We start from the raw sequence: 57671 nt of genomic DNA, 5'->3' as shown, positions 1-57671 counted from the left end.
TGGCCCCCCAGAACCAGATGATCCGGGCGAGCCAGTTTTTGCAGCCGCTCGCAGGCCTCGATCCAGTCTGAGACCGGATCGGCCATGGGTTCAGTTGCATAGACGCCCAGATTTGGGCTGATCGAGCCGAGGATCTGATCGCCGCTCAGCACCAAATGATCATCGCGGCTCCAGAGTGTTACATGTTCGGGCGCGTGACCATTGCCCATATGCACGTCCCAGTTGCGCCCACCGATGCGGATCACGTCACCCTGTTTGACCCGCGTGAAGCCGAGGGGCATGGGATAGACCGTATCGGCAAAGTTGAACGGACGATCGGCCTTGCGCTTTTCCAAAAACGCAGGGTCCATCCCGGCGCTTTGATAGAAATCCAGCGTCTCGTGCGGCCAGTTCTCCTGCACGTCCAGTGTCAGCATCCGCGAAAACAGCCATGCGGTGCGGCTTGTCACCAGCTCGACCCCATGTTCGGCCTGAAACCAGCCTGCATTGCCCACGTGGTCGGGGTGGTGATGGGTGACAACAGCGCGCCGAATGAGCTTTCCGGCCAGAGGACCCGACATCAGCTCAGCCCAGATGCGACGCGTTTTGTTCGAGGACATCCCGGTGTCAATCACCGTCCACCCGTCGCCATCGTCCAGCGCGTAGATATTCACATGGTCCAGCGCCATCGGCAAGGGCAGGCGCATCCACAACACGCCCTCGGCTATCTCGATGGCTTCACCGGGGGCGGGCGGCTCGGGCCAAGGGTATCGGATGCCCGATAGCTCCACGCCGTCCATCACGCGCCCAGATCCTCGACGCTGAGGGCGAAGAGGTCATCCGCCCCGTTCTGCGCCTGCGCGAGCAGACCGAGATATTCGGGCAGCAAGGCGTTGATGTAGTAGCGCGCCAGCCGCGCCCGCGGGCCATCCGGATCGGCAAGGGCTGCGGCCAGATGGTAGTGCCCGCCCAAAACCCGTGCAAAGGCGCGCAGGTAGGCCGCGGCACCCGCAAAGCGCGCGTTCATATTGTCCTGCGCCACCATCCATTCGGTCGCTTCGCGCAGGGATTCCGTAGCCTCCCACACCGGACCGGCAAGATCAGGCATCTTGGAGCGGGCCTGTTCGGCGTGATCTTCGATCTCATCGAGCAAGCTGGCGGCAGCGTCCCCACCGTCCATCATCTTGCGGGCGACCAGATCCATCGCTTGGATGCCGTTGGTGCCCTCATAGATCGCGGTCACGCGGACATCGCGGTAATACTGAGCCGCCCCTGCTTCTTCGACGAAGCCCATGCCGCCATGAACCTGTACGCCGGTCTCGGCGACGCGCATCCCGGTCTGGGTGCCAAAGGCCTTGCCAATCGGGGTCAGCAGCGCCGCCCGTGCAGCCCAGTCGGCATCCTCGGTCGCGTGCGCCATATCAATCGCTGCGGCATTCGCCAACGTGATCGCCCGCGCCGCGAATACATCCGCCCGCATTTCGGTCAGCATCCGGCGCACATCCGCGTGGTCGATGATCGTGCCCGAGGGCGTCTTGCCCTGCTTCCGCTCCATCGCATAGGCCAGCGCGTGCTGATACGCGCCCTCGGCGACGCCGACACCCTCACCACCGACACCCAGACGTGCGTTGTTCATCATGGTGAACATGGCCGCCATACCGCCATGCTCCTGCCCGATCAGCCAACCCGTGGCCCCGTCATACTGCATGACACAGGTCGGAGAGCCATGGAGACCCAACTTGTGTTCCAGCGACACGACGCTTAGGTCGTTGGCCGCGCCGGGGTTGCCCTGTGCGTCCGGCAAGTATTTCGGCACGAGAAACAGCGAAATCCCCTTGGTGCCCGGAACCGCGTCGGGCAGACGGGCCAGAACCAGATGGCAGATATTCTCGCAGAAATCGTTGTCGCCCCAGGAGATATAGATCTTCTGCCCGGTGACCGCATAGGTACCGTCCCCTTTGGGTTCTGCTCGCGTCGTCAACGCACCAACATCCGATCCGGCCTGCGGCTCGGTCAGGTTCATCGTGCCTGAATAGGCGCCCGACATCAGCTTGGGCAGGTACAGCGCCTTGAGCTCGTCACTGGCATGCGCCTCAAGCGCTTCGATCTGACCCTGCGACATCAAGGGGGCCACCTGCAGCGACAGGCAGGCCGCGCTCATCATCTCATTGACCGCCGACGTGACGGCCATCGGCAGACCCATGCCGCCATAGTCGGGGCTACCGCTCATACCGATCCACCCGCCCTCGGCGATGGCTTTCCAACCGTCCGAGTATCCGGGTGAGGTGCGCACGACGCCATTTTCCAAACGCGCCGGTTCCATATCACCGGGGCGTTGCAGCGGAGCAAGAACCTCTTCGCACATCTTGCCCGCTTCCGTAAGGATCGCGCTGACCACATCCGGGGTTGCGTCAGCGAATCTCTCTGTAGCCGTGATCTGATCCAAACCAACCACATGGCGGAACAGGAATTCATAGTCAGAAACTGGGGCGCGGTATGGCATGGCTTCCCTTGCGGTCTGTCGGCACGGCCGCACTTGGAATCTGCGATCAGCGCCGGTATGCATCTTTGCGTATTGGGATTACCTACTCTTCCCCATGTTGCAAGCAACCAAAACGCGGCGTCACCAGATATGATCCCCACCACTCTTGAGCTGACAGCCGACCCCAACGGCATCGCCCGTGCTGCAGATCTTTTGCGTCAGGGCCTATTGGTCGCCTTCCCGACCGAGACGGTCTATGGCCTGGGAGGTGATGCTAGAGACGGTGAGGCCGTGGCCCGGATTTACGAGGCCAAGGGTCGTCCCAGTTTCAATCCACTGATCGCCCATGTCGCCTCGGTCGAAGCCGCGCAGCGGTTCGTGCAATGGTCGGATCAGGCCGAGCGTTTGGCGAATGCGTTCTGGCCCGGTCCGCTGACCTTGGTTCTGCCGCTGAAGCCGGGGCACGGTGTGTCATCGCTGGTTACTGCAGGGTTGGATACTTTGGCCGTTCGCGTGCCTGCGCATCCCACGGCGCGCGCTTTGCTGGCGGCAGTTGACGGGCCGGTTGCGGCGCCATCGGCCAATCCTTCGGGTCAGATTAGCCCAACGACGGCAGCACATGTTCATGCGGGTTTAGGTGGTCGGATCGCCGCCGTTCTGGATGACGGCCCCTGCGGTGTCGGGTTGGAATCCACCATCGTCGGACTGGCCGGAGAGCCCAGCCTGCTGCGCCCCGGAGGCGTCGCGCTGGAACAGATCGAGACCGCCCTGAACACCCGTCTTCACCTGCACAAAGCGGGAGATATGCTGACCGCTCCGGGGCAGTTGCAGTCGCACTACGCGCCAGATGCACCGGTCAGGTTGAATGCCGAAACCGTGCAAGGGGATGAGGTTTTGTTGGGGTTCGGCCCGATCGCCTGTGACATGAACCTGTCTGAAACAAGCAATCTGACCGAGGCTGCGGCCAATCTGTTCGCCGCGCTACACAGCCTGAATGAAACCGGGCGTCCGATCGCCGTCTCACCGATCCCCGATCATGGGCTGGGGGCTGCGATCAATGACCGTCTACGCCGCGCCGCCGCGCCGCGCGACAGTTAGCTAGGCACGGCCTGCGCTGGCCGATAGGGTCAGCGGGTCGACACCCAGCGTAGCCAGGGCCTTTTCCCATTTGTCGTCATCGGGCACATCGAACACCAACTCCGAGGATGCATCCGCCGTCAGCCAGCCATTCATCGCGATCTCATCCTCCAGTTGGCCGGGGCCCCAGCCGGAATAGCCCAGCGTCAGCATCGCGTTCAGCGGGCCACGCCCAGCGGCCATATCCTCCAGCACATCCAGCGTGGCCGTCATGCTGAAGTCATCCGAAATCTGCATCGAATGCAGGTTCGCATCGTAGTCGGAGCTATGCAGAACAAAGCCACGCGACATCTCGACCGGGCCTCCGAAATGCACCAGACGCTCGCCTATGATAGGAATGCGACACGGGATGTTGAGCTGCCCCAGCAGGGTTTTGAATCGCAGATCAGAGGGTTTGTTGATGATCAACCCCATCGCCCCATCGTCGCCGTAGCTGCAGATATACACCACCGAGTGGTCGAAGCGCGGATCGCCCATCCCCGGCATCGCAATCAACAGTTTTCCGGTCAGGTCCATGCGAGGTTTCTCTTGCTCGTTACCCCTAAACAATGAACCTGCGGCACTGGTATTGGCAAGGGAGCAAAGCTGATTTCAGCAGATTTCACACAGGTGACCCGAACGTGACTTGGATTTCAGGTCCGCACGGCGCATGTAATGGGGTATGATGACTCGCATGAAATCTTCGGTTGCCCTTCTGCTCGCCTGTCTGGGCCTGTCCGCACCCGCCTCGGCGCAGGGTTTGGACGGCGTTGTTGCGCTGGATGTTCTGGACGGGGGACGCACGGCCAATGGGACCTATCTGGGCGCGCTGCGCCTGACCCTGAAAGAGGGGTGGAAAACCTATTGGCGTGCGCCGGGCGACGCCGGGATCCCGCCGCAATTCGATTGGAGCGGGTCCGGAAACGTGGGGGACGTGCGTATCACCTGGCCCGCGCCCGAGATTTTCGACCAGAACGGCCTGAAATCCATCGGCTACGAGGATCAACTGGTACTGCCGGTCGAGATTACCCCAAAGAACCCCGCCAAACCTGTGCGCCTGCGGGGTGAGATGGATCTGGGGGTGTGCAAGGACGTTTGCATCCCGCAGCGTCTAGATTTCGACCACAAGGTTGACTCTGATGCAGGTCGCAACCCCGCAATCGCAGCCGCTTTGGCGCAACGCCCCTACTCGGCCCGCGAAGCGCGTGTGGCAAAGGCCAGCTGCCATCTGACCCCAACCTCGGACGGTATGCAGATCGAGGCGCGGGTGACCATGCCTTCGGCCGGCGGGCAAGAGGTTGCGGTGATCGAGCCGGGGAACCCGGTCCTTTGGGCTTCGCAGCCCGAAACGCAGCGGCAGGGCGGCACATTGATTGCACGATCCGAGGTGATCAGCGCCTCGGGCGCTCCCTTTGCGTTGGACCGGTCCGAGATTCGGATCACGGTTTTGGGCGCTAACCACGCTGTGGACATTCAGGGATGCTCTGCAGGCTGACCCTATGACTCAATCCCCCAAGATCGGTGCGCTGGCCGTTGTCCTGCATCAGGAGCACGTTCTGCTGGTGCAACGCAGAAAGGAACCGGATCGCGGCTTGTGGGGGTTTCCTGGCGGCCATGTGGAATGGGGCGAGACCGTCCTTCAGGCCGCAGAACGGGAATTGCTTGAGGAAACATCCGTCGCGGCTGAACCGCTGCACTATCTGGACAATTTGGACCTGTTGCGGAGAGGTGAGGACGGGCAGGTTCTATCGCACTACCTGCTGGTCGGGGTGGCCTGTCGGTACCAATCGGGCACGCCTTTGGCAGGGGATGACGCGCTGGACGCGAAATGGTTTCCGATCGAGCAGATTCTTGATGGCGACCTGCCGATGAGCAACCGCGTAGCAAGCCTGTTGCAGCTTGCGCTGAAGGAGCGCTAGGCCCCCACCCGGCTCTTGAACCGGGCATAGAACATCCCGGACAGCAGCACGCTCAGGATCACGATGGGGATGGCACCCGCCACAAACGCTCCCAAACCCATGCGCAGAATCTCGGGGGCGTCCGCACCTCCGTAAAGACCGACAAATGGGTCTGCCGGCGCACCTGAAACCATCGGCCATACCAGCGTCACCGCAAACCAGAGCAACAACGCCAAAGCGGTCGCACCCAGCGCGGCCTGCACCACGCGGTCTCGCGCATAAATCGCCCGGCGCATCGCAGTCATCGGGCGCGCGAAATCGTTCAGGATCGCCAGCAGAGCAGGCACCAGAACCAGCACCAGAACCATTCCGAAGCCCAGCCCATAGACCAGCGTGATCACCGTTGGCTTGAGGAACTGCGCCTGTTGCGAGCCTTCATAGAGCAGCGGCGTCAGACCCAGCACCGTCGTCAGCGTGGTCAGCATCACAGGTCGCAACCGGTCGGCTGTGCCTTCGATGATCGAGGGCACCAACCCCCTCTCCTGCTGATAACCATCAATGGTGGTCACAAGGACAATCGAGTCGTTGACGATAATGCCTGTCATGCCCAGAAGCCCGACAACGGTGAACATACTCAGCGGCACGTCCCAGATATAGTGCCCCCAGATCGCGCCCACCAAGCCAAACGGAATGATCGACATCACCACCAGAGGCCGCGACCAGCTGGCGAACACCCAGGCAAGAACAAGATAGATGCCGGTTAGGCACAGGATCAGGCCGGTGCGCGCCTCAGATAGGAACTCATCCTCTTGTTCGCTCAGACCCGCCATGCGCCAGTCGACCTGATATTCGCCAGCAATGCGCGGGAGGATCTCTTCGTTCATGGCACGACCGATTTCGGCGGCGCGGGCAGGATCATCCTCGGAGATATCGCCATTCACCGAAATAACCCGCAACCCGTTCTCGCGCCGGACGGTCGAAAAGCCTGATTTACGCTCGACTGAGACGATGTCGGCCAGCGGGACATAGACACCGTCCGGCGTGCGCATCAAGGTGCGTTCAAGGAAATCGGCGGTCAACTCACCCTCGGGCAGTTCCACGCGGATCTCGGCGCTGCGGGGGCCGTCGGGGAAGGTCGCAGCCTCGATCCCGTTCAACCGGTTGCGCAGCACGCGGCCCAGCGTTTCGATGCGGAAGCCCAGCGCCTGACCCTGTGCCGTCAGGTCGAGGATGTACTCCTCTTTGTCATAGGCCAGATTGTCCTCAAGCGCCGAGACTTCTGGGTATTTTGACAGTTCGGTCTGCAAATCCTCGGAGGCGGCTTTCAGCGTGTCTACATCCGCGCCGTAGAACTGCACGTCAATCGCGTCCCCTCCCGGACCCGAGCGCCAACCCCGGAAGCTCAGCAGCTCAACCTTGGGGTGGCGGGGCACGAAATCCTGAAGCTCACCCACAAATTCGAAGCTGGAATAGGGGCGCAGGTCGGCGTCGATCAGCTCGATCGAGATACCGCCCAGTAGGTCGTCATCCTTGCCCTCAGCGGCGGACAGACCAAACCCCGCACTGCCACCAACCTCGGCCAGAACATATTCCAGAGGGTTGCGCCCGTGGCGGTCCTCGTAGATCTGACCCAGCTCTTCGGTGGCGCGCTGCAATTCGCGCATCATGGCGATCGTGTCAGCACGGGTTGCCCCTTCGGCCATGATGAAATTACCGGTGACCGAGCCGCGTTCGGGCGCATTGAAGAACCGCCAGTTCACATCGCCGCGAATGAACAGGGCGGCCTGGGTCGCCAGGATCACTAACATCAATGCAACCACGACATAGCGCGCCCAGATAACCCAGCCGATAAACGGCCGAAACAGGGTGTCCCGCACCCAGCGGAAGCCCCGGTTCACCACCCGGTTGGGCAGGTCATACCAGTGTTCCTTGGCCGAATGTGCAATGGCGTGGGACATGTGGTTCGGCAGGATCAGGAAGCACTCGATGAGTGAGGCCGCCAGCACCGCGATCACCGTAAAGGGAATGTCACGGATCAACTCTCCGAACCGGCCACCCACAAGGGTCAGGCCGAAAAAGGCGATCACGGTGGTGATGGTGGCCGCAAAAACCGGCATAGCCATCCGGCGGGCAGCGCGTTCGGCGGCCACGATGGGCGGCTCTCCCAGACGGCGGGCGCGGAAATCGGCGTGTTCGCCCACTACGATGGCGTCATCCACCACGATCCCCAGCGTGATGATCAAACCGAACAGAGACACCATGTTCAGCGACAAACCACCGATATACATCAGCGCAATCGCCGCTGACATCGCAACTGGAATGCCCGCCGCAACCCAGAACGCAATGCGCGCGTTCAGGAACAGGAACAGCAGACACACGACAAGACCAAGGCCGACCAGCCCATTGTCGATCAGAATATCCAGACGGTCGGTAATGGCCTGCGCGCGGGTTCGGATCATCTCGACCGTGACACCTTCGGGCAGGCTGGCCTGCATCTCACTCACCACATCCTCGACCGTGTGCTGGATCGCGATGGCATCCCCCAGATTGGACCGGTCCACCCGAACCGACATGGCGGGATTGTCACCGACAAAGTAGCTGCGGTTGCGATTGACCCCCTCCACCCGGATCTGCGCGACATCGCCGACAAACAGCTTCGATCCGTCTGCAAATGTCCGCAAAGCGATGGTCTCAATCTCTTCCGGCGTGCGCTTTTCTGCGCCGGTCCGGATGCGCGCATTGGCACCCGTCACATCCCCCGCAGGGCTGGCATTGACCTCAGCCGAAATAGCCGAGGCGATGTCGGCCAAAGCCACATCATTGGCAATCAGCTGCGCGGTCGGCACCTCGACCACCACACGCGGGGCGGCTAGACCGCGGATCGTGGTACGGGTCACGCCAGCGGCAAACAAGCGATTGATCAGCTCATCGGTGAATTTGGCCAGCTGGTCCGGATCAACCGGGCCGGTGACGACCACATCTGTGACCCGGTCGCGCCAGGCCCCCCGGCGGATCGAGGGCTCTTCGGCATCCTCGGGCAGGTTGGTGATGCTGTCGACGGCGGTGCGCACCTCTTCCACGGCGCGGGACATGTCCCAGTTCGGTTCGAACTCCAGCCGGATACTGGCAGAGCCTTCGCGAGAGGTCGCCGTGGTGCTTGCCACACCTTCGACGGCCAGTAATTCGGGTTCGAGCAGTTGGACGATGCCATTGTCGACATCTTCGGGACCGGCCCCTTCCCATTCGACATTCACGTCGACCCGTTCCAGAACCACATCCGGAAAGAACTGGGCTCGCATATTCGGGATAGCTGCCGCGCCCAGAACCAGCATCACCAGCAACAGCAGGTTGGCCACGGTTCTGTGCCGGGTAAAATAGCTTAGGATACCACCGGCGGCGCTAGGGATTTCGCGCATCATGGCGCTTAGCCCCCGGCCCGGTTTTCAATGCGGCGCACCAGCGAGGCCGGAACTTTCGCCTCTTCCAACTGGCCGAGCATGCGTGTTTTCTCGGCCTCGGGCATATCCTCGCTGGCCTCGACATGGGTGATCAGTTCGGCCCGTTTCGCATCGGTCAATTCCACCAGATCCGGATCGGCACTGGCCTCGGCGCGCAGGGGGCGCACGCGAACCCCGGACCCCAGCAGAGGGGTGCGGCCTATGACGACCTCGCGCCCTTCCAGCCCTTCGCCGCGCAGCAGAACCTCATCGCCCTGACGGCGGATCAGATGCACAGGCAGGGCTTCCAGACGATCATCCGCACCCAGCACAAGAACCGTTCCGGCGGCATCCAGAACCGAGGAGGGGAGGCGCACGACCTGCTCAAGGGGCTGTTCCTGCACCGTCACGGTCACGAAATCGCCGGGCTTGAAGCCTGAAGCACCCTCGAGCCGCGCATAGATCAACCGCCCAGTCTGCCCCTCACCCGCCGAGCCGCTGTCGCGGCTGATCCGCCCCGTCGCGGTGAGGTCGGTTCCCGTGACCTCAAGCGAGATGGTGACGGGGGCGCTAATCAAGTCTCCGTCTTCGTCGAGCAAGCGCACGAATTGCGCGGTTGAAACACGGAAGGCCACTTCTAACGCATTGGGATCCACCAGTTCGGCCAGTTTTTCATTTGCTGAAACCAAGCGCCCTTCGACCAGCGTGACATCTGTCAGCGTGCCTCCGAACCGGGCGCGGATGGTCATGTCCTCGAGATCCCGCTCTGCGGCTTCTTGCGCAATCCGAGCGCGAGCCAGCAGGGTCGTGGCCTGATCCACCCGCGATTCCGCCTGCGCCAACGCTATGCGACGTGCCAGTACGGATTGCTGAGCGGCAGCGGCGGTCAATTCGGCCTCTTCCACGCTGGCGGTTGCCCCTACGCCGCGAGATTCAAGATCGCGCTGGCGCTGCAGGGCCCGCTCGCGCAGCTCGGCTTGCGCCTCGGCTGATTTCAATTCATCCTGCGCAAGTAACAAGGACCGTTCTGCATCACGTTCTTCGAATTGGGCATCCAGTACGTCCGATTTGGCACGATCCAGCGCCGATTGCGCGTCCGCCGGATCAAGCTCGACCAAAACTTCACCTGTGGTAACGGTGCCGCCATCCTCGAAATCATCCGCCAATGCGATCACGCGTCCACCCAGCGCTGCGCGTAACTCCAGACGGCGGCGACTTTGCACCTCGCCGAAGGCTTCGAGATTGGGCGTGACGGTCTCAAGCACAGCCGGACGAACGGTCACCGCAAAGACCCGCTCACGCGCTTTGGGTTGCTCATTCTCGCGGGTCAGGACCTCTTGCACAGCCCCCGTGACGATCTGAACGGCGACAAACAGCAAGGCCAGCGTCAGCGACGCCAGAAACACACCGACCAGACTCTGCCTTAAGAAACGCATCTACTATTCATCCCGGTTGCAAATGGGCTGCCCTGCGGAAAATGTAGCGGAGGCACGAAATATGCCAAGCCACAAAGCGGTTATAAGGTGTTGAACGTGCGACCAGTCTACTTCCGTCGCAGATGTTCGTCCAATCTGGGCATTATTTCCACGAAATTGCAGGGTCGGTGGCGATAGTCGAGCTGTTTCTCGAGGATACCGTCCCAAGCGTCCTTGCAGGCCCCGGGGCTGCCCGGAAGTGCAAAAAGGTAGGTTCCGCCCGCCACGCCACCCGTGGCGCGCGACTGCACCGCTGAGGTTCCGATCTTCTCCATCGAAATGATGGTGAAAACGGTCCCGAAGGCGTCGATTTCTTTCTCGTAGACGTCGCGATGCGCCTCGACCGTCACGTCCCGCCCGGTCAGCCCGGTGCCACCCGTCGAGATCACCACGTCGATTCCGGTATCCGCGACCCAGGCGCGCAGTTGATCGGCGATCTGGGCGCGCTCGTCCCGGATGATCTTGCGATCTGCAACCACATGCCCCGCCTTTTCGATGCGGTCCACCAATGTCTGGCCCGAGCGATCCTCATCAACCGAGCGCGTATCCGAGACGGTCAGAACCGCGATGCGGATGGGAATGAACTCAATCGTTTCGTCGATACGTGACATGAGGCGTCAAGCCCTTTCCATAATAGAAAGCCGCAGCGCGAGCGCGGTGAAAATCCCGCCCGTCACCCATCCCATAATGCGCGAGGCGCGTGGATTTCCGATCAGCAACCGGCCGGCACCGCCAGCGAACACGCCAACCAATCCGTTCACGACAAAACCACCCAATGCGATGATCGCGCCAGAGATCATGAATTGCCCTAGGATCGAGCCCGCCGCGGGATCAACAAATTGAGGGATAAAGGCCAGAACGAACAGAATGATCTTGGGGTTTGTCAGGTTGACCACCATCCCGTCTCGGAACGCCATGCGCGTCGGCCTTGCTGGCCCTTCGGTCGAGACCGCTCCGTTGCGGATTGCGCCCCAGGCCAGATACAGCAGATAAGCAACACCCATCCAGCGGATGACATCAAACAGCCATGGCATCGAATTGACCAAGGCTCCAAGGCCCAGCCCTGCCAGCAGGACATGCACCATCAAACCCAGCGATATCCCGGCGCTTGCCACCAGTGCCGGACGGGGTCCGGATTTCAGGCCCTGCCCGAAGCAGAACATCATATCCGCGCCGGGTGTGAGATTCAGCAACATCGCGGCAGGGACAAAGGCCAGCAGAGTAACGGTTTCGATCATATCGCAACCTCAAACCAATTTGTTCTGGGGCCAAGATTGGCGATTTCTGAACGACCCAATGACCCGCGATAGCCCCAGCTATCGTGGATATGCCCACAAAAGACCAGTTCCGGTTGCAGGCGTTCCACCGCATCGCGCACGGCGACCGATCCGACGGACATCCCTTGCGACGTAGTATCGCCAAACCCTTTGGGCGGAGAGTGAACAACCAGCACATCCGTCCCATCGCAACGGTCCAGCATCTCTGCAGCTTCGGCCTCGCTCAGGTCACAGGACCAGTCGCCAAACGGCGTGACTGGCACGCCGTAGCCCAAGCCAAACAAGCGCAACCCGTCGACCGTCATCCCGGTTCCGTGCAACACATGGACCCCCTCAGGGGCCGCGTCCGTCAACTCAGCCGCGCTTTCGGCATTGCCGGGGATTAGAACCAGCGGTGCCGCAATGTCCGAGAGCATCTGCATCGCCTCATCCAGCCCCTTCCGCATGTTGCAATAGTCTCCGGCCCCGATCACCAAATCCGCATCGGCGCTGGCCGCCACCAGATCGGCCGCACGGTTGCGCGCAATGTGAAGATCCGAAAACGCCAGGATACGCATCACCCGGCCCCCAGTCGCGCTTTCAGCTCAAGCAGATCCGCCCAAGCCTGTCTTTTCATCTGCGGTTGTCGCAGTAGGTAGGCGGGGTGGAACATCGGGATGACGGGCAGGTCCAGCGCCTGATCCCAGTTCCCGCGCAAGCGTGTGATGCCGCGTTTGCCCAAAACCGCCTGACAGCTGATATTGCCCATCACCACCAGCACCTCGGGTTTGGCGAGCGCCACGTGACGTTCCAGAAACGGCTTCATCATGCCGATCTCTTCGGGTTTTGGGTCGCGGTTCTGCGGTGGGCGCCAGGGCAGCACATTGGTGATGTAGACATCCTGCGCACGGTCCAGATCAATTGTCGCCAACATACGGTCCAACAGCCGGCCGGCCCGACCAACAAAGGGTTTGCCTTCGCGATCCTCATCCCGACCCGGAGCCTCGCCAATAATCATCACTCGCGCACCCGGAGTACCATCGGCAAAGACCAACTGCCGCGCGCCGCGCTTCAGCTCACAATGATCGAACGCCTCCATCACCGCGCGCAGTTGGTCCAGAGACTCGGCGCCTTGGGCGGCCCCTTTGGCGATCGCCACCGGATCAACCTGTTTGGGCTTGTCCGGTGTGGCTTGCGGCGTTGCAAGCTTCTTCGCTTTGGGCGTCGTATCCGGCAAGGCATAGCGATCAATCGGCGCGTCCCCGATCGCCTCGGTCGCGCCCAGTTCGATCTGCCATTCCAGCAGCGCCTTTGCAGTATGATAGTCCAAGCCCGATTCCATGCCCCTCAATCTAACCAGCTTTTGCCTGAGGGAAAGCGAATAGACCTTGCCTCAGCACCGGGACAGACCGACCATGCGGGCGTCATGCTGTCTTTTCTGCGATTCCTTCTGGTTGCTTTGGTGCTTGCCCTCGGGGGCGAACCAGCCTCGGCCCAGTTGCTTGGCGGGGCGGATCAATGCCGGGCGGGTCAGTTTGCCTGCGGCAGTCGGTGCTGCTCGGGCGGGCAGAGGTGCAGCTTTGATGGCCATTGCATTCCCTTGGGCGGAACCTATTGCGGCGGCGGGCGCAGCTGTGGCGCTTTTGAGCGCTGCGTCGCGGGTGGCACACGATGTGCGCCTGCTGGGGCTAACGCCTGCACCTCAAGTCTCGATTGTCCATCAGGCAGCTTTTGCAGTGCGCGCGGGCAATGTGAAAAAACCATACCAGACTTGAACCCCAGCTTGCCTGAGGCCCTTGACCCCCCGCAGATATGCGACGATGGCCTGACCTGCGCGCGCGGGTCGTCTTGCCTGCCGGGGGGCGGATGCACGCGTCCCGGATGGTTCTTATGCGAGGAAACCGGATCGCAATGCCGCCCCGGTTTCAAATGCTCGGAACATCAGGGATGCGTTCCGATCAAGGCCATCGACTGCGGCTACGGCAAGTGGTGCAAACCCGGCGAGCAATGCCTACCCGAAGGCGGGTGCGATAAACTGCCCGAAGGGTCGGAACCATAGGTTGCCTCTGCCCGCGTGGCTTTCTATAAGCGGTCCGATTGTCAGACAGGAGCCCGCCATGCGTTTTGCCCATCGTCACCTTCTTGGCATCGAGCATCTGTCGCAATCCGATATCACCGCCATTCTGGATCTGGCCGAAAAATATGTCGACCTGAACCGGCAATCGACCAAGCATTCGGACGTTCTGTCGGGGCTGACGCAGATCAACATGTTTTTTGAGAACTCGACCCGTACCCAGGCCAGTTTCGAACTGGCCGGCAAGCGGTTGGGCGCGGACGTGATGAACATGGCGATGCAAGCCAGTTCGATCAAAAAAGGCGAAACGCTGATCGATACCGCCATGACGCTGAACGCGATGCATCCCGACCTGCTGGTGGTGCGGCATCCGCATTCCGGGGCCGTGGACCTTCTGGCGCAGAAGGTCAACTGCGCTGTTCTGAACGCGGGCGACGGGCGGCACGAACACCCGACACAGGCCTTGCTGGACGCTCTGACGATCCGCCGGGCCAAGGGCCGGTTGCATCGCCTGAACATCGCGATCTGCGGCGACGTCGCACATTCCCGCGTGGCGCGGTCGAACCTGATCCTGCTGGGCAAGATGGAGAACCGCATTCGCCTGATCGGCCCGCCCACGCTGGTCCCCTCGCAATTCGCCGATTTCGGGGCCGAGATCTATGACGATATGAACGAAGGCCTCAAAGACGTCGACGTGGTGATGATGCTACGCCTTCAGAAAGAGCGGATGGATGGCGGCTTCATCCCCTCGGAGCGTGAGTACTATCACCGCTACGGGCTGGACGCCGCCAAACTGGCGCAGGCCAAGCCCGATGCCATTGTAATGCACCCTGGACCGATGAACCGCGGGGTTGAGATCGACGGCACGCTGGCCGATGACATAAATCGCTCGGTCATTCAGGAACAGGTCGAAATGGGCGTCGCCGTACGCATGGCTGCGATGGAGCTTCTGGCCCGCAACCTGAGTGAGGTCGCATGAGCGATCTGACCGTCGCCCCCCATGAACACGGCGTGATCCGACTGTTCGCGCTGGACATGCGCCCGGAAGAGGCCAAGTTCCTGCGCGAGCCCGGTGCGGCCGATCAGGTTCTGGGTGTCAATGGCTTGGACCCAGATCAAATCGACATTTTCCCGGTCTCCGACCTCGAAGACCTTGGGCTTTATGGTTATCTGCATGAGGGCGGAGGCGTGTCCGAGGATCAACTGGATCGCAGCATGCTTGAAGCCGTCGAGGGCTGGGTCATGGTCGTGCGCAGCGCAGCCTTTGGAGGGCGCGCAGCGCAGCTGAACCCTGATCCTCGTCAGCATTTGCTGGGTCTGTTCACCGAAGAGGCCACAAACTGGACCGGCGGTGCAATTGAAACCGAAAGTGCCAAGCCGTTCTCGGCCCCGCAACCGCCCATGGACAATGATGCCCCCCGCCGTGTTGGATCGGCCCTGATGGCGGTGATCGCTCTGCTTGTTATCGGAGGTGCCCTATGGCTGATCCTGTGACCTTCACCCCGGACAAACGCGCCTATATCCAGACCAACCTGACCCTTGCCGCCATTGCGATGGCGGGCGCGATGCTGGTGCTGTGGCTGATCGGCAACCCCTATGTCTGGACCGGCGCGCCCGCCGGGTTGGCTGCTATCGGTTTTCGCGCCTGGTATCTGGCCTCGGAGGAGTTGAACAATACGTGGGAGTTGTCTGACACCACCCTCACCGGCCCCGGCCCTCGGGTTGTCGCGCTGAACCAGATCGAAGCCGTCAATACGATGGGCAGCTTTGTTCAGGTGGTGACACGGGGCGGTGACAAGCACCTCATCAAATATCAGGCGAACCCCGCCGCCACCAAAGCCGCCATCGAAAGGGCCGCGGGATGAGTGACGGGTGGTGGCGACCCCATATCCCTGAGGGCGAAACAGTCCTCTGGACTGGGCAACCGCATCAGGGTTATTTCCCACCTCATGTGGGATGGGCCTACCGGCTTCTGATCATGAGCCTCGGTCTGGCTTGGCTGGCCAGCCCTTTGTTCGCCGATACCCTGCGCGACTATTGGAAACGGATCGTGTCCACAGGTTTCGTCGTGTTCCTCATGTGGTACGACCGTCTGCTGCGCGCGTGTCGTGTCTACGTGGTGACCACCCGCAACGCATGGTGGATCAGCAAGATCTTCAAGCCCAAAAACGTCCCTATTGACCACGCGTTGAACTACCATCGCAGCGGCCAGAACGTGGTGTTTTCACGCCGCCTGTTTCTTGTCTTCGAATACCTTTCCGACCCTGATGCCGCTTTGGCGGCTTTGAACCAAGCCCGAGAGGCCTCAGCATGACTTCTGTCGTTTTCACCAATGCCCGCTTGATCAACCCGGAAACCGGCACGGACAGTCTGGGCTGGCTACACGCCGAAAACGGGCGCATCGCGGCGCTGGGCGATGGAGACGCCCCTGCCATCAACGGTGACGTCATCGACTGCGTCGGCAAATGCCTCGCCCCCGGCATCGTCGATATCGGCGTCAAGGTGTGCGAACCGGGTGAGCGCCACAAGGAAAGCTACAAATCCGCTGGGTTGGCGGCGGCGGCGGGTGGGGTGACCACCATCGTAACCCGACCCGATACGCTGCCCGCCGTCGACACGCCTGAAACGCTGGAATTTGCCACAAGGCGGGCGCAAGCGGATGCGCCTGTAAACGTCCTGCCCATGGCCGCCCTTACCAAGGGGCGCGAAGGGCGGGAGATGACCGAGATCGGCTTTCTGCAGGACGCGGGCGCGGTCGCCTTCACCGATTGCGATCACGTCATCACCAACACCAAAGTATTTTCCCGCGCGCTGACCTATGCCAAATCCTGCGGCGCGTTGGTCATCGCGCACCCTCAGGAACCGGGATTGAGCAAAGGGGCCGCCGCCACGAGCGGTAAGTTTGCTGCTTTGCGCGGGTTGCCAGCCGTCTCACCCATGGCGGAACGAATGGGGCTGGACCGCGACATCGCCCTGCTAGAGATGACCGGGGCCGCCTATCACGCCGACCAGATCACCACCGCCCGCGCCCTGCCTGCGCTGGAGCGCGCCAAGCGCAACGGGCTGGACATCACTGCCGGGACCTCGATCCACCATCTGACGCTGAATGAGCTGGACGTGGCCGACTATCGCACCTTCTTCAAGGTCAAGCCGCCCTTGCGCTCCGAGGATGACCGGCAAGCGGTGATCGAAGCGGTGCGGACGGGCCTGATCGACATCATCAGTTCGATGCACACGCCGCAGGACGAAGAAAGCAAACGTCTTCCGTTTGAAGAGGCCGCCTCGGGCGCCGTTGCGTTGGAATCCTTCCTGCCCGCAGCCCTGCGGCTGTATCATGCGGGGCAACTGGACCTGCCCAGTCTGTTCCGGGCCATGGCGCTGAATCCCGCGAAACGGTTGGGGCTGGACAGCGGGCGTATGGAGCCGGGCGCGCCTGCCGATCTGGTCCTGTTCGACCCGGATGTGCCCTTTGTGCTGGACCGGTTTGCCCTGAAATCGAAATCGCAGAACACACCGTTTGACGGTCAGCGCATGCAAGGTAAGGTCCTTGCGACCTATGTGGCCGGCAAAGACGTGTACCGGAGAACCTGATGCCCGAATTCGACAGCTCAATGAATGTACTCGCCCTGTGGGCGGCCTTGGGATACCTGATCGGATCGATCCCTTTCGGCCTGATCATCGCGCGCGTCATGGGGCTGGGTAATCTGCGGCAGATTGGATCAGGCAATATCGGCGCAACAAATGTTCTGCGTACCGGCAGCAAACCCGCCGCCGCGCTGACGCTGCTGCTGGATGGCGGCAAAGGAGCGCTGGCAGTCCTGTTGGCACGCGCCTATGCAGGTGAGGACGCGGCGCAGATTGCCGCCCTGATGGCCTTTCTCGGCCATTGCATGCCCGTTTGGCTTGCCTTCAAGGGCGGCAAGGGCGTTGCAACCTTCATCGGCCTCTGGCTTGCGCTGGACTGGCGCGTCGGCGTTGCTTGCTGTCTGACCTGGCTGGTCTCCGTCGCGATCTGGCGTATGTCCTCGGCCGGAGCGCTGGCCGCAGCAGCCTTGTCGACCACCTGGATCATCACTCTGACAGACGGCACGACATTCATCCTCGGGATTGCCCTGACCTTCCTGATCTACTGGCGTCACAAGGACAACGTGGCACGCATCAAATCCCGGACCGAGCCGAAAATCGGGAAATCGTGACCCCGCCAGAAGACTTTCTGACGGCATTTTTCGCCCTGCCCACCGGTACGTTCACTGGCCGAGCAGATACCAAGCGCTATGTCCTCTCACGTCAGGTTTTGGCGGGGGGAAAATCCCATAAGCTTGTCGCGCATGAATTGGGCGGGACGGACTATATCAGCCTGAACCTCTATCAGACACGAAACAGCGGCGCGCTGCTGCGTCCCTGTGAAATGCCCGCCCGCAAAGTGGTGGATTTCGTGTTGGCGCTGATCCCGGATATCTGATTGATATTCCGCGTTTTTGCACAGCGCCTCTGTGCCTCAGCACAATCACAATTCATTGTTTTGAACGTGATCAACCCGCCTCCCATCTGCATTCCGTGGCGGCCAATTACCGGCCTCACAAGATAAAATCCCCGGGTCCGCAAATCGCAATTCAGGCGAGATCGCGCGGCCCTTTCACGAAAGGTGAAGCTATGAACACGTTTAAATCTCTGATCGGCGGCGTTGCCCTGTCTGTTGCTCTAGCCACTTCGACCCTGGCGGCTGGTGTTGAACTCAACGCAAGCTCGACTGGTCTGGCGATGCAAGGCTATGACCCGGTTGCCTATTTCACCGCTGGCGAAGCAACCAAAGGCGATTACCGCATCACCACCCTGCACAACGACGCTCTGTACCGCTTCTCGTCGGAAGAAAACAAAGTGGCATTTGAAGCCAACCCCGAGGCTTACCTGCCTGCATATGGCGGATACTGCGCCTTCGGTGCGGCCATGGGCTTCAAGTTCGACGGTGACCCGAACCACTGGAAAATCGTCGACAACAAACTGTACCTGAACCTGTCGCAAGACATCCAGGAACGTTGGGAAGGCGACATCCCGGGCTTCATCGAGCAAGCCAGCACCAACTGGGAAACCATCGCAGACAAAAGCCCGGCTGAACTGCAGCAATAATCCGCTGAAATTGACAGCATGCGTCGGCGGCAGAGTGATCTGCCGCCGCATTTTATTTGAAGCTTTGAAAACACTAACTATCTTATTGAGACAGACCCGGATTTAGCGGGCGGACATCGGACCAAACGGCCTGAACGATCCAAGACCTAGTACGGAATATGCCACAAACGATGATCCGGTCCTGAGGCAGGGCCGTATTTGAGTATGGATATGCGCAGCCACACCCACAAATTGGCGCGCGGTTATTTGGAATGAAAGGATCAAGACATGATAGGCAGATTGGCACTTGTGACAGCGGCGTCCACCCTGGCGGCGGGGGCCGCGATGGCCCAATCCTCGGGCAACTGGACAGGGTTCTACGGCGGTCTGCAATTGGGCTATATCGACGTGGACACCAGCGTCTCCGGCGTCGATGGCGATGGCGCGATTGGCGGTATCATCCTTGGATATGACTATGATCTGGGCGACTGGGTCGTGGGCGGCGGCTTTGACTATGACTGGACCAATATTGATCTCGGCCCCGCGACGGTCGAGGACGTCTGGCGGATCAAAGTCCGCGCTGGATACAAGGTCAACCCTCAGGGTCTTCTATACGGCGTTGGCGGCTATGCGGATGCAGGCACCGACAATCTGGGCAGCGACGACGGCTGGTTCATAGGCGCAGGCTACGAGCAGATCGTGGCCCCGAATGTCAGCATCGCAGGCGAGTTGCTTTATCACGAGTTTGACAACTTCAACTCGTCCAGCGTGGATGTTGACGCCACAACCCTCCAGATTCGAGCGGCCTACCGCTTCTGATTTTTCCGGCTTTGCACTGGAACAGACCCGGCGTCCTGCGCCGGGTCTTTCCGTTTACAAGTCCAGAATTGTGCTGCCGGTGGTTTGCCGCGCCTCTAGCGCGCGGTGCGCTTCGGCAATCTGATCCAGAGGGAAGCGTTGGTCGATATGGATCTTGACCTCTCCGCCCTGAACCTTGCCAAATAACCGCCGCGCCATCGCCTGACAAACCGAATGATCGGCTATATGCGTGAACAGCGTCGGCCGGGTGATCTTGAGCGAGCCTTTCTGCCCCAGAATACCGATATTAACCGGCGGCACCGGCCCTGATGCATTGCCGAAGGATATCATCATGCCCAAAGGCTTCAGACAGTCCAATGAGCCGTCAAACGTATCTGCCCCGACGGAATCCATCACCACATCGACACCTTTGCCGCCGGTTAGCTCGGCGACGCGTTCGGCAAAGTTCTCGGTCCGGTAGTTGATGCAATGGGCCGCGCCGTTGAATTGCGCGAGGCTGCATTTCTCATCCGTTCCTGCGGTTCCGATCAGCTTGATGCCCTCGGATTTCGCCCATTGGCAGGCGATCAGGCCGACACCGCCTGCAGCGGCGTGAAACAGAACCGTGTCGCCGCGTTTCAAAGGGGTGGTGCGATGGAACAGATATTCGACCGTCAGACCTTTCAACATCATCCCGGCGGCTATTTCGAAGGGGATGCCATCCGGCAGTGGGCACACCTGCGCTGCGGGCATTACCCGCGCCTCGCAATAGGCCCCGGACGGGGCGCTGGCATAGGCCGCGCGTTGGCCCGGCTGCAAATGCGTGACGCCTTCGCCGACGGCATCGATTACGCCCGCAGCTTCCATGCCCAACGCATGCGGCAATTCAAGGGGATAGAGGCCCGTTCGTTGATAGACATCAATGAAGTTCAACCCACACGCCTCGTGGCGAATGCGAACCTCGCCGGGGCCGGGATCGCCTAAAGGCTGGTCCTTGATCTGTAGGACCTCGGGTCCGCCGAATTCCTCAATGACAACTGTACGCGCAGTTTGCTGCATTCTGACCTCCTCTTGCCTTTGCTCAAGCTAACACGCCTGCGCGGCAAGACAATCCGGGCGATGCGGCGGCGGCAATTCGGGAATTTCCAAAACTGTGCTATACTGCATACAGGCGTTGCCGGCTGGTCCGGCCACGAGCAACCCTCAGCCGGATCCATTCCGCGGCGCACCACTCGCCAAGGAAGGGAACAAAATGGCAAAAACTATCGGTAATCCGATCAGCTGGGCGGCCCAAAGCCTTGGAGCAACCAGCGATCACGTCTCGGAAAGCGTCTCGCACCTGGGCAGTTCGGACGTGCGCCACCTGCCCATGGTGCAGCCACTCACATTCGACGACCTGAAATACTGCCTGAGGGCCGGATACACGGACTTTCTGGAAACCCGCGCGGATGCGATCTTTATCGTGCTGATCTACCCTATTGCCGGGCTTTTGATGGTCGGCTTTGCAATGAACATGGATTTGGTGCCTTTATTGGCCCCACTGATCGCAGGCTTTGCCCTGATCGGCCCGATCGCAGCCGTTGGTCTTTATGAAATCAGCCGCAAGCGCGAACAAGGCGGAGAGGTTCATTGGCTGGACGCGTTCGGCGTATTCCGCTCGCCCTCCTTCGGGGCCATTCTCGCGCTCGGGTTCTATTTAGTCCTGCTGCTGCTTGTCTGGCTGATGGTCGCTCAAAGCGTCTATGCGCAGACGCTCGGCCCTGAACCGCCTGCCTCGCTGGGCGCGTTTGCGACCGAGGTTCTGACCACCGGCGCGGGGTGGACAATGGTTATCTTCGGCACTGCTGCGGGTTTCTTTTTCGCGCTGATTGCGCTGGCGGTCAGCGTTGTCAGCTTCCCGCTTCTTTTGGACCGTAAAGTAGGGCTGCCCGTGGCCGTCGTGACATCCGTTCGCGTGCTGCGCCACAATCCCGGCGTCATCATGGGTTGGGGCTTCATCGTCGCGACCCTGCTGGTGCTGGGCGCGATCCCGATGCTGCTGGGGCTGATCATAGTAATGCCCGTTCTGGGTCACGCAACATGGCACCTCTATCGGCGCGCCGTGGCGTGACCCAAAAGGCGTTAGCCTGAGACGTTCAGAACGATCTTGCCAATATGCTGCGAGCTTTCCATGAGCGCGTGTGCCGCAGCAGCCTCGGCCAGAGGGAATTCGCTGTGCATCACCGGCGCGACCTTGCCTGCAGAGAGCAGCGGCCAGACGGCCTCGTGCAAGTCCTGAGCGATCTTTGCCTTGGCCAGATCGCTTTGCGGACGCAGGGTGCTGCCGGTCAGCGTAAGGCGTTTCACCATCATCAGGGCAAAGTTCAGCTCGGTCACGGGTCCTTGCAAAAAGGCGATCTGAACCAGACGTCCATCCTCGGCCAGCGCTTTCACGTTACGCGGGATATAGTCACCGCCAACCATATCGAGGATCAGGTTCGCGCCCCCTTCGGCCCGCATGACGCCAACGAAGTCTTCATCCCGGTAGTTGATCGCCTTTTCGGCCCCCAAGTTCACACAGGCCTCGCACTTCTCAGCCGAGCCCGCCGTCGCAAAGACACGCGCGCCAAACGCGTTCGCCAATTGGATCGCTGTCGTTCCAATACCGCTGGAACCGCCATGGACAAGGAACCGCTCACCCGCTTTCAGGCCGCCGCGTGTGAAGACATTGGACCAGACAGTGAAAAAGGTCTCTGGCAGGCAGGCGGCCTGTTTCATATCCATGCCGTCGGGGACGGGCAGGCAATGCGCCGCAGGCGTAGCGACATATTCAGCATATCCGCCGCCCGGAAGCAGCGCGCAGACTTTGTCACCGATCGAGACCCCCTCAACACCCGCACCAAGGGCAACCACCTCGCCCGAGGCCTCAAGCCCCGGCAGATCGCTTGCACCGGGAGGCGGATCATAGGCTCCGGCGCGCTGCAACGCGTCCGGTCGGTTCACGCCAGCATAGGCCACTTTCAAAACAACCTGCCCGGCCGCCGGCTCGGGAATCGGTCGTTCGGTCAGTTGCAGGACATCAGGGCCGCCGGGTTCGGTGATTTCGACGGCACGCATTGTCTGGGTCTCAGGCGAAGTCATGAGCAAATCTCCTTTGCCCAATGCCTAGCAGGCCAAAAAGCAAAGGCCCAGATGCTTACTTGCGCGGGTTCAGAATCCCCGGCAGATCAGCCCGCATCTTCATCGGAGGTTTCACTTGAGCTACAAACCAATTGGGAACGGCCAGCAAGGGCTTGAGCAGCGGGTTGCTGTTCACCTGCGCCTTGAGCTTTTCGAACTGCATCACGTTTTCGATGCGACGATCCAGAAACGCCCAACTGTTCTGGTGATCCGGCGAATCATCCCCCAGCCAGAACAGCAGCGTCGACGAATAGACCCCCGACAGGGTGGCGCGCTTGGTGTACCAGTTCACATCATCCGACGTATCGCCCAGCGCATCCCAGATCAGATCGCAAGTCCCCCAGACCGCCTTGGCCCCGTCTGCGGCGTGGTTGGGTAGTGAAAACAGGGTCATGCCCCGGCGCACCAGCTCCTTGTCCTCGACCGCCTCAAGCCGGAACCGAACGGCGGCGGCAACTTTTTCGCGGAACTTCAGCTCGCTCATGTCAGAGGACTTGATTCTGTCCAGCATTACCTGATCGCCCCGCGCGTGATAGGCCAGCGCCAGATCGACCGCGCCGCGCGGGCAGATCGCACGGGCCAGACCGTCATCCAGATCGCAATCAACAACGGCCGCGCGAAAACTGGCCTCGGACCAGCCATCGAACGGAACATGCATCAAGATCGCGTCCAGCAGCTGTTGTTTGGTGTCTTCGTAGGTGACGGTCATGTCGGTTCTCCGGTGCTTGGGCACAGTACTAGACAAGATAGAGCGGCTTTGCTATACGGCCAACTCCTGCAATTTCCTTGCAACTCTATCTAGAAAGGTGGTGACAACCACATGCAGGTTAGTGTTCGCGACAATAACGTCGATCAGGCGCTTCGTGCCCTGAAGAAAAAGCTGCAGCGCGAAGGCGTGTTCCGTGAAATGAAGCTGAAGCAACATTTCGAGAAACCGTCCGAGAAAAAAGCGCGCGAGAAGGCTGAAGCGATCCGTCGTGCCCGTAAACTGGCACGTAAGAAAGCACAGCGCGAAGGTTTGCTCTAAGTACCTGACCTCGTCCAGCTTTGGATGACACTATTTGACGACCCCCGAGGCATCGCCCGGGGGTTTGTCGTTTCTAAGTGCGTTTTTGCCCGCGCCCCTGCACAACCAGTGCGATAACTCGCCGAGCCTTAGTCTCGCCTCTTTCTCGGCGTTTTCCAGCGCAGCGAATCTGCGTCCGACTGCACCGACCCGCCGAAAAGCGCCGATTTTCATCGCCTCTCTGTTCATGTGTTTGGTGGCCCCGATAACTGGGCTCGTCCACTCAGACAAAACATAAAACGGAGGCAAAAATGTCTACAGCAAGTGAAGTAGAACGAGAGATGCTGGCGCTCATCAACCAAGAGCGCACATCCCGCGGTCTGGACCCCCTGCAACTTGAAAGACAGCTTAACGAGTCATCAGAAGACCACAGCGCATGGATGTTGAACACGGACCGGTTCAGCCACACCGGATCGGGCGGATCCAGCGCAACCCAGCGCATGCAATCGGCCGGTTTCGATCTGGAAGGCAGCTGGCGCACGGGCGAGAATATCGCCTGGCAATCCGAGCGCGGCGCCCCAGGCATCAGCGATGATGTCGCGCAACTGCATCAGAACCTGATGAACAGCCCCGGCCACAGGGCCAACATTCTGAACCCCGATTTCAAATATATCGGGATCGGCGTTGAGACGGGCGACATGCAGGGCTTTGACGCGGTCATGGTGACGCAGAACTTTGCCACCACTGACGCAGAGGTCGTGTTGGACAGCGACGACACCGCTATGACGCCGCCCCCGGCTGAAGATCCAGTGCCCGAGGAGCCGGAAACAGATGTGACGGAAACCGAAGACGCAACTCAGGAACAACCGGTAACCGATGTCACCGAGACGGAAGATCCGGAACCGGAACAGCCTGAGACTGATGTCACAGAGACAGAGGACCCGGAACCCGAGCAGCCCGAAACTGACGTCACCGAGACCGAAGACCCAGAGCCCGAGCAGCCTGAAACTGACGTCACCGAAACCGAAGACCCGGAACCGGAACAGCCCGAAACCGATGTCACCGAGACCGAGGACCCGGAACCCGAACAGCCCGAAACTGACGTCACAGAGACCGAAGACCCGGAACCCGAGCAGCCCGAAACTGACGTCACAGAGACCGAAGATCCGGAACCTGAGCAGCCCGAGACCGATGTCACCGAGACCGAGGACCCTGATAGCGGTTGTTTTGACGTCGCAGCTTTCCTCGCCGAAATTGAGGCGTTCATTCAACAGCTGCAGACGCAGTTGGATCAATTCGCCTGGAATGATGACGTCATGACTCCGGAAGAACCCGAGGATGACTTGGATCTGGTGATGGTCGACGATATGGACCCATCCTCGGATGACACGTCGTGCCCGGAGATGGCATCGGACGATTCCGGAGACGTCTTCTTCGTCAACTTCTTCAATTTCGATTGCATGATGGACGTCGCCTGACGGCTTATCTTGATGCGAGGCAGTCCGCTGCCTCGCATCCTCACAACACGATCAGTAGATCTTGGGCACGTGCAGCTCATCGGGCAGAACGCGGCGTTCGTAGTCCGGATTGTAGCGGCGATCGGGCAGATTGACCCTCTCATGCGGAACGTCCGTATAGGGGATCATGGTCAGAAGATGCTCGATACAATTCAGGCGCTCGCGTTTCTTGTCATTACCTTCCACAATGTACCATGGCGCCTCGGGGATATTGGTGCGGAAGAACATATCCTCTTTCGCCTTGGTGTAGGATTCCCACCGGATGCGGGATTCCAGGTCCATCGGCGACAGCTTCCACTGTTTCATCGGATCATGGATGCGCATGAGGAATCGCAGTTGCTGTTCTTCATCCGTGATCGAGAACCAGTATTTCAGCAAGATGATCCCCGAGCGCACCAACATACGCTCAAATTCCGGAACGTCCTGAAAGAACTGTTCAACCTGATCCTCGGTCGCAAAACCCATTACGCGTTCCACGCCTGCACGGTTGTACCAGGACCGATCAAACAGAACGATCTCACCGGCCGCAGGCAAATGCGGCACGTAGCGCTGGAAATACCACTGGCTTTGTTCCCGGCGGCTGGGGGCTGGCAAAGCGACCACACGCGCCACACGCGGATTGAGGCGCTGGGTGATCCGTTTGATCACGCCTCCCTTGCCCGCACTGTCACGGCCTTCAAACAGTATACAGACCTTGGCACCGGTGTGCTGAACCCAGTCCTGTACCTTGATCAACTCGGCCTGAAGACGCAGCAAGTTTCGGAAATAGACCTTTCGGTCCAGCATGTCCGGATGCTGTTCCCGATAGATCTTGCGAACTTCCATCGACAGCATCGGCTCGCTGAATTCTATCTCGAAGTCTTCATCCAGCGTATCTTCCAGCTCAGCCTCCAACCAGTCTTTGGGGGCGCCATCGTTTTCGTAGGCCAAGGTCAACTCCTTATTATTCTTCGGGTTCCCACCCTGGCAGGTTTGTGTAACCGCCTGATGTCATCAGATGAATTGATGACATCGCGCTGCCGGGATCACAGGGAGGCGCAGCGCAAGGGTCTCGTCGTTTCAATTTTGGACGCGCCGCCCCGGGGATACAAGCCGTAGAATTGACGCAAGGCAGTCCTTTGCCTTTCTTCGCGCAGAAAATAGGCGCCGTTCACACCGGTAGGGCGGTTGTCTTGAACACCGTGCGCAAAGCGAACGAACTTTGCATCTGCGCCACTTTGGGCAGCCGCGACAGGTATTGACGGTGAATCCGGGCGAAATCCTCGGTATCCTCGGCCACCACTTTCAGGATGTAGTCAGCGGTTCCAGCCATCAGGTGGCATTCTAGAACGTCCGGGATGCGCGAAACCGCCTTTTCGAACGCGTCCAGAACTTCTTCGGCCTGGCCCTGCAATGTGATCTCGACAAAGACGGTCGTCGGCACATTCATCTTGCGCGCATCCAGCAAAGCCACGTAGTTGCGGATATAGCCGTCAGCCTCAAGCCGTTGCACCCGGCGATGGCACGCCGAGGGGGACAGGTTCGCCTGCTCCGAAAGCTCGGCATTTGACATTCGACCATTGCGCTGCAGTGCAGAAAGTATCTTCCGATCAGTCGTGTCTAGGCTCATTGCTGCAAATCCTTTGCGAGATTTTAGCAGTTTACGCGAAAATCTTCCGACAAAAAACACAAAGCCCCGTCTTGTTTCACAAAAATTGCGCCTTGAATTGCACATAATTTAGGCAGTTTATGAACGGAGACGGTGCAGATGAAAATCGGTTGCCCCAAGGAAATCAAACCCCAGGAATTTCGCGTCGGCATGACGCCCAACGCCGCTCAGGAAGCGGTTGCGCGCGGACACGACGTGCTGATCGAATCCGGTGCTGGTATTGGCGCAGGATTTGACGATGCCGCCTATGTTGCTGCTGGCGCGGGCATCGTAGACACGGCAGAAGAGGTCTTTGCCACGGCCGACATGATCGTGAAGGTCAAAGAACCTCAGGCCGGTGAGCGCAAGATGCTGCGCGAAGGCCAGTTGCTGTTCACCTACCTGCACCTCGCGCCGGACCCGGATCAGACCCACGACCTGCTGGCCTCAGGCTGTACCGCAATCGCCTATGAGACCGTCACAGACGCAAGCGGCGGTCTTCCTCTGCTCGCGCCCATGTCCGAGGTTGCGGGCCGTCTGGCGCCTCAGGTCGGGTCGTGGACCCTGCAGAAGGCCAATGGTGGCCGAGGCGTGCTGATGGGTGGCGTTCCCGGCGTTGGTCCGGCCAAGGTCGTCGTGATTGGTGGAGGTGTCGTCGGCACTCACGCGGCTAAGATCGCTGCAGGCATGGGTGCAGATGTGACGGTTCTTGACCGCTCACTGCCTCGGCTGCGCTATCTGGATGACGTGTTCGGCGGGCAGTTCAAGAACCAATACTCGACGGCTGGCACGACGGCTGAACTGATCCAGGACGCCGATATGGTGATCGGAGCCGTTCTGATTCCGGGCGCTGCCGCTCCGAAGCTGATCAGTCGAGAGCAACTGTCGACGATGAAGCCCGGTGCGGTGCTGGTGGACGTGGCTATCGACCAGGGCGGCTGCTTTGAAACCTCGCGCGCAACGACCCATGCCGACCCGATCTACGAGGTCGATGGCGTGATGCATTATTGCGTGGCCAACATGCCGGGCGCGGTGGCCCGGACCTCAACCATCGCTTTGGGCAACGCGACGATGCCGTTCATGCTGGCACTGGCGGACAAAGGTTGGAAACAGGCGTGCCAGGACGACCCACACCTGCTGGCGGGTCTGAACGTTCACGCCGGACAACTGACCTATTATGCGGTTGGTAAAGCCCTTGGCATCGACGTTGTCTCCCCCAATGTAGTGATCAAGTCGTAACAACTCCCGCCCCTGAAATCACCTTTTTGCCGAAAGGCGATTTACAGCGTTGGGCATGGCGCCACGCCTATTGGCGCGGCGCGGTTGGTCTTGATTGACACCCCATCCGCAAAAACGAAAGCGCCGCACGAATGTGCGGCGCTTGGCCCAACGGGAGGAGGGCATTCCCAATGCCGGCGCGACGGGCGGGAGCGTTCAGCCCTCTTTGTGGATCTCCACCGAATGTGGGTAGGGGATTGAGACGCCCTTCGCATCGAAGGCTTCTTTCACAGCTTTAGTCAGTTCGAATTTCACATCCCAATAGTCCGCCGCTGCGCACCACAGACGTGCGGTCAGATCGACCGAACTGTCACCGAGATTGGTCACACGCACCCAAGGCTCGGGGTCTTTGTGAATACGCGCATCCGCGTTCGCCACGTCCAGAATGATCTTCATCGCTTCATCCGCACTGTCGCCATAGTCGATCCCGAACACCAGATCCACACGGCGCGTGTCATGTGCCGAGTAGTTGGTGATGATCGACCCCCAGGATTGCCCGTTTGGCACGATGATCTGCACATTGTCCGGCGTCACCAATTCGGTCGTGAACAGGTTGAGGTCTTTCACTGTCCCGGCTGTCCCGCCGATATCGACAAACTGGCCCAGTTTATACGGACGGAACACGACCAGCATCACACCAGCTGCCAGGTCGCTGAGTGTCCCTTGCAGCGCCAGACCAATCGCCAGAGACGCGGCACCCAGAATGGCCACGATGCTTGTTGCCTGGATCCCGAAAATCCCGAGAACAGCAACCAGAACCATCGCCAGGATCGCCCATTTGACAAGGCTGGCCATGAAGTTCCCTAGTGTCGGGTCGATCTGCGGCGTTGCGTTGATGCGCCGCCGCACCATGCCAGCGATTGCTCCAGCAACGATCCAGCCCAAAATCAGTACGATCAGCGCCTTGACCGCGCTCATGATCAGAGGCGCAAAAGCACCCACCTGTGTTGCAACTTCATCCACGCGCATTTCCTTTCTCAAACATCAATCCCGCGGCTTTCGCGCGGGACTCGCTGAATTGTGAGTGAAAAACGCAAATCGGTCTAGGTGCGAGTTTCGGCAGTTTTCCCCATTGTTCGCCAGCAAACAACGGGTGACCTACACTGCACAGCTTGGGGGGCTGACAAATACACGACTCCGTGCCTAACTCGAATGGAACTGCCCGAACAGGAGCTTTCGCATGCTGGACACCGCCTCTTTCCCGATCATGGCCAAATGGCCGCCGCAACACCCCGATCGCCTTCAGCTTTATTCCTTCCCGACACCCAACGGGGTCAAAGCCTCGATCATGCTGGAAGAAACCGGCCTGCCTTATGAGGCGCACAAGGTTACCCTGGCCGATGCCGATGTCAAAAGCCCCGAGTTTCTGTCGCTAAACCCCAACAACAAGATCCCCGCGATCATTGACCCCAATGGCCCGGATAGCACCCCCATTGGCGTGTTCGAGAGTGGCGCGATCCTGCTCTATCTGGCCGAGAAAACCGGGCAATTCATTGGCCAATCCGCCACCGACAAGCATCGCATCACGCAATGGCTGATGTTCCAGATGGGTGGCCTTGGGCCGATGCTCGGACAATTGGGCTTTTTCTACAAATTCGCCGGCAGCGAGATCGAAGACCCCCGCCCGCGCGAGCGCTATATCAACGAAGCCAAGCGCCTGCTAAACGTCCTAAACCAGGAACTCGAGGGTCAGGACTGGATCGCCGGAGACTACTCGATCGCCGATATGGCCATCGCACCCTGGCTGCGCGGGCTGGATTTCTATGGCGCTAAAGAGGTCGTTGGGTGGGATGACCACGCCAATCTCACCGCCTATCTAGATCGGTTCCTTGACCGCCCCGCCGTGCAAAAAGGCTTGGTGACACCCGCCCGCGATTGACACCAAAAGGGCTTGCGACCATCCCGGCGCGCAAGCCCTTTTGGCAACCTAGCCCGGCAGTGCGCCGGTCAGAACATAGCGCAGGATCTCCACCACCTGGCGCGGTTCCTCCGCAACTGCCAGCGCGGCGGCATCGACCTCTTTCAACGCGTGCTGATGATCGGGGCCGTGCAGCACAATGATCGACTTGCCCAACGCAGCCGCGTAGCCTGCGTCAAAGGCAGCGTTCCACTGCTTGTATTTGTCACCGAACCGGACAACCACAACATCCGCATCCGAGATTCCCTTACGCGTCCGGATCGCGTTCACCATCGCTCCCTTGTGGTCGTGCCAATACTTGTTCGGCTCTGCGCCCAAGACGGCGACACCACAATCATCACTGGCCGCGTGATCGGTCACTGGGCTACTGAACGTGACATCCAGCCCCTCAGCACCCGAAATGATCTGCTCGCGCCAATCGGTGTGAATCTCACCAGAAAGATAAACTTTCAACATCTTGCGTTTCCTCCCATGAAAAAGGGGCGCATTCGCCCCTTCATCTTTCTAAAAATCTTGTGACCGAGGGTGGATCACCCTTAGCCGCGCAGAACGCCGCCTGTGGCTTTTGACACCTTGGCAATGATCTTGTCTGCCACGGCCTCGATATCCTTTTCCTTCAACGTCGCCTCTTTTGGCTGCAAACGCACAGTGATGGCCAGAGATTTCTTGCCCTCACCCAGGCTACCTCCGATGAACTCATCAAAAACGCGAACGTCTTCGATCAGGGCCTTATCGGCCCCCGCCGCAGCATTCACCAAGGTCAGAGCTTCGACAGTATCGTCAACCACAAAGGCAAAGTCACGCTCGACCGCTTGTAGATCGCGCAGTTCCAGCGCGGCGCGGGTTGCGCCTGATTTGCGCGGCAGAGGCACCTCATCCGGCCAGATGGTGAACGCCATTGCCGGACCCTTGATATCCATCGCCTGAAGGATGCGCGGGTGCAACTCACCAAACACGCCCAGAACCTTTTTCGGGCCGAGGCAGATCTTGCCGTGACGACCCGGATGCCACCAGGCGTCACCGTCGCGCAGGATCTGAACCTTGGCGGGTGCGCCGATCGCGGCCAGAACCGCCTCGGCATCCGCTTTGGCATCAAAAAGATCAACCGGGCGGGACGCGCCGTGGACGTCTTTGGGACCGTTACGGCCAACCAGCAAGCCGGAAATCTGTGTCTTCTGATCACCCGGCTCGCCGTCATGGAAGACCGGGCCGACCTCGAACAAGGCCACGTCGGCATAGCCGCGCGCCTGATTGCGCGCCGCCGCTTGCAGCAGGCTGGGTAGCAGATCGGGGCGCATATGACTCATCTCGGACGAGATCGGGTTTTCCAGACGCGTCGCGTCATCTCCGCCGCCAAACAGCGCGGCCGAGGCCTGATCGATGAAGGTATATGAGACGCATTCGTTATACCCCAACGCGGCACAGGTACGTCGCGCCATCGACTGACGACGCTGTGTCGGGGTCATTACGGGCTTGGGAATGCCATCGGTCACGCGCGGCAAGGGCTTGCCCTGCAGCTTAGTCAAAGACGCGATCCGCGCGACCTCTTCCACCAGATCGGCCTCACCCATGACATCTGGACGCCAGCTGGGCACATGCGCCATCTCGCCTTCCAGACGGAAGCCCAGACGCGTCAGGGTCTGGCGCTGCTCGCTTTCGGGAATATCCATCCCGACCAGAGACTGCACACGCGCCGCGTCCAGCTTGTAGGCGCGCGCATGGTTCGGAGCCCTGCCGGCCTCAACCACTTTGGAAACCTCACCGCCGCAGATATCCAGGATCATCTGCGTCGCCTGCTCCAACCCTTCCAGCGTGTATTCCGGATCGATCCCACGCTCGAACCGATAGCGCGCGTCCGAGTTGATCTTGAGCGCACGACCGGTCAGTGCGATTTGCACGTGATCCCAGAACGCGCTTTCGAGGAAGACGTTCACGGTCTCGTCAGTACAACCAGTTTCCTCACCGCCCATGATACCGGCGATGGATTCAGGCCCGTTGTCGTCCGAGATCACCATCATGCCGGGTTGCAGCGTGTATTCTTTCTCATCCAGCGCCACCAGTTTCTCACCGCCCTTGGCACGGTGAACGCGCAGGTTGCCCTGTACCTTGTCCGCGTCAAACACGTGCAGCGGGCGGTTCTGGTCGTAGGTCATGTAGTTTGTGATATCGACTAGGGCCGAGATCGGACGCAGACCAATTGCCTTCAACTGATCCTGCAACCACTGCGGGCTGGGACCATTCTTCACGCCACGGATCAGACGGCCGGTGAAATGCGGCGCGCCGTCCAGCGTATCCTCGTCAATTGTCACTTTGATTGGGCTGTCGAAATCGCCCGGCACTGGCGCATAGGCGCGCTTTTTCAGCGTGCCAACGCCGCGCGCAGCCAGATCCCGCGCAATACCTGCAACTCCCAACGCATCCGGGCGGTTCGGGGTGATCGCAATCTCGATCATCGGGTCGACTTTCGAGGGTTCATTCTCGGCCAGCCAGTCGACGAACGTGTCGCCAACCTCACCCGAAGGCAGTTCGATGATGCCGTCATGTTCATCCGACAGCTCCAGCTCGCGCTCCGAGGCCATCATGCCAAAGCTCTCAACGCCCCGGATCTTGCCGACGCTGATGGTGATATCCAGACCGGGGATATACATGCCCGGCTTGCAGACAACGACCGTAATGCCTTCGCGCGCGTTTGGGGCGCCGCAGATGATCTGCAAATCGCCCTCATCCGTCGCCACCGTGCAGACGCGCAGTTTGTCGGCGTCGGGGTGTTTCTCGGCATGTTTCACATGGCCTAGCGTAAAGCCCGCCAGACGGTCCGCCGGGTTCACGACCTCTTCGACCTCAAGGCCAAGATCGGTCAGCGCCTCAGTGATCTCATCAACCGACGCATCGGTGTCGAGGTGGTCTTTCAGCCAGGACAGAGTGAATTTCATTGCTCGGGGCCTTTTTTGGCAGATATCCAGTCGGCACAGGCAATGGCAAAGATTGCGCCAAGGTGCAAGCGCTGCAGGTCACGGATAGGTGGGGGTGCGGCCCAAAAGCTCGTCCAATTGCCGCCCGATCCAGCCATGGGGGATGAAATGCCCGCCGGGATGGGTATCCAGCACCACCTGCCCCTGCGCGCAATCGGTCCATTCCACCCGGCTGAGGGTCAGGATCGGCACCACGCTCCAATCCCCGCGCGGGGTGGCATTGTGGCAGTCGTATTTCGCGCGCCACAGGGCCACCGGATAGGTCGTGTCGCCATTCTCGCCATAGGGAAAATCCATCACCGTATCGCTGAGACCATGCACATGGCGCGCCTCCCGCGGGCCTTCCGGGCAGTCCTCGGTCTGGCGAATGCTGCCCGCAACGGCCAGCAGGGCGGCGACGTCATTGCCTGACTGGCAGACATAGCGCCACGCCATCGCGCCGCCGAAAGAATAGCCCGAGACATAGATGCGTTCGGGATCAATCGGATAGCGCTTGGCCACATCCTCCAAAACCCGGTCGGCGAAGGGCACGTCGCCGGTGTCCGAGGTCCAGAAATCCCAGCTTTTACCCAACCCGTTCGGGGCCACCAGCAGCACGCCCCGCAGCTTGGTCGCGCCCGCAATCCGCTGATGGTTCACCACCACGGTCCCCTGCCGCGCCCAGCCGTGGAAATGCAGCAACACCGGCAGAGGTGTTTCGCCGTCCCACCCCTCAGGCTCCAGCACATGGTACGAGCGGTCGCCGACCTCACAGGCCGTATCGGCATGACAATCGGATTTCCAAGGCCCCATGGCGAGTGCCGGGGTTGCGGTAAGCAGCAGAAGAAGCAGTCGATAGATCATAGGCCGGAGCCTAGCCGCCTGATGCCAACTGTCACGTCACAACACTGTGGGAAGCTGTAACAAGCCGCGCTTTGGGCTTTAGTCTGCTTAATCGCTACCTGCACTTTTTTAATCTGCTCTAGTTCTTCGCGCTCTTGCCGAAATTGGATTCCATAACGGACGTACCCGACCAACAGACCAGGATAGACAAAAACAATAAGCGCAAAGCCTAGTAGCGCTAAGGTGATCTCAAACGCTGGCATGGTGGGGGCCAAAGACAACACGACAGGACCAATAAATAAAGCTAAGACCCACCGCACCGGAGCGCTCGTTATTCGCTCACTCCACCAATCGAAGTAGCGAGCCAGATAAACGCCCAGCGGATACACTTACCGCGACAAACCACCATGCAGGTTCGGCATATCCAGCGCCGCAAAGCCATAGTGCCGCAACCAGCGCAGGTCAGAATCAAAGAACGCCCGCAAATCCGGAATGCCATATTTCAGCATCGCCAGACGGTCGATCCCAATCCCGAACGCAAAGCCTTGGTAGATCTCTGGATCAATCCCACCAGCAGCGATCACCTTGGGGTGGACCATGCCGGAGCCGAGGATCTCCATCCAGTCGTCACCCTCGCCGATCTTCAGCTGGCCGTTATCCCAGGAACAGCGAATATCGACCTCGGCCGAAGGTTCGGTGAAGGGGAAGTGCGAGGCGCGGAAGCGCAGTTCGACATCGTCGACCTCAAAGAAGGCCTTCACGAACTCCTCCAAAACCCATTTCAGGTTCGCCATCGAAATGTCTTTGTCGATGGCCAGCCCCTCGACCTGATGGAACATCGGCGTATGGGTCTGGTCATAGTCGGCACGGTACACACCGCCCGGACAGATCACGCGGATCGGCGCGCCCTGCTTCTCCATCGAGCGGATCTGCACCGGAGAGGTATGCGTCCGCAGCACATGCGGCGGGCGATCATCGCCCTCGCCACGATGCATGTAGAACGTGTCCATCTCGGCCCGCGCGGGGTGGTGACCGGGGATGTTCAGCGCGTCAAAGTTATACCAGTCGTCCTCGATCCGAGGACCTTCAGCCACGGCAAAGCCCAGTTCGGCAAAAATCGCGGTCAGTTCCTCGGTCGCCTGGCTGATCGGATGAATCGAGCCCTCACGGCGCGCGCGGGTCGGCAGGGTGACGTCCAGCCATTCGGTGCGCAGACGCTCATCCAGCGCAGCATCGGCTAGAGCAGCCTTTTTAGCGACCAGCGCCGAGTTGATCTCATCCTTCAGGGCGTTCAGCGCCGGGCCTGCGACCTGACGTTCTTCGGGCGTCATCTTGCCCAGCTCGCGCATCTTCAGCGCGACCTCGCCTTTTTTGCCCACGGCAGCGACGCGGATCGCCTCAAGCGCGTTCTCGTCGCCGGCCTCGGCGATTTGGCCCAGATATTTTGCCTTAAGATCGTCCATGACGCCCTCTGAATTTGGTCGCCAACCTGCTATCGGGCCAGCCCCGCGAATGCAAGCGGGACCGGGTGGATCAATAGCTGTATTCGGGGAAAATCCGGGTCAGGTCGCCGTTCCAGTCGCCATTGTAGTGTTCCAGCAACTCATCGGCGGGCACCTTGCCGCTGTCGATGCTTTCCTTCAACGCGTTCAGGAAATGCGTTTCATCCGGGACCAGACCGCCAGCACCGGGGAAAGCACGGGCTTTCAGACCGGCCTCGGAGATCGCCACGACCTCACGCGCCAGATCGTGCATGTTGATGTCGCCGACCTGGGCCTGCAGGCCTTTGACCGCCGCCTGAACACGCAATTCCTCGCGGGTTTCAGCATCCCAGGTTTTGACCAGATCCCACGCCGCATCCAACGCGGTTTGGTCATAGGTCAGGCCCACCCAGAAGGCCGGCAGCGCGCACAGACGACGCCACGGGCCACCATCGGCACCGCGCATCTCCATGAATTTCTTGATCCGTGCTTCAGGGAAGGCCGTGGTCAGGTGGTCGGCCCAATCGGACAGGGTCGGTGTCTCACCCGGCAGCGCGGGTAGCTCGCCCTTCAGGAAGTCGCGGAAGGACATGCCCAGCGCGTTGATATACTGGCCGTCGCGATAGACAAAATACATCGGCACATCGAGCGCGTATTGAACGTAGCGCTCGAACCCGAAGCCCTCTTCGAACACGAAAGGCAGCATGCCGGTGCGCGCATCGTCCAGATGCCGCCAGATGTGGCTGCGCCAGCTTTTCTGGCCGTTCACCTTGCCCTCAAAGAATGGCGAATTGGCAAACAGTGCCGTCGCCACCGGTTGCAGCGCCAGCGCCACGCGCAGTTTCTGCACCATGTCGGCCTCAGACCCAAAGTCGATATTGACCTGAACCGTGCATGTCCGGCGCATCATGGCACGGCCCATGGTGCCGACTTCTTCCATGTAGTCGTTCATCAACCGATAGCGCCCCTTGGGCATCAGCGGCATCTCTTCGTGGGTCCAGATCGGAGCAGCGCCCAGACCGATGAAGCCCACGCCGATCTCGTCGGCGATATCCTTCACCTCGCGCAGGTGGGTGTTCACCTCATCGCAGGTCTCGTGGATCGTCTCGAGCGGAGCGCCCGACAGTTCCAGCGCGCCGCCAGGTTCAAGGCTGACATTCGCGCCGTCTTTTTCAAGACCGATCAGGTGGCCCGCTTCGCGCACCTCGGCCCAGCCATGGCGGTCGCGTAACCCTTCAAGCACCGCAACAATGGACCGTTTGCCTTCGAAAGGCAGCGGTTTGAGGGTGTCTTTGCAATAGCCGAACTTCTCATGCTCGGTCCCGATACGCCAATCGGCCTTGGGCTTGCAGCCCGATTCCAGATATTCGGCCAATTGCTCGTGGCGCTCGATCGGACCGCCGCCGGACTGAGGGATGGACATGAACCGATCTCCGATCCTGATGTGTCTGTCTTATCGGTCAGTCCTGAGCGCAAACCGCGCCAGTGTCAATGCAGCCGAAGGTGGGCCGGGCGCGAGGAGGTTTTTTCCCAGATCACCACCGGATGGCGCGACCCGCCGTGGAGTTCGGCCAGCATCTGTTGCGTTTTCAACCCCGGTAGTGCTGAGAACACATCGAACAGCGCCTCGGCCCCTTCTGCATTCACAGGAATGTGAAGCGTTGGTTGCCCCGGTTGGTCCAGCACCCAATGCGCCGGGCTTGAAGTCGGATCAAGCGCGAGTCGCTCAATCTCGCGCGTTGCCACCATGCCGCCATCCAGCGGGCCGAGATAGGTGATCTGCCCCTCATCGACGCTGACGACGCCCTGCCCGCCTGCACCGGTGCGAAAGCGGGCACGCTGCACGCCGATCACGGTCAGAGCGACTGCGACGGCCACCAGTACCCAGCCCAGAACGCCCAGCAGACCGCCGGGTCCACTGACCCAGCTGAGGCCCAGAACCAAAACAAAACCGGCAGCGACAACCTCGCGCCAGCGCCAGAGGGCCAATTTGGCTTCGGGTCGAATGAAACTCATATCGGTGTTCCTGTTTCAGCGCTTGGACGTGTTGGGCAATCCCCAGCCCCCTCAAAATCGGGCCAAGCGGCGCATAGTTCAAGAGGGGGTTTCGTTTCCCGGACTAATCCCGGAAGGCGCGGTCTTTGACACGGATTACCGGTTTGGTCAGGTACTCCAGCACCGTCTTCGGCTCGGACAGCATATCGACCTGCGCGACCATGCCCGGGATCACCTCCAGTTTTTGCCCATCCGCATCGGTCAGAGAGCCGTCCAACTGGATCTCGACCACATAGACCGAGGTTTCCCCATCCGGGGCCAGAATCGTATCCGCGCCGATCCGTGTCACCCGCCCATCCAGCGCGCCATAGCGCGAAGCATCATAGGCCGTGATACGGACCTTCACATCCTGATCGGGCCGGATGAAAGCGATGTCATCGGGGGCCACGTAGGCCTCGACCGTGACGGTGTCGCCAAAGGGCACGATCTCGGCCACGGTCTGGCCTTGCTGCGCCACTCCGCCCAGCGTCGAGATCAGCACCTGATTGACCTCCCCGCGCGCCGGGGCACGGATTTCCGCCCGCGCCAATCGGGCCTGCAGCGCGGGAATACGCGTTTCAAGCGCGGCGAGCCCGGCCTGAGTTTCGGTCAATTCCCTATTCGCGATGGAGCGAAACTCCCGCTTGCGGGCAACGATCTGGCTGTCGATCTCGGTCAGGGCAGCCTGCGCCATCAGGATGCGGTTTCCGGCGTCACTCAACTGCCCGTTCTGGCGGCTGAGTTCCCGGCGCAGGTCGATCATGGCGATGGGGCTTTCGATCCGACGCTCGACCAGAGGCTGGATCACGCCGATCTCTTCCTCCAGCAGGCCGATGGTCTCATTGTTCACATCCTTGCTGATCCGGGCGGCCTCGATCTCGGCCAACTTGATCTCGCGCCGGGCGTCCAGAACCTCAAGATCGGCGGTCAGATGCGCTTCCATGGCCAGGAACAGATCCCGTTCCGCGTCGAGCAGTTTCCCCTCGACGCCCTCACGATCAGGCATGTCGAACGGCTCTCCGGCAATCTGCGCCTCAAGCCGGGCGCGGCGCAGGCGCAGGGCAGTGGCCTCGGATACGGCGGTGTCCAGTTCGGCCCGCAACAGCGCGGGGTCGAACCTCATAAGGACATCCCCGGCCTCAACCGTGTCGCCGACGCGGATGTTGATCTCGGTAATGGTGCCGGTTTCCGCCGCCTGAACCACCTGCACAAGCTGCGAAGGCACCACGCGCGCCTCGGCCCGCGTTACATCGTCGATCTCGGTGAAATAGGCCCAGGTCAGCACAACGGCCAGCAAGGTCACGACCGACAGCAGGATCAGGCCACCGGCGGCACCACGCCTGCCGCGCAGCTCACGCGCTGTTGCGGTGAAATCTGCCCCGGCCATCCTTACGCCTCCTTCACGGCGCGTGCCGCCGGGCGGTTGCGGACCAGCATATCGTCCTTGCTGCCGTCATAGGTGACTTTGCCGCCGTTCAGAACAATCACCCGGTCCACCAGTTGCAACAGGCTGGTTCTGTGCGTCACCAGCACCAGCGTCCGGTCCTCCGACAGCCAGCCTTTCAGGTTTTCGATCACCTGCGATTCCGTCTGCACATCCATGCCCGAGGTCGGCTCGTCCATCACAAGCGTCGGCGGATCGCCGATTAGCGCCCGCGCGATGGCCACCGCCTGACGCTGCCCGCCGGACACACCTGCGCCGCCCTCATGCACCTGCATGTCATAGCCATGTGGATGCGCCGCCGCGATCCGATCGGCCAGCGAGATGGCGGCCTTGCTATGAGCCTCATCATCCGTCACACCAAACCGCCCGGCGATGATGTTTTCGCGCAACGTGCCCGAGAACAGCCAGCAATCCTGCAACACCGCCCCGATATTGCGCGTCTTGTCCGCAGGATCCACGGCGCGTGCATCCAGACCGTCCAGCAGAACCGCGCCGTCATCGGGTTCGTAGAGGCCCAGAATAAGGCGCGCCAGAGTGCTTTTGCCCGACCCAACAGGGCCGAGAATGGCAACCTTCTCACCGGGCTTGATGGACAGGTCGATATCCTTGAGGATCGAACCCAACGCCTCATCATAGGCAAAGCTGACGCCTTTGAATTCGATCTGCCCCGCGATCGTGCGGCGCGACAGATAGCGGCGACCGGCCTCACGCTCGACCTCCTGCTGCATCAGCGCGTCGATCTGGCCATAGGCGACCCGCGCCTGATTCAGCCGCGTTAGCACCTGTGCCAATTGCGACAGGGGGGCCAATGTCTTGCCCGTCAGGATCACACAGGCGATCAGCGCGCCCATCGAGATCACCCCGTCCCGTATCAGGAAAACGCCATAGAACACGATGGCGACCTGCGCGATCTGCTGCACCAGAAGCGTCAGGTTCACCGTGCCCTGAGACACCAACCGCGTCTTGCCGGAACTGTCCGCTTGCGCCCGCACCGTATCGTCCCAGCGAGCGCGCATGACCGGTTCCGCTCCGGTGGTCTTGAGCGTCTCCATCCCCGTCAGGGTTTCCATCAGAACCGATTGTTTGGTCTGCCCATCAACACTGGATTCGCGCGCATAGCGGCTGAGGAACGGCTGCGCCAGCAGGCCGGACAGCAGAGTAATCGGCACCGCAATCGCCGGGACCAGCGCCAGCGGGCCGCCGATGGCCCAAATCACCCCGATAAACACCAGCAGGAACGGCAGATCGACCAGCGCGACCAGAGAGGCCGAGGTGAAGAAATCCCGCACCACCTCAAAATCCCGCAGGATTGAGGCCATGCGCCCGTTCTGCCCGCCCCGCGCCTTCATCTTCAGCGCCATGAGTTGGTTGAAGAGACGCTCGGCAATCTTCATATCCGCGCGCTTTCCGGCCGTATCGATAAAGCGCGACCGCAGGTTCTTGATCAAAAAGTCGAACAGCAGCGCGAACCCGACCCCGGCGACCAGCGCCAACAGGCTGTCCACGGCCTCATTCGGCAGGATGCGGTCATAGACAACCATCGTGAACAATGAGGTCGCCAGCCCCAGAATACTGGTCACCATCGCCGCCAGGATGATCTGAACATACACGCCACGCAGATCGCTGAACGCCGACCAGAACCAATGGCCTTGCGGGGTCGTTCGATCCTCGTCCGAGCGGCGGGCGCGTGAGGCGCGCAGGATCCAGCGCGCTTTGGCAATGCGCTTTTCCTTGCGCCGCCAGATCTGAGGCTCAGCGGATCCGCTGCTGGCATCTATGACAAGAAAGCGGTCCTTGTCTTCGCGGTCGAGCACCACAAACGGCACCCCATCCGCATCGAAAGCCAGGACCGGGAACAGGATCGGGTCGAGCTTGAGCAAGCGTGCCTTACCAAAATCAGCCTTGTAGCCCGCCGCTTCAAGCGCGCTAACCGCGTCTTTGACCGCGTAAGCCTCACTGCTGCTTTTGAAAACGCGAAACAGATCCGCTTCGGACAGCCCGTGGCCCAACCGCTCTGTCAAAAGCTGAAGATGGGTGATCAGCGGGTCTGTGGCGGTTGGGGTCATGGGAATATCACAAGGTTGGATCAGTCGGTTGTGCGACGCCCAGCGCATCCAGAATATCGCCTGTCACCGCAAGCACCGCATATTCAGCCCGGCGCGCCTGTGCCTCAAGCTGGATGACCCGGACCTGAGCCAGGTTCAGCTCGCGCAGAGCATCCAGAATCTGCACGATGGTCGACCGTCCGATGTTGAACTGCCCCCGCGCTGCATCAAGTGCCTGTTCGTTGATCTCGACCGCACGGCGGGCCGTCGCAAGTCGTCGCTGGATCGAGTTCGTCTCTTCTAGAGCCTGAGACAGATTGCGCTGCAATTCGCGGCGCAGCTCTTCTGCATCGGCCTCACTTTGCTGCAGATTGGCCCTTGCCGTTTCCACATTGGCGCGGGCCGAGCCACCCTGATAGATCGGGACATTCACACCCAGACGGGCCTGCGCCCCATTGTCGATACTGCCTTCGTTGAAGTCGGTCTCAAGGATCGCGGACAGGGTCGGGCGCGTCGCGCGCTCGGCCACGACAACCTCTTGCTGGCGTACCTCACTGACGGCGACCTGTGTTCGTAGTCGCGGGCTGCGTTCGACCATAGCCTGCGAGGTTGTGCCCGCCAGAACCGGTGCCGGAGGGATGGTTGGAATGGCACTCGGGCGGCTGCCGAACACTTCGATCCAGGTGGCGGTTGCCAGTTCGACATCTGTTTCGGCCTGCGCCAGCTCGGTTTCTGCATTGGACTGGCGGCCCTGACCCGCCAGCAGATCCGCCACCGATCCGGCACCGGCATCGAACCGGGATTGCAAATCGCTGACCAACGCCTCGGTGCGTTCAAGGTTTTGTCGGGCCTGATCTTCAAGACGACGGTTGCGGTCAAGGTCAATGATGGCCTCAATCGCCTCAAAGCTCTGAGCGCTCAGCTCTGACAGCTCGCTCAACCAGGTCTGACGCGCCTCGATCTGGCGCAGCCCGACACGGCCTGAAACCTTGCCGCCGTCATAGATGATCTGGCTCAGCCTCAGGATCGGAACCGTATCCCCGTCAGAGGTCAGAGAGGTTTCGGCGTTTAGCTGGGGTCGGAACGCACCCCTTTCGGCCTCGATCCGGGATTGCGAGGCCAGAACATTGGCGGTTCCAGCCGCAGTCGTCGGCGACGTGGCGACAGATCTGCGCACCAGTTCGGCAAAGTCCGTGCGCGCGACGCTACCCTTCAGGTTGCTTTGCGCCGCCGCAGGCTGCGCGGCGGGTTCGGCTGCAGGGTCGAACGAATGCGTGCCCTGCAAATCCTCACTGCACCCCGCCAAAACAAGTGTGGTCATCACAACCGACAACCAAGTCTTCATGGTGCCAACGCTCCTGGTTTTAGTTCAGCGCCGTCCAGAAGATCATCGGTCAATGCATCCAGAAAGGCGCGGTCTTCTTCTCGCGTTACAGGAGTATTTTGCGGTTGGGAAGCAACCTCGGGCCTTGCCGTTCTTTTTAAATGCGTGCGTGACAATAACTGCGCATATGCCGCCCCCAGCGCACCGGATTTCGCAAGTTCAGACAGGGTATCTGCTGGCAGAGCGCGCAGGGCGTCCTCATCCGTTTGGAACAGCTGGCCCGTGTCACTGGCTTGCTGCGGGGTCGGTTGCAGAATACCCGCCTCATGCAACGCAGCACCGATTTTACGCAGCGCATCCAAGCCTTTGACAAAACGAGAGAACGCGTTGGCAACCGGCTCTAACCTCGGGTGCAATTGCGCACCATCGTAAATCGGGTGCCCGGTTTCGCCGATACAGTCAGGGTCTTGCCAGATGCCAAGCACGAAACTGTCCGCGTCCGATAGAAGGGTGAACGGATACATGCGTAGCAAGAACGGCACATGGTTGAATTTCAGCCCGGCGTCCGAACGCAAGGGCGCAAGCGCGTACCACTTGCCGTTGGCCTGCGCAAAATACCAGGGCATCTCAAGCGTTACCGAGGACAGTTCCGACGCCCCGACCAGAACCGAGGGCACATGATCAAGTAAACCGAAATCGGAAGGACTGCGCCAGTGTAAACCGGCGCAGTCCTTGTGTGTCAGGGGTCGCGGCGTGATCGCGACGGGTGAAGTCATGGGCACCCTCCGGGGTGTTAAACCAGCTCGGACGCGGGTGGCAGATCGATCTCAGAATATTGCAGGAAGCCGTCGATATTGTACCCGCCAAGGTTGCTGCCCGAAAGCCCGCTGACATCCGCATTCGTGAAGCTCGCGATGGTGTCGCCCAGCGTATAGTTCGCCCCCGGTGCGCCACCTTCGATCAGATCCTGCAACACCGCGTTGCCGCTTTGATCGAAGAACAGAGCGTATTCGCCCGGTCCAATCGGATCAAATGTTGCCGCAATCGAGTCCAGATCCCCCTGATTGGTCGCATCGTCGACCTCCCAAGCGATCGAGAACACCGCCAGATCTTCTTCGACCACAATGCGGTCACCGGAATCTTCGCTATCGGTGAAGCGGAAGCCGTTGATCACATTGGTACCCGAGTCGGCTGGGTCGATATAGATGAATGCACGGTCATCTGCTGGGGTGCTTCCCGCGATATCAACCGTGTCATCGCCACCCCCGAGGATGATGGCTGCGTTGCCGCCACCGTTGAAGGTCACGGCATCATCGCCGCCGCCCGCCTCAATCCAATGATCGACGCCTTCGATACGGATATCCTGCGCCGCATCGTCTGCGACAACGATTAGATCACGATTTCCGATGCCGAGCGAGTAGTCGATCGCCCCTTCATTCGTGGCGCTGTCGAGCATTGCAGCAAAGTCTGCAAACGGAATTCCAAGATCCGTCAGTGACCAAACCGGGCTGCCATCCAAAGTCAGGGTAGCTGCGTCGACCGTGCCGGACAGAACCTCGTTGCCGGGCGTACCTGACAAGGACAACCCGCTGCCAGTGACCGACAAGGCGTAGTTTTCCGCCGCACCAACTTCGAAGAATGTGAACTCGGTCGTCGATTGCGTCTGCAGGAACTCGGTGATGTCCGACGCGATAAGAGCAAGGTTCCCCGCGCCAGCGACTGTCAGCGTGGCCGGATTGTTCATCCGCCCGGGTGTCAGCGACAGAAGCTCCTCCGCGATCGAGTTTTCAAGGTCCTGTGCGCGCCATCCGACCAGTGTGACAGAGTCGTCAGGGCTGAGGTTGAAGCGCAGGGACGGCTGACCGTCGAAGATGACATCCTCATAGTCCGGCAGCCCGAATTCAAAGGCACCACTCCGAGCTTGTAGTTGATCGACGTCGATATCGAAATTGTAGACGACATCATGACCCTCACCCACAATGAAGATGTCCTCGGACGCACCGCCCGTATAGGTGTCTACACCGCCGCGCCCTTCGAGGACCGAGCCGGTATCGGCCGCCGTCAGTGTGTCGTCGCCGGTACGTGAGCCGCGAACTTCTTCCACATTCGACAGGGTGTGAGTAAATGCCTGACCGTCCCATGTACCGGTCGCGATCCCTGTTGCGAGGTTCACGGTCACGCCAGTCGTTACGTCGCCACGATCATATCGCACGACGTCATATCCGCCTGCCGCATCCAGAATATCAGTACCAGCGCCCAAAATGAAACGTTCGTCTCTGTCAGAACCTGTCACGTTGTCACTTTCGTCAAATGTCCGCAGTTCAATCCGGCCACCCGAGCCTGTCACGTTCAGGTCAATGGACCCACCGGCAAAGGTGATGTCGCCCGTATCGAGGTTTGCTGTCGTCGCGCCACCGCCAGTATCAATACGGATTATGCCCGAGTTCAGATTGGCGTTAATGGTGTCATTGCCGCCCGCATAAAATGCTCCGAACCACGAGAAACCGCTGCCCTGAGTGATGTTGATCGTGTCATCCCCAGAGGTGCTGGAGATCCCCAGGCCAAAGGCTTCGCCGGCTGCAAGCGGATCGGTAATGGTATCCACGCCATCGCCGCCCTTGTTGACCACACCATTGTTGTTGGCAAAATCAACGAAGGCCTCGATCGGTCCGGTCAGTCCGCCATAGCGCAGCTCGACAAAGCTCTCACTGTCCACGTTTGACAGAAAAAACTCATCATCCCCGGGAGAGCCGTTGATAACGTCATCTCCATCCCCGCTGGAGAGCGGGTTGATGAAGTCATTGCCGTCTGTCCCGTCGATAACGTCCGGACCGTCTGTTCCGATGATCGGATTGACCGCAAAGCGATCCGCGTATTCCTGCTGGAAGTTAGCAACCGTCCAGTCTTCGAACAGGATCGTCGCGCCATCCGGCAGGGTAATCCTGACATCATCGCCGATCTGCTCGGCGTTTTGCACGGCCAGAGCGACCTCTTCATCTGTGGCAGTGTTGTCCAGTTCGATGTCGTCGATCCCGGCCTCAAAGTCGCGAATGATGTCATTACCACGTCCAACGATGAACAAGTCTTCGCCAGCGTTGCCCTGCAACGTATCATCACCCTCGCCGCCGATGAGGATATCCTCACCCGCACCGCCAGTGATCGTGTCATTGCCACCGCGACCATCCAGGAACGCGTCCGTATCCGCCGCTGTCAGGGTGTCATCTCCTGTCCGAGAACCGCGCACCGCTTCGACATTGGACAAGCTGTGTTCAAAAGCCTGACCATCCCACAAGCCGGTCGCGATCCCGGTGGCAAGGTTCACGGTCACACCCGTCGTCACATCACCACGGTCATAGCGCACGGTGTCAAAACCTGCGCCACCATCAAGCGTGTCGGTCCCTGCACCCAAAATGAAACGCTCATCCGCGTCCGAACCGGTGATGAAATCGTCTTCGTCAAATGTCCGCAGCTCTATCCGACCGCCAGAGCCTGTCGCATTCAATTGGATGCTTCCGCTAGCAAAGCTGATCAGGCCAGTCGAAAGATCGGCCGTGGTCGCCTCACCACTTGTATCGACACGGACGATACCTTCGTTCAGGCTGGCATTGATCACGTCATTGCCACCGGCATAAACAATCCCAGCCCACGAAAAGCCAGTACCCTGCGTGATATTGTAGGTGTCATTGCCAGCGGTTCCGACAAGACCGATACCAAGAGATTCCCCGGTTGTGTTGGGGTTGGTCAGCGAGTCGAACCCGTCCGCGCCCTTGTCGACAAAGCCCGTATTGTTGGCATAGTCGATCGAGGCCGTGATCGGGCCGTCTAGCACTGAATAATTCAGCTCGACAAAGCTTTCACCACCCGAGTTCGAGAAGTCGATCTCATCATCTCCAGTCGAGGCGTTGATGAGGTCAAACCCATCATCATTGCCCTGCGGGTCGATGAAGTCGTCACCAGCGGTGCCGTCCAGAACATCATCACCAAACGTGCCGATAATGTCGGAACCCCCACCTGCATTTTCGGCCTGTAGCTCGGCAACCGTCCAGCCCTCCAGCCGGAGCGTTGCGCCGGTCGAGGCGAAAGTAACCACCACCGCATCGCCATCTTGCACCGCCGCCGCAACAGCAGCGTCAATTTCAGCCTCGGTATAGGCAGGGTCTAGCTCGATTGTGTCGATGGCGTCGCCCTGATAGTCCTGAATGGTGTCGTTGCCACGTCCGACAAAGAACGTATCCGCTCCATCACCACCGATCAGCAGATCATCGCCAGCACCGCCGACGAGCGTATCGTCGCCGCCGCGCCCCTCAAGCCGCGAGCCGGTATCAGCCGCCGTCAGCATGTCGTCGCCCGTGCGTGAACCGCGCACGCGCTCAACGTTAGACAGACTATGGGTAAAGGCCTGACCGTCCCAAATACCGGTTGCGACCCCGGTTTGCAGGTTGACTGTCACACCATCGGTCACGACAGCACGGTCATAGCGCACAAGGTCGAACCCACCGCCCGCATCCAGCGTGTCAGTGCCTGCGCCCAGAATGAAACGCTCATCCGCGTCAGAGCCAGTCACACTGTCATCACCGTCGCCGGTTTCCAGCTCAATCTGACCGCCGGAACCGGATACGTTCAGATCAATCGAGCCGCTTGCGAAAGTGATATCGCCCGTGGTCAGATCCGCCGTGACATCTTCATCCGCAGGGTCCTTGGTCACTGCGTTCACACGTACAATGCCGGTGTCCAATGTCACGTTGACAGTGTCATCACCGCCTTCGTAGAAGATGCCCGCCCATGTCTCGACACCGTCCTGAACGACAGTAAATGTGTCGTCGCCCTGCGTCCCAACAAGGCCGATCCCGAACGCCTCACCCGGAGTTTCGGGGCTGATCAGCGTGTCGGTACCATCAGCGCCTTTGTCCACCGAGCCCGTGTTGTTGGCATAGTCCAGTGTCACGTCGATCGGGCCGTCCAGCGCGGCGTAGTTCAACTCAACAAAGCTGGTGCCGCCGGATGTGCTCAGGTCGATCTCATCATCTCCCAGAGAGCCGTTGATGATATCGAGACCACCAGCCTCGCCATCATTGCCTTCGGGGTTGATCGTGTCGTCACCGGGTGTGCCCGACAGCTCATCATCGCCGTTGGTGCCGGTGATCGTCTGACCAACCGCACCCACCAGAACCGACCGATCTGTTGCCACGCTGGTATTGCCCAGCGCATCTACGGCGACCGCAGTGACCTGGAAATTCGAGGTTGGAACATCCGCAGCGGCGAAAGTAACCGAGAAATCACCATTCACGTCAGCCGTCGCCTGCTCGGAGTCCGCGCCGATTGTGACGGTGACGGTGCTGAACGCCTCGGCCGTGCCCGAGATGACCAGATCATCGGCTTGCTCGGACGGGTCGATGAAATTGTCACCAGCGACCGCGTCCAGAAGCGGCGCGTCAGGTGCGGTTACGTCAACCGAGAAACCGCCGCCATCAACCGACCCGCTGGACAGAGAGGTCGGCGGCAGAGTTGCCACGGCAGACACCGAATAGTCGCCGCTGGAGTCCGGCAGATCTGCCTCAGCGAAGGTCACACTCCAGCTGCCATCGGGGTCAACGACGGCCTGCTGATCCTGACCATCGATCGTTACGGTGACGGTGCTGCCCAAACGGCCCATGCCAGATACCACCAGCCCGGCGGCCAGTTCGGTCGGGCCAAACGTGCCCGAGACCGGGGTGATTGTGGGCGTCAGGGTCGAAATCGGCTCAACCGTCACGGCCTGAGTGGCCTCGTCACCGGTATTGCCTGCCGCGTCCGTGGCCGTTGCGCTGACCGAGAAATCCGCGTCCGGTACATCCGCCGCTGCAAAGGTTACCGAGAACACGCCACCATCGTCGGCGACGGTGGTTTCCACGACCCCGTTGATCTCTACCTCTACCGAGGCGAAGGCCTCGGCGGTGCCGATGATGGTCAGGTCTCCGCCCTGCTCTTCCAGGTCCAGAGCGTTGTCGCCCGCGACGCTGTCAATCACCGGCGCATCGGGCGCGGTCACATCGACCGAGAACCCGCCGCCATCAACCGATCCGCTGGTGAACGCGGTTGGAGGCAAGGTCGCCACGGCAGACACCGCGTAGTCGCCCGTCGTCGCAGGCAGGTCTGCCTCGGCGAAGGTGACGCTCCAGTTGCCGTCGCCGTCCACGACGGCCTCCTGATCCTCAGCATCAATCGTCACGGTGACCGTGCTGCCAGCGCGGCCTGTCCCGGTGACCGTCAGGCCGGCTGCCAAATCGTCCGCACCCAGGACACCCGAGACCGGATCAACGGTCGGGGTCAGGGCCGAGACCGGCTCGACCGAGATCGCCTGCGTCGCCGAGGCGCTGGCATTGCCCAGATCATCCGACGCCACAGCGCTGATGGAGAAGTCCGAGGTCGGAACGTCAGCGGCATCGAAGGTGACGCTGAACACGCCGCCCAAACCGGCCACATCTGTCAGGGTGACGCCCCCGATTGTGACCTCAACCGTCGCGCCTTCATCGGTGGTGCCGGTCACGGTCAGGGCCGAGCCGCTTTCCTCCAGTTCAATGGCGTTGTTGCCTGCGACCGCATCCAGAACAGGCGCGGCTGCGGCGTCCAGATCGACCGAGAACCCACCGCCCGAGACCGAACCGCTGGAGAAGGACGTGCCTGCCAAGGTTGCCGTAGCAGAGACCGAATAGTCCCCCGTCGCGTCCGGCAAATCGGCCTCTGCAAAGGTGGTTGTCCAGTTGCCGTCGCCATCGACGGTTGCGTCCTGCGTGACGCCGTCAATATCCACGGTCACGGTGCTGCCCGCGCGGCCCGTACCGGACACCACCAGCCCTGCGGCCAGTTCGGTTGGGCCAAACGTGCCCGAAACCGGCGTGATTGTGGGCGTCAGGGCCGAGACCGGCTCGACCGTGACGGGTTGCGTCGCCGCGCTGCTTTCATTGCCCAGCGGGTCCGTCGCCGTGGCGCTTACCGAGAAATCGGCGCTGGGCACATCCGCCGTGTCAAAAGTGACCGAGAACGCGCCGCCCGCATCCGCAACCACAGTTTCAACCACGCCGTTGACGGTGACCTCAACTGTCGCGCCTGCCTCGGCAGTACCGGTGATGGTCAAGTCAGCGCCCTGCTCCTCAAGCTCCAGCGCATTGTCGCCCGCTACGGTGTCGATCGACGGTGCATCGGGGGCTGTCAAATCAACCGAAAACCCTCCGCCATCAACCGGCCCGCTGGTGAACGAGGTCGGCGGCAGGGTCGCCACGGCAGAAACAGAATAGTCGCCACTTGAATCCGGCAGATCTGCCTCGGCAAATGTAGCGCTCCACGTACCGCCACCGCCAACGGTTGTGCTCTGATCCTCGCCGTCGATGGACACTGTGATTGTGCTGCCTGCGCGGCCTGTGCCGGTGACCGTCAGGCCCGATGCCAGTTCCGCAGACCCCAGCGTGCCCGAGACCGGATCAATGGTCGGGTCCAGATTCGCCTCAGGCTCGACCGTAACGCCACGATCAGCAGCGGGGCTGGTGTTGCCCAGGCTGTCAGCCGCATCGGCGCTGATGGTAAAGTCATCAGCGGGAATGTCGCTGGCATCAAAGGTGACACTGAACGAGCCATCTGCGGCGGCCGTATCCGTCAGAATCACCCCGCCGATTGTCACGGAAACAGTTGCGCCCACCTCGGCGGTGCCTGACACTGTCAGGTCCGACTCGCGTTCTTCCAATTCCAGAGCGTCGTCGCTGGACACAGTATCTACGACAGGTGCCGCCGGTGGCGTAAGGTCAACATCAAAGCTGCCCCCCGAGACCGCCGGAACTGTGAACACAGACGAGCCCAAAGGCGCGGCGGCGACCTCAACCGTATAAGCCCCGCTTGCTGTGGGGAAATCAGCGGCGACAAATGTGAGCAGCCAATTGCCTGCACCATCAACTGTCGTAGTTCGGCTGACATCAACTGTCGCGTCATCGCCATCGCTGAAGGTCACCCGGACAAGACTACCGGGGCGACCAGTGCCCGATACGACCGGGGCGCTATCCAGATTTGACGGGCCGTAAGTACCCAAGAAATCCTCAGACGCAACAACTGGTTGCAGTGGAACAATTGCGTCAGCCTCGTCAGCTAGATCAGCAGGGTCAGTCGTGACGATATCACCGGATTCCACCAGATCGACAAGCGTCCCCTGCGCAACTTCCTGGTTGGCCACGATCTCGTTTTGCAGGCCATCAAGATCACCGGGGTCAGCGTTTGCTACGGCTTCATCAATGTTCTCGTTCAGGGCCTGAACACCATTCGCGATCGCGCTGGCCTCATCAGATTCAACTTCGGCCTCTTCCAGCGCTTCGGCAATCGCATCTGCGTCGCTCAGAACCGCCGATGGATCAGGATCCCCGGAGCCAGCTGCCGCGTCCAGCAACTGTTGTGCGAGCGATGCGGCCACGGCCTCGGAGGCGTCCGAACTGCCTTGGGCGTCATCCTGCGTTGCAGCCGCCGCCGAGATGATTGCGGCAACCTGAGCGGCCGCCGCAAAAGCTGCTGCATCCGAGGGGTCGCTGGCGTTTTCAATCTCTTCGACCGGGTCAAGTTCCAGCAGGTTGGTATCGCTGCCCAAACCCAGCGCGGCGGCCAGTTGCTCATTCGCTTCAGCTGCGGTCAGTGGCGTGTCGCTGTCGGCGCTGGCTTCGACAAGGCTCTGGACAAGTGTGGTCAGCGGGGTGATGACGGTTGAACCCGCCGGGGCAGTCAGAGTGCCCGTGAACGCTTGGCCCGTCGAGGAATCCGTACCACCAATCGACACGATCTTGGCCGTCGGGTTGGAGGGATCCAAGGTGATCGAATAGTTGCCCTGCGCATCGGTGGTTGTATTTGGCTCACCTGCGTCAAAAATCGCGTTGCCGTTCAAATCCTGAAAGACGGTGGCGTTGACCAGATAGCCATCAACAACCGTACCCGTGGTAGGGGCGGTTGTCGATCCCGAGCCACCTCCAACGCTGCTGCCACCGCCGCCTCCGCCACCACCGGCGGCTCCGGCCAAGGCAAGCCCTCCGCCGACTGCGGCCAGCGTTCCCCCGGACACACCTCCACCCGCGGCTGCGGCTTCTGTCATCTGCAGCGCGACCGCCTCAGAGACCAGAACCTCGCTGCCAGACACGGTGAAGCTACCCGCAGGCAGGCGCATGACAGCCCCGTTTTCCAGCGTGACCTCGGCGGTTCCATCGGGCAGAACCTCAATGGACTTCACACCGTCCAATGTACGCAGAGACACGTCCGATGATTGCGCTTGGGCTGACTCTGTACTCAGCAACACAAGGATCAGCGCGGCACCACCCGCAGCCAGCTTCGCGGCTGATTTTGCCGCCAGTTGCTTGAGAAAGTCGCCACGCCCCTTGGTATCGGTGGGAACCCGCACGGGTTGCGCCAACGATGCAGGCAGCGTTTTAATGGACTGGTCGAATTCGGCTGAGACACCGCGCAGCTCAACGGTAGATAGAGAGAACGAAGGCGTGCGGGCCAGACGGCCTGTCAATTGCGACTGCATATTCATGTGAGAGGTGGCTCCATCGAAAATACTGGTAAAGCGGGGCCAAAAACGGACCCCGACTATTCGTCGGCGAAAATTTGCTACTGCACTCTAGGAAACAGGCGACGTTCGCCCAAGGTAGAGATATTTATACCTTCACAAGTTAATTAGGTTTTCTTTCAAAGCTATGGCGAGCGCCTGTTCACGGGTAGACGCGCCCAACGCCTTGCGTGCCAGTGAGAAATGCTTGTTCACAGCAGCTTCGCTGATGTTGAGACGCTCGGCGATGCGGGCCGTCTGACACCCGTTGGCCAGCAACTCCAATACTTCTTGCTGACGTTGTGAAAGGACCTGGGTCATTGCTTTTAACTTCAGATTTGCTGGTGAGTGAATGGGTTCTGTAATGGAAGTGGCCAGCAAGGCCGACAGCATCGTCAAATCGACGGCACTGTTGTTATGCGCAGCTTTCATACTGTCGCTAGAACAAAGCGTCACATAGACCCCGCGCCGCCCAGGCTCGCCAAAGCGAGACCCGATCAATGAGGCCAGGCCGGCAGACTTCAACCCGTGGTCCAGGGCGTATTCCTTGTCAGATCGCGCATCAACGCGTTTCATCTGGCCGGATTCAACAATGTGGTATTCGTTCTGCCAGGCCAATGTCTCGAGCATGGCGTCCACCGACATGTAGTCTTCTTCGAGATACTCGGTGATCCAGTCTTCTGGCATGTTGGTGTTCATCCAGAAGATCTGCTTTTTTATCCCGTCGGCCTCACCGACCAGGATCGCCTCAATACCCTGTTTCTGAGACTGCGCGACAGCTTCATTCCATCGGTCTTCTGCAGAGGTGAGTCCGGCCAAAGCATCAACGAAATCAATCAGCGCGTTTTTCATGACGACCAGCGGCGTCCACTTCACTTGTTAAGTTCACATTAAATCAAGAAATAGAGAAATTAAAATTTAGTCAACATTTTGATGCTTTTCGGACACTGAAGAGGCAGTTTACTTTCAAAGGCTTGGCCTGAGATCTAGGCCTTCAAACATTCATATGATTGATGTCGCATTGAGAGCTGCGCCTCAACACTTGAAAACGGTTTCAGAAAAAGCGCTCTTCGGCGATCGTTTTTGTCGGATTGCACTTACTTAAAGTACAATTGCATTCAAAATGGGCCTATTGTTTGCAATCCCGGGAGAATAGCCGAAATTAAACTTGGCTAAAGCCAATCCCCCAAGGCCTGCTGCCACATGGTCAATGCAGCCACCGCCGCTGTATCAGCGCGTAGGATTCGCGGGCCGAGGCTAACCACATGTGCGAAGGGCAGTGCGGTCAAACGGGCGCGTTCTTGGTCCGAAAACCCTCCTTCGGGGCCAATCAGAATGGCCCATGGATGGCCTTGCTCCTGAGCGGCCAATCGTAGCGCTGAACCGACCTCGGCCTCATTGCAGAACATCAATTGCCGATCCTGAGGCCAAGTATCCAGCACGCGGTCCAGTTTTTGCAGATCCGCGACCTCGGGCACAAAGGTACCGCCGCATTGTTCGGCGGCCTCGACCGCATGCGCCTGAAGTCGGTCCTGCCGGATACGCTCGGAGTTTGTGTAGTCTGTCTGCACAGGTAGAATGCGCGCGGCCCCCATTTCTGCAGCCTTCTCGACAATGAAATCCGTGCGCGCCTTCTTGATCGGTGCAAACAGGAACCACAAATCCGGTGGCAGTTGCAAAGGCTTGGTCTGCTGCAGGCAGGACAGAACGCCGCCGCGCTTGCCCGCCTCAGAGACTTCGGCCAGCCATTCGCCATCCCGGCCATTGAACAGCGCAATCTGCGCGCCGACGGATTGCCGCATCACGCCAAACAAGTAATGCGCCTGCTCACGCGTCAAAGGAACCGATTGCCCCTGACCCAAGGGCTGCTCTACATACAGTCTGATCTTCGCACTCATGAGACCCTACATATGCAAGGCAATGCTCCAACACCAGACGGTCAGGTCGCTGATGCTGTCACCGGCAATTGGGTGGACACCCGCGCGCCCGCCTTCACCCGCCCCTACCTGCGGCTGAGCCGGGCGGACCGGCCGGTCGGAACGTGGCTGTTGCTGATCCCTTGCTGGTGGGGGCTGGTGCTTGCGATCCTGGGCGATGGCACGCCGCGGCTGGAGGATGCATGGATCGCGATCGGCTGTGCTATAGGCGCCTTTTTGATGCGCGGCGCGGGATGCACGTGGAACGACATCACCGACCGCCATTTCGACGCGCAGGTCGAACGCACAAAATCCCGCCCGATCCCATCGGGTCAGGTCAGCGTGCGGCAAGCCGTGATCTGGATGGGTCTGCAGGCGCTGGTATCTCTGGCGATTCTGCTCAGCTTCAATACAGGCGCTATCCTCATGGGCGTCCTGTCGCTAGTGCCGGTTGCCCTCTATCCCTTCGCAAAACGCTTCACATGGTGGCCGCAGGTGTTTCTGGGACTGGCCTTCAACTGGGGGGCGCTGCTGGCCTGGGTGGCCCATACCGGATCGCTGGGCTGGCCTGCGGTCATGCTATATCTGGCGGGTATCGCGTGGACGCTGTTCTATGACACGATCTATGCGCATCAGGATACCGAGGACGACGCGCTGATCGGTGTCAAATCCACGGCGCGGTTGTTCGGGGCGGATACGGCCAGATGGCTGAAGTATTTTCTGATCGCCACGGTCTCGCTGATGGGGCTGGCGATCATCGACGCAGGCGTGCCGGATTCGCCGTTCTGGATTGTCACGATTGCGTTGGGCGGACCATGGGCCATGGGCTGGCATATGCTATGGCAGCTGCGCAATCTGAACATCGAGGACAATGCCAAACTTCTGATGCTGTTCCGGTCGAACCGGGATACCGGCCTAATTCCGCTGATCTTCCTCTGCGTCGCGCTGCTGCTCTGATTGCACCTGCGCGCCGGGGCCTGTACAACCCCGCCCAAACGCCCGAGGAGTCTGAAGCCCGCATATGCGTCTGCCCTATTTTGTAGCTGTTTGTCTGATCTTCCTTGTCTCTGCAGGTCTGTCCCTTTTGGCTGCGGGCTTTGCCGTGACAAAGGTCGAAGACGCCTCGGAATTCGCCGTCCGACGTGCACTGGACCTGAAAGGTCACAACTGGGCCGAGGTCGAATCCGACGGCCTGCGCGTCATACTCACGGGCACCGCGCCGGATGAGGCGATCCGCTTCAATGCCCTGACCGCTGCTGGGACCGAGGTCGACACTTCTCGCGTCATTGATGAGATGGACGTAGCCGCCACATCAGCACTGGCCGCCCCCAGGTTTTCCGTAGAAATCCTGCGCAATGACAGCGGTGTCTCGGTAATCGGCCTGATCCCGGCCAGCGAGGACCGCGAGTCCCTTATGGACGGGTTACAGGCGCTGGACAGCGACCATTCCGTCTCAGATCTGGTCGAAACCGCCGACTACCCGAAACCCGATGGCTGGGATGATGCGCTGGCCTATGCCGTGCTGGCCCTGTCCGATCTGCCGCGCGCCAAGATATCGGCCAGTCCCGGCCTTGTCCGGATCACTGCGATTGCCAACAGCCAGCAGGAAAAAGAGCGGTTGGAGCAGGACCTGACCCGCGCCGCGCCGCCAAGTGTTCGGATCGGTCTGTCCATATCAGCCCCGCGCCCGGTGATCACGCCCTTCACTCTGCGCTACCTGATTGACGAGGCCGGAGGGCAGTTTGACGCCTGCTCCGCCCAAGATGAAGACGCCCGCGATCAGATCATCGCAGCGGCAGAGGAAGCCGGTCTTGCCGGACCATCGTTCTGTACCATTGGTCTGGGTGTACCCTCCCCCCGCTGGGCAGAAGCCGCAGAACAGAGCATCAACGCGCTTGCTGAAATCGGGCAAGGATCGGTGACGATGTCGGATGCGGATATCACTCTGGTCGCGGCTCAAGGTACGAACTCGGAGCTGTTCGACCGCGTCGTGGGTGAGCTGGAAAACGCACTGCCCGCGGTGTTCGCCCTTCATGCCGTGCTGCCCGAGCCCGAGGTCGCGGATGAAACCGGACCCGTGGAGTTCTCTGCCACCCGCAGTCCCGAGGGTCTGATTCAATTGCGCGGCCGCGTCGGTGACGACGTTCTGCGCGACATGGTCGACAGCTACGCCCGTGCGGCGTTTGGGTCCGACAATGTCTATACCGCGACCCGCATCACCTCGGATTTGCCGATGGATTGGCCCGTGCGCGTTCTGGCCGGGCTTGAGGCCCTGTCACAACTGCATAACGGCGCACTGACCGTAACGCCCGAGTTGGTTGACCTGAACGGCATCAGCCATGATGAAGAAGCCAAGGCCCGGATCGCCGGTCTGCTTTCGGACAAGCTGGGCGATGCGCAGAACTTCACCCTGTCGATCACCTATGTCGCCCCGCCCGAACCCGAAGACGCCCTGCCCGATCCTGAACTTTGTGAAGAAGGTATCGCTGAAATTCAGGCCACCAGCAAAATCGCGTTCGAGCCGGGCTCGGCCACGATTGCTGCGGAGTCGCGCGATACGGTCAATCAGATCGCCGATATCTTACGTGATTGCGGCCCGATCCGGATGGAGATTCAGGGCCATACCGACAGTCAGGGCCGTGAAGAGATGAACCAGCAGCTCAGCCAAGCGCGGGCGCAGTCGATCCTGAACGAGCTACGCGGACGGCGCATACCGACCTCAAGCTATACAGCCGTCGGCTATGGCGAAACACAGCCAATCGCCGACAATGACACCGAAGAGGGCCGCGAAGAAAACCGCCGGATTGAGTTCCGCCTTATCCGGCCGGAACCCACCGAGGCCTCGGAAACCGGCCTCGAGGCGCTTGAGACCGGGGCGGAAGACCAGACCGAGACGTCCGCATCAGAAAATCAGACCGAGACGACCGCGCCGGATGCGGAAGCAGAGGACCAGTAATTTGAACAGAGTAGAATTCATCATAGCCACCGCCGTCATCCTGTTCGCGGCTTTCTGCATGGGATGGTTTGCTAATTGGCTGGCCCATCGCCTGTCCCGCGTGCGCCAAAGTGACGTCGCCGATCTGGACCGTATGAGCCAGGAACTGCACGAGGCCGAGGAAACCCGCGATCAGGCCATCACCTATCTGCAACAGCGCGAGGCCGAGCTGACCAACCAGCTGACCCAAACCGAGGCAGAACTGGCCGCTGCCATGGACGGCCTACGCGCCGCCCGGCAAGAGGCCGAAGAAATGCGCGGACGCATCAACAACGCGGACTAATACGACCCCCTGAGTCTTTTTCTCGCGCTCCGTTCAGACGACCAAACGGGAGCATTCGCCGCCGTGGGAGTTAGTGATGGCGTTTCGGATTTTTCCTGAGTCATCCGGCAACACGAACGTCCCAAGACTGCTGAAAGCGCGGCAGAGTCTTCGCATCCCGGGCTAAACCCAATGCGCCTGCGCGGCTTGGGTCGGCGGGTTTTAGCCGATCTGACTCCGGTTTCTTTAGTTTTTCAACAAATTCAACATAATGAATGAGTGTGTTTTTGCCTGCACACAGAATTGTCCTTTTTCTGTAAAACTGGAGTCTATCATGAATTTCCAAGTTACTTTGAAAACCGCCGCTACCCTTGCCGCATTTGGCACAACTGCCGCCTTCGCCTCGAGCGATGTGATCCCTTCCGAGAATGACACGTTTTCGAAATGGGGCGAGGAATCCGGTTGGACCATCTATGTGGATGATACCCGCGGCTCATGCCTCATTGAGCGTGTCGACGAAAATAGCAACGTCGTACAAATGGGCCTGACCAAGGATCAGGAAATGGGATACCTGGGTGTCTTCACTCAGAATGACATTGGCCTGAAAGGCAAGAAGGAAGACATCATCCTGTCACTGGACGGCAATGTCTACGAAGCCAAAGCCTACAAGAAGACCAAGCATCTCGCGGAAGGGTATACA

52 protein-coding genes (2 of these 52 cut by a window edge) are annotated in these 57671 nt (G+C 60.3%); 23 read left to right on the top strand and 29 right to left on the bottom strand.

Annotation, left to right across the window (positions count from 1 at the left end):
* Both ACR0J4_RS06880 and ACR0J4_RS06875 read right to left on the bottom strand, forming a co-directional pair.
* Positions 1–779, bottom strand: the 5' portion of a protein-coding gene (locus ACR0J4_RS06880) for an MBL fold metallo-hydrolase (protein WP_170642866.1). The gene continues 268 nt to the left of window position 1, outside the view; only the first 779 of its 1047 coding nucleotides appear in the window; the start codon lies at positions 777–779; its stop codon lies off the left edge, out of view.
* Positions 779–2482, bottom strand: coding sequence for an acyl-CoA dehydrogenase (locus ACR0J4_RS06875; protein WP_170642745.1), 1704 nt, complete (start codon positions 2480–2482; stop codon positions 779–781). The genes ACR0J4_RS06880 and ACR0J4_RS06875 overlap by 1 nt, the downstream gene beginning before the upstream one ends.
* A gap of 129 nt (positions 2483–2611) precedes the next feature.
* Here ACR0J4_RS06875 and ACR0J4_RS06870 point away from each other — a divergent pair, with 129 nt between their 5' ends.
* Positions 2612–3559 carry an L-threonylcarbamoyladenylate synthase gene (locus tag ACR0J4_RS06870; RefSeq protein ID WP_170642744.1) on the top strand — a complete coding sequence of 316 codons (948 nt, stop codon included), beginning with the start codon at positions 2612–2614 and terminating at the stop codon, positions 3557–3559.
* Here ACR0J4_RS06870 and ACR0J4_RS06865 read toward each other — a convergent pair whose 3' ends face one another.
* Positions 3560–4114: a YqgE/AlgH family protein gene (locus ACR0J4_RS06865; protein ID WP_170379089.1), complete on the bottom strand. Its 555-nt coding sequence runs from the start codon at positions 4112–4114 to the stop codon at positions 3560–3562.
* A gap of 148 nt (positions 4115–4262) precedes the next feature.
* Between ACR0J4_RS06865 and ACR0J4_RS06860 the strand changes: the two genes are divergently transcribed.
* Together ACR0J4_RS06860 and ACR0J4_RS06855 are read left to right on the top strand one after the other, a co-directional pair.
* Positions 4263–5072 carry a protein-disulfide reductase DsbD domain-containing protein gene (locus ACR0J4_RS06860; RefSeq protein ID WP_480541167.1) on the top strand — a complete coding sequence of 270 codons (810 nt, stop codon included), beginning with the start codon at positions 4263–4265 and terminating at the stop codon, positions 5070–5072.
* A 4-nt stretch (positions 5073–5076) separates the two neighbouring features.
* Positions 5077–5496 carry an NUDIX hydrolase gene (locus tag ACR0J4_RS06855; RefSeq protein WP_170642742.1) on the top strand — a complete coding sequence of 140 codons (420 nt, stop codon included), beginning with the start codon at positions 5077–5079 and terminating at the stop codon, positions 5494–5496.
* On the opposite strand, the gene ACR0J4_RS06850 is transcribed toward ACR0J4_RS06855, so the two are convergent.
* The 7 genes from ACR0J4_RS06850 to ACR0J4_RS06820 all read right to left on the bottom strand — a co-directional run bounded on the left by ACR0J4_RS06850 (position 5493) and on the right by ACR0J4_RS06820 (position 13234).
* On the bottom strand, positions 5493–8894 hold the full coding sequence (locus ACR0J4_RS06850; protein ID WP_170642741.1) for an efflux RND transporter permease subunit: 3402 nt from the start codon (positions 8892–8894) through the stop codon (positions 5493–5495). The two genes, ACR0J4_RS06855 and ACR0J4_RS06850, sit on opposite strands and share 4 nt — an antisense overlap.
* 5 nt (positions 8895–8899) lie before the next feature.
* On the bottom strand, positions 8900–10348 hold the full coding sequence (locus ACR0J4_RS06845) for an RND family efflux transporter (RefSeq protein WP_170642740.1): 1449 nt from the start codon (positions 10346–10348) through the stop codon (positions 8900–8902).
* A 107-nt stretch (positions 10349–10455) separates the two neighbouring features.
* Positions 10456–10998, bottom strand: coding sequence for a molybdenum cofactor biosynthesis protein B (gene moaB, locus ACR0J4_RS06840; protein WP_170379098.1), 543 nt, complete (start codon positions 10996–10998; stop codon positions 10456–10458).
* A 6-nt stretch (positions 10999–11004) separates the two neighbouring features.
* A complete protein-coding gene (locus ACR0J4_RS06835) occupies positions 11005–11625 on the bottom strand; it encodes a LysE family translocator (protein ID WP_170642739.1) in 621 nt (206 codons plus the stop codon).
* A complete protein-coding gene (locus tag ACR0J4_RS06830; RefSeq protein WP_170642738.1) occupies positions 11622–12221 on the bottom strand; it encodes a metallophosphoesterase in 600 nt (199 codons plus the stop codon). Before ACR0J4_RS06830 ends, ACR0J4_RS06835 begins: the two co-directional genes overlap by 4 nt.
* Positions 12221–12985 carry a uracil-DNA glycosylase gene (locus tag ACR0J4_RS06825; protein ID WP_170642737.1) on the bottom strand — a complete coding sequence of 255 codons (765 nt, stop codon included), beginning with the start codon at positions 12983–12985 and terminating at the stop codon, positions 12221–12223. Before ACR0J4_RS06825 ends, ACR0J4_RS06830 begins: the two co-directional genes overlap by 1 nt.
* A gap of 51 nt (positions 12986–13036) precedes the next feature.
* Positions 13037–13234, bottom strand: a complete 198-nt coding sequence (locus tag ACR0J4_RS06820; RefSeq protein WP_480668346.1) for a hypothetical protein — start codon at positions 13232–13234, stop codon at positions 13037–13039.
* Here ACR0J4_RS06820 and ACR0J4_RS06815 point away from each other — a divergent pair.
* The 11 genes from ACR0J4_RS06815 to ACR0J4_RS06765 all read left to right on the top strand — a co-directional run bounded on the left by ACR0J4_RS06815 (position 13227) and on the right by ACR0J4_RS06765 (position 19642).
* On the top strand, positions 13227–13418 hold the full coding sequence (locus tag ACR0J4_RS06815) for a hypothetical protein (RefSeq protein ID WP_480668345.1): 192 nt from the start codon (positions 13227–13229) through the stop codon (positions 13416–13418). The two genes, ACR0J4_RS06820 and ACR0J4_RS06815, sit on opposite strands and share 8 nt — an antisense overlap.
* Positions 13419–13426: 8 nt before the next feature.
* A complete protein-coding gene (locus tag ACR0J4_RS06810; protein WP_480668344.1) occupies positions 13427–13702 on the top strand; it encodes a hypothetical protein in 276 nt (91 codons plus the stop codon).
* 58 nt (positions 13703–13760) lie between these two features.
* Entirely contained in the window at positions 13761–14696 is a 936-nt protein-coding gene (locus tag ACR0J4_RS06805) for an aspartate carbamoyltransferase catalytic subunit (RefSeq protein ID WP_170642735.1), read from the top strand.
* Positions 14693–15211: a hypothetical protein gene (locus ACR0J4_RS06800; protein ID WP_170642734.1), complete on the top strand. Its 519-nt coding sequence runs from the start codon at positions 14693–14695 to the stop codon at positions 15209–15211. The genes ACR0J4_RS06805 and ACR0J4_RS06800 overlap by 4 nt, the downstream gene beginning before the upstream one ends.
* Positions 15196–15582: a hypothetical protein gene (locus tag ACR0J4_RS06795; protein WP_170480953.1), complete on the top strand. Its 387-nt coding sequence runs from the start codon at positions 15196–15198 to the stop codon at positions 15580–15582. The genes ACR0J4_RS06800 and ACR0J4_RS06795 overlap by 16 nt, the downstream gene beginning before the upstream one ends.
* Positions 15579–16031, top strand: a complete 453-nt coding sequence (locus ACR0J4_RS06790) for a hypothetical protein (protein ID WP_170642733.1) — start codon at positions 15579–15581, stop codon at positions 16029–16031. The genes ACR0J4_RS06795 and ACR0J4_RS06790 overlap by 4 nt, the downstream gene beginning before the upstream one ends.
* Complete coding sequence (gene pyrC / locus ACR0J4_RS06785) at positions 16028–17308, top strand: dihydroorotase (RefSeq protein ID WP_170642732.1); 1281 nt, start codon at positions 16028–16030, stop codon at positions 17306–17308. Before ACR0J4_RS06790 ends, pyrC begins: the two co-directional genes overlap by 4 nt.
* Positions 17308–17913 (top strand): glycerol-3-phosphate 1-O-acyltransferase PlsY, encoded by a 606-nt coding sequence (gene plsY, locus ACR0J4_RS06780; protein ID WP_170553752.1) that lies wholly within the window; start codon positions 17308–17310, stop codon positions 17911–17913. The genes pyrC and plsY overlap by 1 nt, the downstream gene beginning before the upstream one ends.
* Positions 17910–18179, top strand: coding sequence for a hypothetical protein (locus ACR0J4_RS06775; protein WP_170553755.1), 270 nt, complete (start codon positions 17910–17912; stop codon positions 18177–18179). Before plsY ends, ACR0J4_RS06775 begins: the two co-directional genes overlap by 4 nt.
* A gap of 191 nt (positions 18180–18370) precedes the next feature.
* Positions 18371–18844 carry a YHS domain-containing (seleno)protein gene (locus ACR0J4_RS06770; RefSeq protein ID WP_170553758.1) on the top strand — a complete coding sequence of 158 codons (474 nt, stop codon included), beginning with the start codon at positions 18371–18373 and terminating at the stop codon, positions 18842–18844.
* A 267-nt stretch (positions 18845–19111) separates the two neighbouring features.
* Positions 19112–19642, top strand: a complete 531-nt coding sequence (locus ACR0J4_RS06765; protein ID WP_170553761.1) for an outer membrane protein — start codon at positions 19112–19114, stop codon at positions 19640–19642.
* Positions 19643–19696: 54 nt separating this feature from the next.
* On the opposite strand, the gene ACR0J4_RS06760 is transcribed toward ACR0J4_RS06765, so the two are convergent.
* A complete protein-coding gene (locus tag ACR0J4_RS06760; protein ID WP_170642731.1) occupies positions 19697–20680 on the bottom strand; it encodes a quinone oxidoreductase family protein in 984 nt (327 codons plus the stop codon).
* 193 nt (positions 20681–20873) lie between these two features.
* Between ACR0J4_RS06760 and ACR0J4_RS06755 the strand changes: the two genes are divergently transcribed.
* A complete protein-coding gene (locus ACR0J4_RS06755) occupies positions 20874–21731 on the top strand; it encodes a DUF2189 domain-containing protein (RefSeq protein WP_170379128.1) in 858 nt (285 codons plus the stop codon).
* Positions 21732–21742: 11 nt separating this feature from the next.
* Here ACR0J4_RS06755 and ACR0J4_RS06750 read toward each other — a convergent pair whose 3' ends face one another.
* Positions 21743–22741 carry an NAD(P)H-quinone oxidoreductase gene (locus tag ACR0J4_RS06750; RefSeq protein ID WP_170553767.1) on the bottom strand — a complete coding sequence of 333 codons (999 nt, stop codon included), beginning with the start codon at positions 22739–22741 and terminating at the stop codon, positions 21743–21745.
* Between the two features lie 55 nt (positions 22742–22796).
* Entirely contained in the window at positions 22797–23489 is a 693-nt protein-coding gene (locus ACR0J4_RS06745; protein WP_170642730.1) for a COQ9 family protein, read from the bottom strand.
* A 111-nt stretch (positions 23490–23600) separates the two neighbouring features.
* Here ACR0J4_RS06745 and rpsU point away from each other — a divergent pair, with 111 nt between their 5' ends.
* On the top strand, positions 23601–23807 hold the full coding sequence (rpsU, locus tag ACR0J4_RS06740; RefSeq protein ID WP_005614280.1) for a 30S ribosomal protein S21: 207 nt from the start codon (positions 23601–23603) through the stop codon (positions 23805–23807).
* Between the two features lie 290 nt (positions 23808–24097).
* Positions 24098–25264, top strand: a complete 1167-nt coding sequence (locus tag ACR0J4_RS06735; protein WP_170642729.1) for a CAP domain-containing protein — start codon at positions 24098–24100, stop codon at positions 25262–25264.
* A gap of 51 nt (positions 25265–25315) precedes the next feature.
* Here the strand turns inward: ACR0J4_RS06735 and ppk2 are convergent, their stop codons facing one another.
* Together ppk2 and ACR0J4_RS06725 are read right to left on the bottom strand one after the other, a co-directional pair.
* A complete protein-coding gene (ppk2, locus tag ACR0J4_RS06730; RefSeq protein WP_170379135.1) occupies positions 25316–26233 on the bottom strand; it encodes a polyphosphate kinase 2 in 918 nt (305 codons plus the stop codon).
* A gap of 220 nt (positions 26234–26453) precedes the next feature.
* A complete protein-coding gene (locus tag ACR0J4_RS06725; protein WP_170462590.1) occupies positions 26454–26912 on the bottom strand; it encodes an Lrp/AsnC family transcriptional regulator in 459 nt (152 codons plus the stop codon).
* A 138-nt stretch (positions 26913–27050) separates the two neighbouring features.
* Here ACR0J4_RS06725 and ald point away from each other — a divergent pair, with 138 nt between their 5' ends.
* Positions 27051–28169 carry an alanine dehydrogenase gene (ald, locus tag ACR0J4_RS06720; RefSeq protein WP_170642728.1) on the top strand — a complete coding sequence of 373 codons (1119 nt, stop codon included), beginning with the start codon at positions 27051–27053 and terminating at the stop codon, positions 28167–28169.
* A 195-nt stretch (positions 28170–28364) separates the two neighbouring features.
* On the opposite strand, the gene ACR0J4_RS06715 is transcribed toward ald, so the two are convergent.
* Entirely contained in the window at positions 28365–29177 is an 813-nt protein-coding gene (locus ACR0J4_RS06715) for a mechanosensitive ion channel family protein (RefSeq protein ID WP_247748119.1), read from the bottom strand.
* Between the two features lie 211 nt (positions 29178–29388).
* Between ACR0J4_RS06715 and ACR0J4_RS06710 the strand changes: the two genes are divergently transcribed.
* Complete coding sequence (locus tag ACR0J4_RS06710) at positions 29389–30087, top strand: glutathione S-transferase N-terminal domain-containing protein (RefSeq protein ID WP_170469198.1); 699 nt, start codon at positions 29389–29391, stop codon at positions 30085–30087.
* A gap of 48 nt (positions 30088–30135) precedes the next feature.
* On the opposite strand, the gene ACR0J4_RS06705 is transcribed toward ACR0J4_RS06710, so the two are convergent.
* The 13 genes from ACR0J4_RS06705 to ACR0J4_RS06645 all read right to left on the bottom strand — a co-directional run bounded on the left by ACR0J4_RS06705 (position 30136) and on the right by ACR0J4_RS06645 (position 53696).
* Positions 30136–30582 carry a YtoQ family protein gene (locus ACR0J4_RS06705; RefSeq protein WP_170379140.1) on the bottom strand — a complete coding sequence of 149 codons (447 nt, stop codon included), beginning with the start codon at positions 30580–30582 and terminating at the stop codon, positions 30136–30138.
* Positions 30583–30662: 80 nt separating this feature from the next.
* Positions 30663–33059 (bottom strand): phenylalanine--tRNA ligase subunit beta, encoded by a 2397-nt coding sequence (gene pheT, locus ACR0J4_RS06700; protein ID WP_170642727.1) that lies wholly within the window; start codon positions 33057–33059, stop codon positions 30663–30665.
* Positions 33060–33137: 78 nt separating this feature from the next.
* Positions 33138–33941 (bottom strand): prolyl oligopeptidase family serine peptidase, encoded by an 804-nt coding sequence (locus ACR0J4_RS06695; protein WP_170553787.1) that lies wholly within the window; start codon positions 33939–33941, stop codon positions 33138–33140.
* 368 nt (positions 33942–34309) lie between these two features.
* Positions 34310–35383 carry a phenylalanine--tRNA ligase subunit alpha gene (pheS, locus tag ACR0J4_RS06690; protein ID WP_170642726.1) on the bottom strand — a complete coding sequence of 358 codons (1074 nt, stop codon included), beginning with the start codon at positions 35381–35383 and terminating at the stop codon, positions 34310–34312.
* A gap of 70 nt (positions 35384–35453) precedes the next feature.
* Positions 35454–36824 (bottom strand): glutamate--cysteine ligase, encoded by a 1371-nt coding sequence (locus ACR0J4_RS06685; RefSeq protein ID WP_170642725.1) that lies wholly within the window; start codon positions 36822–36824, stop codon positions 35454–35456.
* 65 nt (positions 36825–36889) lie between these two features.
* A complete protein-coding gene (locus ACR0J4_RS06680; RefSeq protein WP_170481003.1) occupies positions 36890–37417 on the bottom strand; it encodes a hypothetical protein in 528 nt (175 codons plus the stop codon).
* Between the two features lie 103 nt (positions 37418–37520).
* Complete coding sequence (locus ACR0J4_RS06675) at positions 37521–38822, bottom strand: HlyD family type I secretion periplasmic adaptor subunit (protein WP_170553796.1); 1302 nt, start codon at positions 38820–38822, stop codon at positions 37521–37523.
* 2 nt (positions 38823–38824) lie between these two features.
* Positions 38825–40945 carry a type I secretion system permease/ATPase gene (locus ACR0J4_RS06670; protein ID WP_170642724.1) on the bottom strand — a complete coding sequence of 707 codons (2121 nt, stop codon included), beginning with the start codon at positions 40943–40945 and terminating at the stop codon, positions 38825–38827.
* A 7-nt stretch (positions 40946–40952) separates the two neighbouring features.
* On the bottom strand, positions 40953–42269 hold the full coding sequence (locus tag ACR0J4_RS06665) for a TolC family protein (protein ID WP_170747350.1): 1317 nt from the start codon (positions 42267–42269) through the stop codon (positions 40953–40955).
* The gene (locus tag ACR0J4_RS06660; protein ID WP_170642722.1) at positions 42266–43024 is read right to left on the bottom strand and encodes a SapC family protein; all 759 of its coding nucleotides are present in this window, start codon (positions 43022–43024) and stop codon (positions 42266–42268) included. The genes ACR0J4_RS06665 and ACR0J4_RS06660 overlap by 4 nt, the downstream gene beginning before the upstream one ends.
* 17 nt (positions 43025–43041) lie before the next feature.
* Positions 43042–51777: an Ig-like domain-containing protein gene (locus ACR0J4_RS06655; RefSeq protein WP_170642721.1), complete on the bottom strand. Its 8736-nt coding sequence runs from the start codon at positions 51775–51777 to the stop codon at positions 43042–43044.
* Between the two features lie 138 nt (positions 51778–51915).
* On the bottom strand, positions 51916–52650 hold the full coding sequence (locus ACR0J4_RS06650; RefSeq protein WP_170559688.1) for a helix-turn-helix transcriptional regulator: 735 nt from the start codon (positions 52648–52650) through the stop codon (positions 51916–51918).
* Between the two features lie 320 nt (positions 52651–52970).
* Positions 52971–53696, bottom strand: a complete 726-nt coding sequence (locus ACR0J4_RS06645; RefSeq protein ID WP_170553814.1) for a 16S rRNA (uracil(1498)-N(3))-methyltransferase — start codon at positions 53694–53696, stop codon at positions 52971–52973.
* Between the two features lie 12 nt (positions 53697–53708).
* On the opposite strand from ACR0J4_RS06645, the gene ubiA reads away from it, so the two are divergent.
* The 4 genes from ubiA to ACR0J4_RS06625 form a co-directional block, all read left to right on the top strand.
* Positions 53709–54671 carry a 4-hydroxybenzoate octaprenyltransferase gene (gene ubiA / locus ACR0J4_RS06640; protein WP_170642720.1) on the top strand — a complete coding sequence of 321 codons (963 nt, stop codon included), beginning with the start codon at positions 53709–53711 and terminating at the stop codon, positions 54669–54671.
* 64 nt (positions 54672–54735) lie between these two features.
* Entirely contained in the window at positions 54736–56670 is a 1935-nt protein-coding gene (locus ACR0J4_RS06635; protein ID WP_170642719.1) for an OmpA family protein, read from the top strand.
* A 1-nt stretch (position 56671) separates the two neighbouring features.
* Entirely contained in the window at positions 56672–56992 is a 321-nt protein-coding gene (locus ACR0J4_RS06630) for a hypothetical protein (RefSeq protein ID WP_170379160.1), read from the top strand.
* Between the two features lie 313 nt (positions 56993–57305).
* Positions 57306–57671, top strand: the 5' portion of a protein-coding gene (locus ACR0J4_RS06625; protein WP_170642718.1) for a hypothetical protein. The gene runs 165 nt beyond the window's last position; the window shows 366 of its 531 coding nt (coding positions 1–366); it begins with the start codon at positions 57306–57308; the stop codon falls past the right edge of the window.

The sequence above is a fragment of the Ruegeria sp. B10 genome (assembly GCF_056539825.1).
The sequence above is the reverse complement of the archived record's forward strand: the minus strand, read 5'-3'. Positions and strand labels throughout refer to the sequence as shown.

Coding starts and splice junctions, on each gene's coding strand:
- ACR0J4_RS06670 (WP_170642724.1), bottom strand. CDS start 40,945: ATGACCCCAACCGCCACAGACCCGCTGATCACCCATCTTCAGCTTTTG.
- ACR0J4_RS06675 (WP_170553796.1), bottom strand. CDS start 38,822: ATGGCCGGGGCAGATTTCACCGCAACAGCGCGTGAGCTGCGCGGCAGG.
- ubiA (WP_170642720.1), top strand. CDS start 53,709: ATGCAAGGCAATGCTCCAACACCAGACGGTCAGGTCGCTGATGCTGTC.
- ACR0J4_RS06870 (WP_170642744.1), top strand. CDS start 2,612: ATGATCCCCACCACTCTTGAGCTGACAGCCGACCCCAACGGCATCGCC.
- pyrC (WP_170642732.1), top strand. CDS start 16,028: ATGACTTCTGTCGTTTTCACCAATGCCCGCTTGATCAACCCGGAAACC.
- ACR0J4_RS06645 (WP_170553814.1), bottom strand. CDS start 53,696: ATGAGTGCGAAGATCAGACTGTATGTAGAGCAGCCCTTGGGTCAGGGG.
- moaB (WP_170379098.1), bottom strand. CDS start 10,998: ATGTCACGTATCGACGAAACGATTGAGTTCATTCCCATCCGCATCGCG.
- ACR0J4_RS06875 (WP_170642745.1), bottom strand. CDS start 2,482: ATGCCATACCGCGCCCCAGTTTCTGACTATGAATTCCTGTTCCGCCAT.
- ACR0J4_RS06635 (WP_170642719.1), top strand. CDS start 54,736: ATGCGTCTGCCCTATTTTGTAGCTGTTTGTCTGATCTTCCTTGTCTCT.
- ACR0J4_RS06715 (WP_247748119.1), bottom strand. CDS start 29,177: ATGCGCGTGGATGAAGTTGCAACACAGGTGGGTGCTTTTGCGCCTCTG.
- ACR0J4_RS06800 (WP_170642734.1), top strand. CDS start 14,693: ATGAGCGATCTGACCGTCGCCCCCCATGAACACGGCGTGATCCGACTG.
- ACR0J4_RS06855 (WP_170642742.1), top strand. CDS start 5,077: ATGACTCAATCCCCCAAGATCGGTGCGCTGGCCGTTGTCCTGCATCAG.
- ACR0J4_RS06685 (WP_170642725.1), bottom strand. CDS start 36,824: ATGTCCATCCCTCAGTCCGGCGGCGGTCCGATCGAGCGCCACGAGCAA.
- ACR0J4_RS06770 (WP_170553758.1), top strand. CDS start 18,371: ATGAACACGTTTAAATCTCTGATCGGCGGCGTTGCCCTGTCTGTTGCT.
- ACR0J4_RS06815 (WP_480668345.1), top strand. CDS start 13,227: ATGGCCATTGCATTCCCTTGGGCGGAACCTATTGCGGCGGCGGGCGCA.
- ACR0J4_RS06735 (WP_170642729.1), top strand. CDS start 24,098: ATGTCTACAGCAAGTGAAGTAGAACGAGAGATGCTGGCGCTCATCAAC.
- pheS (WP_170642726.1), bottom strand. CDS start 35,383: ATGGACGATCTTAAGGCAAAATATCTGGGCCAAATCGCCGAGGCCGGC.
- ACR0J4_RS06820 (WP_480668346.1), bottom strand. CDS start 13,234: ATGGCCATCAAAGCTGCACCTCTGCCCGCCCGAGCAGCACCGACTGCC.
- ACR0J4_RS06850 (WP_170642741.1), bottom strand. CDS start 8,894: ATGATGCGCGAAATCCCTAGCGCCGCCGGTGGTATCCTAAGCTATTTT.
- ACR0J4_RS06695 (WP_170553787.1), bottom strand. CDS start 33,941: ATGATCTATCGACTGCTTCTTCTGCTGCTTACCGCAACCCCGGCACTC.
- ACR0J4_RS06765 (WP_170553761.1), top strand. CDS start 19,112: ATGATAGGCAGATTGGCACTTGTGACAGCGGCGTCCACCCTGGCGGCG.
- ACR0J4_RS06745 (WP_170642730.1), bottom strand. CDS start 23,489: ATGACCGTCACCTACGAAGACACCAAACAACAGCTGCTGGACGCGATC.
- ACR0J4_RS06655 (WP_170642721.1), bottom strand. CDS start 51,777: ATGCAGTCGCAATTGACAGGCCGTCTGGCCCGCACGCCTTCGTTCTCT.
- pheT (WP_170642727.1), bottom strand. CDS start 33,059: ATGAAATTCACTCTGTCCTGGCTGAAAGACCACCTCGACACCGATGCG.
- ACR0J4_RS06755 (WP_170379128.1), top strand. CDS start 20,874: ATGGCAAAAACTATCGGTAATCCGATCAGCTGGGCGGCCCAAAGCCTT.
- ACR0J4_RS06650 (WP_170559688.1), bottom strand. CDS start 52,650: ATGAAAAACGCGCTGATTGATTTCGTTGATGCTTTGGCCGGACTCACC.
- ald (WP_170642728.1), top strand. CDS start 27,051: ATGAAAATCGGTTGCCCCAAGGAAATCAAACCCCAGGAATTTCGCGTC.
- rpsU (WP_005614280.1), top strand. CDS start 23,601: ATGCAGGTTAGTGTTCGCGACAATAACGTCGATCAGGCGCTTCGTGCC.
- ACR0J4_RS06865 (WP_170379089.1), bottom strand. CDS start 4,114: ATGGACCTGACCGGAAAACTGTTGATTGCGATGCCGGGGATGGGCGAT.
- ACR0J4_RS06860 (WP_480541167.1), top strand. CDS start 4,263: ATGACTCGCATGAAATCTTCGGTTGCCCTTCTGCTCGCCTGTCTGGGC.
- ACR0J4_RS06805 (WP_170642735.1), top strand. CDS start 13,761: ATGCGTTTTGCCCATCGTCACCTTCTTGGCATCGAGCATCTGTCGCAA.
- ACR0J4_RS06835 (WP_170642739.1), bottom strand. CDS start 11,625: ATGATCGAAACCGTTACTCTGCTGGCCTTTGTCCCTGCCGCGATGTTG.
- ACR0J4_RS06705 (WP_170379140.1), bottom strand. CDS start 30,582: ATGTTGAAAGTTTATCTTTCTGGTGAGATTCACACCGATTGGCGCGAG.
- ACR0J4_RS06790 (WP_170642733.1), top strand. CDS start 15,579: ATGAGTGACGGGTGGTGGCGACCCCATATCCCTGAGGGCGAAACAGTC.
- ACR0J4_RS06825 (WP_170642737.1), bottom strand. CDS start 12,985: ATGGAATCGGGCTTGGACTATCATACTGCAAAGGCGCTGCTGGAATGG.
- ACR0J4_RS06725 (WP_170462590.1), bottom strand. CDS start 26,912: ATGAGCCTAGACACGACTGATCGGAAGATACTTTCTGCACTGCAGCGC.
- ACR0J4_RS06750 (WP_170553767.1), bottom strand. CDS start 22,741: ATGACTTCGCCTGAGACCCAGACAATGCGTGCCGTCGAAATCACCGAA.
- ACR0J4_RS06680 (WP_170481003.1), bottom strand. CDS start 37,417: ATGAGTTTCATTCGACCCGAAGCCAAATTGGCCCTCTGGCGCTGGCGC.
- ACR0J4_RS06795 (WP_170480953.1), top strand. CDS start 15,196: ATGGCTGATCCTGTGACCTTCACCCCGGACAAACGCGCCTATATCCAG.
- ACR0J4_RS06830 (WP_170642738.1), bottom strand. CDS start 12,221: ATGCGTATCCTGGCGTTTTCGGATCTTCACATTGCGCGCAACCGTGCG.
- ACR0J4_RS06665 (WP_170747350.1), bottom strand. CDS start 42,269: ATGAAGACTTGGTTGTCGGTTGTGATGACCACACTTGTTTTGGCGGGG.
- ACR0J4_RS06760 (WP_170642731.1), bottom strand. CDS start 20,680: ATGCAGCAAACTGCGCGTACAGTTGTCATTGAGGAATTCGGCGGACCC.
- ACR0J4_RS06660 (WP_170642722.1), bottom strand. CDS start 43,024: ATGACTTCACCCGTCGCGATCACGCCGCGACCCCTGACACACAAGGAC.
- ACR0J4_RS06845 (WP_170642740.1), bottom strand. CDS start 10,348: ATGCGTTTCTTAAGGCAGAGTCTGGTCGGTGTGTTTCTGGCGTCGCTG.
- plsY (WP_170553752.1), top strand. CDS start 17,308: ATGCCCGAATTCGACAGCTCAATGAATGTACTCGCCCTGTGGGCGGCC.
- ACR0J4_RS06710 (WP_170469198.1), top strand. CDS start 29,389: ATGCTGGACACCGCCTCTTTCCCGATCATGGCCAAATGGCCGCCGCAA.